Raw genomic sequence first — 55,474 nt, forward strand, 5'->3', positions numbered from 1 at the left:
CGCAGCGCGCCGAAGCCGGGGAGGCCCGCTGGGGCCGAGCGGTGCGAGGGGCGCGTCGGGAATGGTGTTCGACCAGGCCCTCGACCCGGTCGTCACCGCCCTGACGGGCATTACGGCCGACCGCTGAGGACGCGGCTCTGCCGCCCGTCCCGACGGCCGGAGGCCGGCGCAGCGCGCCGAAGCCGGGGAGGCCCGCTGGGGCCGAGCGGTGCGAGGGGCGCGTCGGGAATGGTGTTCGACCAGGCCCTCGACCCGGTCGTCACCGCGCTCACCGGCGGGTCGGCCCCGCGCTGAAGGACGGGCGCGCCCGCGCCACTCCGACAGCCGTACGCGGGGCCCGGGTACAGGGGGCCCAACGGGTGTACGACGTCGCCGCACAGCGGGCAGCAGGGCCTTCCCGGGCCTACATTTGGAGTTGTCGCCAGCGCACCCCTCCCCAGGCCCGGAGCCGTCAGATGCCGGTCACCACTCCTGCCGCACCCCCCTCCGACACCGGGACCACCCTGCCGCAGGACTTCGGCGCCCTGCTGCGGGAGGACCCGGAGATCGGGGCCGTACTGCTGGGCGAACTGCACCGGCAGTCGACCACCCTCCAGCTGATCGCCGCCGAGAACTTCACCTCGCCCGCGGTCCTCGCCGCCCTCGGCTCACCGCTCGCCAACAAGTACGCCGAGGGCTACCCCGGTGCCCGGTACCACGGCGGCTGCGAGCAGGCCGACGCCGCCGAACGCATCGCCTGCCGACGGGCCACCTCGCTGTTCGGCGCCGAACACGCCAACGTCCAGGCGCACTCCGGCTCCTCCGCCGTCCTCGCCGCGTACGCGGCCCTGCTGCGCCCCGGCGACACCGTCCTGGCGATGGGACTCCCGTACGGCGGACACCTCACCCACGGCTCACCAGCCAACTTCTCCGGCCGCTGGTTCGAGTTCATCGGATACGGGGTCGACTCCGAGAGCGGCCTGATCGACTACGAGCAGGTGCGCACCCTGGCCCGTGCGCACCGCCCCAAGGCGATCGTCAGTGGCTCGATCTCGTACCCCCGCCACCCCGACTACGAGCTCTTCCGGGAGATCGCCGACGAGGTGGGCGCGTATCTCATCGCCGACGCCGCCCACCCGATGGGGCTGATCGCCGGGGGAGCGGCACCGAGCCCGGTGCCGTACGCCGATGTGGTCTGCGCGACCACGCACAAGGTGCTGCGCGGCCCGCGCGGCGGGATGATCCTGTGCGGTGCGGAGCTGGCCGAACGGATCGACCGGGCGGTCTTCCCCTTCACCCAGGGCGGCGCGCAGATGCACACCGTCGCCGCGAAGGCCGTCGCGTTCGGGGAGGCGTCGACACCCGCGTTCACGGAGTACGCCCACCGGGTGGTGGCCCACGCGCGGGTGCTGGCCGCCGGTCTGGAGGCCGAGGGCTTCGAGGTCACCACGGGCGGCACGGACACCCACCTGATCGTCGCGGACCCGGCTCCGCTCGGCACCGACGGACCCACCGCCCGCGCCCGGCTGGCGGCGGCGGGCCTGGTGCTGGACACCTGTGCGCTTCCGTACGGGGACGCCCGGGGCATCAGGCTCGGCACCGCGGCCGTCACCACCCAGGGCCTGGACGACACCGACATGGCGCGGCTGGCGGTGCTCTTCGGCGCGGCGGTACGTGAGGAGGGCGACATCCGGGCGGCGGTCCGGGAGCTGGCCCGGAAATATCCGCCGTATCCGGGGTAGACGTGATCGGTGCAACCGTCCGCCCGGTCTCCGTGTCCTCAACCATGAGCCCGACGTAGTTAAGGTGTGGGCTGAGATGGCCGGCGAAATCTGTGGGGCAGCCCGTGCGTGATTACCTGCTGACGCTCTGTGTCACGGCTGCGGTGACCTATCTGCTGACCGGCCCGGTGCGAAAGTTCGCCATCGCGGTCGGGGCGATGCCCGCGATCCGTGCGCGTGACGTCCACCGAGAACCGACACCGCGGCTCGGTGGCATCGCCATGTTCGGCGGACTGTGCGCGGGACTGATCGTCGCGGCCCATCTGTACAACCTCGACGGCGTCTTCCAGCTCTCCAACGAGCCGCGGGCGCTGCTCTCCGGGGCCGCGCTGATCTGGCTGATCGGTGTCCTGGACGACAAGTTCGAGATCGACGCACTGATCAAGCTCGGCGGGCAGATGATCGCCGCCGCGGTCATGGTCATTCAGGGCCTGACGATCCTGTGGCTGCCGATCCCCGGCGTCGGCACCGTCGCGCTCACCCAGTGGCAGGGCACGCTGCTCACGGTGGCCCTGGTGGTCATCACCATCAACGCGGTCAACTTCGTCGACGGTCTGGACGGTCTCGCGGCGGGCATGGTGTGCATCGCCTCCGCCGCGTTCTTCCTGTACACCTACCGGCTCTGGTACGGGCACATGATCGAGGCGGCGGCCCCCGCGACGCTGTTCACGGCGATCCTGATGGGCATGTGCCTGGGCTTTCTGCCCCACAACATGCACCCGGCCAGGATCTTCATGGGCGACTCGGGGTCGATGCTGATCGGTCTCGTGCTGGCGGCCGGCGCGATCTCCGTCACCGGGCAGGTCGACCCGGACACGATGAAGCTCTTCGCGGGCAGCGAGCGCGAGGCCACCCAGGCGATGCTGCCGGTCTTCATTCCGCTGCTGCTGCCGCTGACCATCATCGCGATCCCGGCCGCCGACCTGGTGCTGGCGATCGTGCGGCGTACCTGGAACGGCCAGTCGCCGTTCGCGGCGGACCGCGGGCACCTGCACCACCGGCTCCTGGAGATCGGTCATTCGCACAGCAGGTCCGTGCTGATCATGTACTTCTGGTCGGCCCTGATCGCCTTCGGCGCGGTCGGCTACTCGGTCCACTCGGCGTCCCTGTGGATCGTGCTGGTCGTCATGGGGCTGAGCGCGCTGGGCCTCGTAGTGCTGCTGATGCCCCGGTTCACCCCGCAGACGCCGTACTGGGCGGAACGGTTCGTACCGCCTCGCTACCGCAGGCACCGGGTCAGGGGCGAGGTGCCCGAAGCGGAACCGTCATCTCCGGCGGCAGCGTCATCTCCGGACGAGGCCCAACAGCGGTCCGCGGAAACGCAGATGGGGCAGGAGGGGCAGGAGCTCCAGGAGAGGGCCCCGATCGCCGTGGGAGTCTCCGGCGTCAACGGGGCGACTGCGATCGGCCCCCGTTCGCGTTTTTCGGACAGAGATAAGGCCGATTCTTCGCGTTGACGATTCGGTCATCGAGGGGCAATACCAGACAAGACATTGAGTTGTCTTGCTCACACGGGCAGATTCACCCTCACGTGTGACAGTAGGCACACTTTCTTGGTAAAGACCTCATCAAATAGTTTGTGATACCGTTCACGAAGCCCGGTGACGGAGTTGAAGGACCTGAGTACCACGGTCCATCGGCCCGAGGCATCGACTCGGACCGGGCCTACGCTCGTCCATGACGACACACTGCCCACCCCCTCCAAGCGGAGCTGCCGCCATGCCGTCCAACGACGTCCGGACTCTCCTCCAAGCCGCCGTACCCACCGCTGTCGCCGGTGCTGTCGCCGCCGCGATCAGTGGTGGCGTGGCCGGCGGCAAGGGAGCCCTGGGCGCGGTCGTTGCGACGATCGTGGTGATTCTCTTCATGGGGATCGGACTCATGGTCCTGCAGCGGACCGCGCGGTCCCTGCCCCACCTGTTCCAGGCGATGGGGCTGATGCTCTATACGACTCAGCTTCTCCTGCTGTTCATCTTCGTCGCCGTATTCAAGAACACCACCATGTTCAACCCGAGGGCCTTCGCGATCACGCTGGTCGCGACGACTCTCGTGTGGATCGGCGCACAGACGCGTGCGCACATGAAGGCCAAGATCCTTTACGTCGAACCCGAGTCCGACAAGGGCGAGAAGCCCAAGAACACTGGGTCGAAGACGTGAAGGGTAGGGGCGGAATAAGTGCAAGTCCGGGACCCTGCTATCGTCCGGTTCCAACTGCGGCACTGCGGGCGCGGGCATGTGAGCTGACGCCTGCTCGATCGCGAGGCTCAATGCCTGACTGCCGCTCACACATCCGTAACACCAGTCCAGTGCCGAACCGCGGCTTCGCGCCGCGCCGACACAACGAGGTTGCCGTACCTATGCGCCACGCTGAAGGAGCCCGCGGTGAGTGCTGACCCGACACAGGTGCTCGCCTTCGAGACCGATTGCCACATCTTCTCCGGTTGTGGTTTCCCGGGTCCTGGCTTGCACTCTTTCCTGTTCGAGCCGATCTTCGGTGACGCGGACAGCAACATCTACTTCAACAAGACGATGCTGCTGGCGCTCCTCGGTACGGTCATCATCGTCGGCTTCTTCTGGGCCGCCTTCCGTAAGCCGAAGGTCGTTCCGGGCAAGCTGCAGATGGTCGCCGAGGCCGGATACGACTTCGTACGCCGCGGCATCGTCTACGAGACGCTGGGCAAGCGCGAGGGCGAGAAGTACGTCCCGCTGATGGTCTCGATCTTCTTCTTCGTGTGGATGATGAACCTCTGGTCGATCATCCCGCTCGCCCAGTTCCCGGTGACGTCGATCATCGCGTACCCGGCCGCTCTGGCCTTGATCGTCTACGTCCTCTGGATGAGCGTCACCTTCAAGAGGCACGGTTTCGTCGGCGGCCTCAAGAATCTGACGGGTTACGACAAGTCGCTCGGCGGGGTTCTGCCGCTGATCATGGTCATCGAGTTCTTCTCGAACGTCCTGGTCCGCCCCTTCACGCACGCGGTCCGACTCTTCGCGAACATGTTCGCGGGTCACACGCTGCTGCTGCTCTTCACCATCGCCAGCTGGTACCTGCTGAATGGCATCGGTATCGCCTACGCGGGTGTGTCGTTCGTGATGGTCATCGTGATGACGGCCTTCGAGCTCTTCATCCAGGCCGTTCAGGCATACGTCTTCGTGCTCCTGGCGTGCACCTTCATCCAGGGCGCTGTCGCCGAGCACCACTGATCGCGCCTCCCATACCCCCAGTCGTCCGGTGGCCAACCCCCGCCGGTCCGTGAAAGAGAAGGAAGAACTGGCATGTCCCAGACCCTTGCCGCCGTCACCGGTTCCCTCAGCTCCGTTGGTTACGGCCTGTCCGCCATCGGCCCCGGCGTCGGCGTCGGCATCATCTTCGGTAACGGCACGCAGGCTCTCGCCCGTCAGCCCGAGGCTGCCGGCCTGATCCGCGCCAACCAGATCCTCGGCTTCGCCTTCTGTGAGGCGCTCGCCCTGATCGGTCTGGTCATGCCGTTCGTCTACCCGACCTCCTGACTGGTCGGGAACAGACCATTCGACGGAAGGCACTGACGTGAACCCTCTGGTTCAGCTCGCGGCGGAGAAGCCGGAAAACCCGCTTGTCCCGCCGATCCCTGAGCTCGTCATTGGCTTCATCGCCTTTGTCATCGTCTTCGGCTTCCTCGCCAAGAAGCTCCTCCCGAACATCAACAAGGTTCTGGAAGAGCGTCGCGAGGCCATCGAAGGCGGTATCGAAAAGGCCGATGCGGCCCAGACCGAGGCCCAGAGCGTGCTTGAGCAGTACAAGGCTCAGCTCGCCGAGGCCCGCCACGAAGCCGCGCGCCTGCGCCAGGAGGCTCAGGAGCAGGGCGCCGTGATCCTGCAGGAGATGCGGGCGGAAGGCCAGCGGCAGCGTGAGGAGATCATCGCTGCCGGCCACGCCCAGATCGAGGCCGACCGCAAGGCCGCTGCTTCGGCGCTGCGCCAGGACGTGGGCAAGCTCGCCACCGACCTGGCCGGCAAGCTCGTCGGCGAGTCCCTGGAGGACCACGCCCGGCAGAGCGGCACCGTCGACCGTTTCCTCGACGAGCTCGAGGCGAAGGCCGAGGCTGTCCGATGAACGGCGCGAGCCGCGAGGCACTGGCTGCCGCACGTGAGCGTCTCGACGCGCTGACCGACAGCACGTCGGTCGACGCGGCGAAGCTCGCCGAGGAGCTGGCCGCCGTCACGGCGCTGCTCCAGCGCGAGGTCTCACTGCGACGGGTCCTGACCGACCCGTCGCAGGCCGGCGAGGCCAGGGCCGAGCTGGCCGGACGACTGCTGCGCGGTCAGGTGGGCGGCGAGACCGTCGACCTGATCTCGGGCATGGTCCGCTCCCGCTGGTCCCAGTCGCGCGACCTGGTCGACTCGGTCGAGGAACTGGCGAACATCGCAGACCTCACCGCCGCCCAGCGCAGCGGAGACCTGGACGACGTGGAGGACGAGCTGTTCCGGTTCGGCCGGATCGTCGCCTCCGACAAGGAGCTGCGCGCAGCGCTCACCGGCAAGTCCGGGTCCGCCGCCGCCAAGGGCGAGCTGCTCGGCAGCCTGCTCGGCGGCAAGGCACGGCCCGCCACCGAGCGCATCGTCGTGCGGCTTGTGACCCAGCCGCGTGGACGTAGCCTTGAAGCGGGACTCGAGTCCCTCTCCAAGCTCGCCGCGGAGCGCCGGGACCGCATGGTCGCCGTGGTCACCTCGGCAGTGCCGCTGAGCGATCAGCAGAAGCAGCGCCTCGGCGCCGCACTGACGAAGATCTACGGCCGGCCGATGCACCTGAACCTCGATGTGGACCCCACGGTCCTCGGCGGGATCGCGGTGCGGGTCGGTGACGAGGTCATCAACGGAACCATCGCGGAGCGCCTCGAAGAGGCGAGCCGTCGCATGGCCGGCTGACGAGCACAGCGCAGCAACAGAACAGAGCAAGACCAGCGGCCCGGTTGGGCCGTGCAGAAATTGCAGAAGATTCCTGGGGGTCGGCCCCCAGACCCCCTTAAGAAACTTCGGGCCCAACAAGGAGAGCAGGGAACCCAGATGGCGGAGCTCACGATCCGGCCGGAGGAGATCCGGGACGCGCTGGAGAACTTTGTCCAGTCGTACAAGCCGGACGCGGCCTCGCGCGAGGAGGTCGGTACGGTCAGCGTTGCCGGCGACGGCATCGCGAAGGTCGAGGGTCTTCCCTCGGCCATGGCGAACGAGCTGCTGAAGTTCGAGGACGGCACCCTCGGTCTCGCCCTCAACCTTGAGGAGCGCGAGATCGGTGCGATCGTTCTCGGCGAGTTCAGCGGCATCGAAGAGGGCCAGCCGGTGCAGCGCACCGGTGAGGTGCTCTCCGTCGGTGTGGGCGAGGGCTACCTCGGCCGCGTCGTCGACCCGCTCGGCAACCCGATCGACGGTCTCGGCGAGATCGCGACCGACAGCCGCCGCGCCCTCGAGCTGCAGGCCCCTGGCGTCATGGTCCGCAAGTCGGTGCACGAGCCGATGCAGACCGGCTACAAGGCCGTCGACGCCATGGTGCCGATCGGCCGCGGCCAGCGTCAGCTGATCATCGGCGACCGTCAGACGGGTAAGACCGCTCTGGCCGTCGACACGATCATCAACCAGCGCGACAACTGGCGCTCGGGCGACGTGAACAAGCAGGTGCGCTGCATCTACGTCGCCATCGGTCAGAAGGGTTCCACCATCGCCTCCGTGCGTGGTGCCCTGGAAGAGGCCGGCGCGCTCGAGTACACGACCATCGTCGCCGCTCCGGCGTCCGACCCGGCCGGCTTCAAGTACCTTGCGCCGTACACCGGTTCGGCCATCGGCCAGCACTGGATGTACCAGGGCAAGCACGTCCTGATCATCTTCGACGACCTCTCGAAGCAGGCCGACGCCTACCGCGCCGTGTCGCTTCTGCTGCGCCGTCCGCCGGGCCGCGAGGCCTACCCGGGCGACGTCTTCTACCTCCACTCGCGTCTGCTGGAGCGCTGCGCCAAGCTCTCCGACGAGATGGGCGCCGGTTCGATGACGGGCCTCCCGATCGTCGAGACCAAGGCGAACGACGTGTCGGCGTTCATCCCGACCAACGTCATCTCCATCACCGACGGCCAGTGCTTCCTGGAGTCCGACCTGTTCAACGCCGGCCAGCGGCCGGCCCTGAACGTCGGTATCTCGGTCTCCCGTGTCGGTGGCTCCGCTCAGCACAAGGCGATGCGCCAGGTCTCCGGCCGGCTCCGTGTCGACCTTGCCCAGTACCGCGAGCTGGAGGCGTTCGCCGCCTTCGGTTCCGACCTGGACGCGGCCTCGAAGGCGTCGCTGGAGCGCGGTAAGCGCATGGTCGAGCTGCTGAAGCAGCCGCAGTACCAGCCGTACCCGGTCGAGGAGCAGGTCGTCTCCATCTGGGCCGGCACCACCGGCAAGATGGACGACGTCCCGGTCGCGGACATCCGTCGCTTCGAGAGCGAGCTGCTGGAGTACCTGCGCCGTGAGCGCAAGGACCTCCTGACCAGCATCGCCGAGGGCGCCAAGATGTCCGACGACACGCTGCAGTCGGTCGCCGACGCGGTCGCCGCCTTCAAGCAGCAGTTCGAGACCTCGGACGGCAAGCTCCTGGGCGAGGGCTGATCGATGGGCGCTCAGCTTCGCGTTTACAAGCGCCGCATTCGCTCCGTCACCGCCACGAAGAAGATCACCAAGGCGATGGAGATGATCGCCGCTTCGCGCATCGTCAAGGCGCAGCGCCAGGTGGCGGCGTCGACGCCGTACGCGACCGAGCTCACCCGCGCGGTGACCGCGGTGGCGACCGGCTCCACCACCAAGCACCCGCTGACCACCGAGGCCGACGCTCCGGCGCGGGCCGCGGTCCTGCTCATCACGAGCGACCGCGGTCTGGCCGGCGGTTACTCCTCCAACGCCATCAAGGCCGCGGAGCGACTGACCGAGCGTCTGCGCGGTGAGGGCAAGGAGGTCGTCACGTATGTGATCGGCCGCAAGGGTGTCGCCTACTACGGATTCCGCGAGCGCAAGGTCGAGGATTCGTGGACGGGCTTCACCGACAGCCCGACGTACGCGGATGCGAAGCGGGCTGCGGCCCCGCTGATCGAAGTGGTCACCAAGGAGACCGCCGAGGGCGGCGTGGACGAGCTGCACATCGTCTTCACGGAATTCGTGTCGATGATGACGCAGAACCCGGTGGACGACCGGATGCTGCCGCTCAGCCTCGGCGCTGCGAAGGAGGAGGAGGGCAAGGGCGAGATCCTGCCGCTCTTCGACTTCGAGCCGTCGGCGGAGGACGTCCTCGACGCCCTGCTTCCGCGGTACGTCGAGAGCCGGATCTACAACGCGCTGCTGCAGGCCGCTGCTTCCGAGCACGCTGCCCGCCGCCGCGCGATGAAGTCGGCCACCGACAACGCCGGTGAGCTCATCAAGAGCCTCTCCCGGCTTGCCAACGCGGCCCGCCAGGCCGAAATCACCCAGGAAATCAGCGAGATCGTCGGTGGTGCCAGTGCGCTGGCCGACGCGACCGCGGGGAGTGACAAGTAATGACGACCACAGTTGAGACGGCCGTTGCCACGGGCCGCGTCGCCCGGGTCATCGGCCCGGTCGTCGACGTGGAGTTCCCCGTCGACGCGATGCCGGAGATCTACAACGCGCTGACCGTCCAGGTGGCCGACCCGGCCGAGGACGGCAAGCTCAAGAAGCTGACCCTCGAGGTCGCGCAGCACCTCGGTGACGGCCTGGTCCGCGCCATCTCGATGCAGCCCACCGACGGTCTGGTCCGCCAGGCCCCGGTGACCGACACGGGCACCGGCATCACGGTCCCGGTCGGCGACATCACCAAGGGCAAGGTGTTCAACACCCTTGGCGAGATCCTGAACAAGCCCGAGGCCGAGGCCGAGGTCACCGAGCGCTGGCCGATCCACCGCAAGGCGCCCAACTTCGACCAGCTCGAGTCCAAGACCGAGATGTTCGAGACCGGCGTCAAGGTCATCGACCTGCTCACCCCGTACGTCAAGGGTGGAAAGATCGGTCTGTTCGGTGGTGCCGGTGTCGGCAAGACCGTGCTGATCCAGGAAATGATCTACCGCGTGGCCAACAACCACGACGGTGTGTCGGTGTTCGCCGGTGTCGGTGAGCGCACCCGTGAGGGCAACGACCTCATCGAGGAAATGGCCGACTCGGGCGTCATCGACAAGACGGCGCTCGTCTTCGGTCAGATGGACGAGCCGCCGGGCACGCGTCTTCGTGTGGCGCTGGCCGGTCTGACCATGGCGGAGTACTTCCGCGATGTGCAGAAGCAGGACGTGCTCTTCTTCATCGACAACATCTTCCGGTACACCCAGGCCGGCTCCGAGGTGTCCACCCTGCTCGGCCGTATGCCGTCCGCGGTGGGTTACCAGCCGAACCTGGCCGACGAGATGGGTCTGCTGCAGGAGCGCATCACGTCGACCCGCGGTCACTCGATCACCTCGATGCAGGCGATCTACGTCCCCGCGGACGACCTGACCGACCCGGCCCCGGCCACCACGTTCGCCCACCTCGACGCGACGACGGTTCTCTCCCGTCCGATCTCCGAGAAGGGCATCTACCCGGCCGTGGACCCGCTGGACTCCACGTCCCGGATCCTGGACCCGCGTTACATCACGCAGGACCACTACGACACCGCCATGCGGGTCAAGGGAATCCTGCAGAAGTACAAGGACCTCCAGGACATCATCGCCATTCTCGGTATGGACGAGCTCGGCGAGGAGGACAAGCTCACGGTCTTCCGCGCCCGTCGCATCGAGCGCTTCCTGTCGCAGAACACCCACGTCGCCAAGCAGTTCACCGGCGTGGAGGGTTCGGACGTTCCGCTCGACGAGTCGATCGCCGCGTTCAACGCGATCGCCGACGGTGAGTACGACCACTTCCCGGAGCAGGCGTTCTTCATGTGCGGTGGCATTGAGGACCTCAAGGCCAACGCCAAGGAGCTCGGCGTCTCCTGAGCCCATGGCTCACCGAGGGGGACGGGGTGCGTCCCGTCCCCCTCACCACGCCCCGTAGAATTGACCCAACACCCGGCTTGAACGGCCGGGTGGTGACCCGAGGAGCCACCCTTGGCTGCTGAGCTGCACGTCGAGCTGGTCGCCGCGGACCGCAGTGTCTGGTCCGGCGAGGCCACCCTGGTCGTCGCGCGCACCACGTCCGGCGACATCGGCGTCATGCCCGGTCACCAGCCGCTTCTGGGTGTGCTGGAATCGGGCCCGGTGACGATCCGTACGAGCGATGGCGCGACCGTGGTCGCCGCGGTGCACGGCGGTTTCATCTCGTTCGCGGACGACAAGCTCTCGCTGCTCGCGGAGATCGCGGAGCTGGCGGACGAGATCGATGTCCAGCGCGCCGAGCGTGCGCTGGAGCGCGCGAAGTCGGACACGGACGCCGTTTCCGAGCGGCGCGCCGAAGTGCGACTGCGTGCGGTGGCGGTGCGCTAGCGCACCGCCACGACGTAGCTTTACCCTCAGCCGCGGCCCGAGCTGGAGACCACTCCAGACCGTGCCGCGGCTGAGGCGATGCAGGTGCAGTTGTGTTTCTGGTGGTATCCGTTACTCGACGACGCGAGGAGGTCGGTGGAGATGTTCCTCGCGCTGTGGGTGGGCGGGCTGGTCGTCGCACTGGTCGCGGTTGGACTCTTCGTCTTCGGTCTGCGCCGGCGGCTGATTCAGCGCTCCGGCGGGACCTTCGACTGCAGCCTGCGATGGAACGTGCCGGAGGAGCCCGATCTCTCGGGCAAGGGCTGGGTGTACGGGGTCGCCCGGTACAGCGGCGACCGGATCGACTGGTTCCGGGTCTTCTCGTACGCTCTCCGCCCGCGGCGGATCCTGGAGCGTTCCGCGATCGAGGTGGTCGCCCGCCGACTGCCCGAGGGCGAGGAGGAGCTGGCGCTCCTGTCCGACGCCGTGGTGCTCGGCTGTCTTCATCGGGGGACCCGCCTGGAGCTGGCCATGAGCGAGGACGCGCTGACCGGGTTCCTCGCCTGGCTGGAGGCGGCTCCGCCCGGCCAGCGGGTCAACGTGGCTTGAGCGGGGGCCTGGCTGGAAGCGGTGCCTCCCGGGGCCAGGTCCGGGGAGGGCCGACGCGGCCCGAGGGCCCGTACGGCACCGCGCGAAAAACCGGGGAGACAGGGGGCGGACCCGTCTCCCCGGCTGCTTTCCGGGGTGGTGCGCGGTACTGAGTGGGGATTACTTCAGACCGTTGCTGATCGCGCCGACGAGTTCGCCGTTGGTGGTGTCACCGCTGAACTCCCAGAAGAACGCGCCTCCCAGGCCCTGGCCCTTCGCCCAGGTCATCTTGGACGCGATGGTGGCCGGGGTGTCGTAGCTCCACCAGTTGGTGCCGCAGTGCGCGTACGCCGTGCCGGCGATCGTGCCGGTGGTCGGGCAACTGGTCTTGAGGACCTTGTAGTCCTCGATGCCCGCCTCGTATGTGCCGGGGGCAGCGCCGGTGGCGGTGCCGCCGGGAGCGTCCTGCGTGACGCCGGTCCAGCCGCGGCCGTAGAAGCCGATGCCGAGCAGCAGCTTCGAGGCGGGAACACCCTGCGCCTTCAGCCTGGCGATGGCGTCGGCGGAGTTGAATCCGGCCTGCGGGATGCCGTTGTAGGAGGTCAGCGGGGAGTGCGGGGCGGTCGGGCCCTTCGCGTCCCAGGCGCCGAAGAAGTCGTACGTCATCACGTTGTACCAGTCCAGGGACTGGGCGGCGCCCGCGTAGTCGGTGGCGTCGATCTTGCCACCGGTGGAGGCGTCGGCGGTGATGGCGGCCGTCACCAGGTTGTTGCTGCCGAACTTCGTGCGCAGCGCCGAGGTGATGCCCTTCAGTGCGGCCGGGCCGCTGGTGTCACAGGTCAGGCCGCAGGCGTTGGGGTACTCCCAGTCGATGTCGATGCCGTCGAAGACATCGGCCCAGCGGGGGTCCTCCACCAGGTCGTAGCAGGACTGGGCGAACGCCGCCGGGTTCTTCGCGGCCTCGCCGAAGCCGCCGGACCAGGTCCACCCGCCGAAGGACCACAGGACCTTGATGTTCGGGTACTTCGCCTTGAGCTTGCGCAGCTGGTTGAAGCTGCCGCGCAGCGGCTGGTCCCAGGTGTCGGCGACGCCGTCGACGGACTTGTCGGCGGTGTACGCCATGTCGTAGTCGGCGTAGGAGTCACCGATCGCGCACTTGCCGCCGGTGACGTTGCCGAAGGCGTAGTTGATGTGCGTGATCTTCGCGGCCGAACCCGAGGTGTCCAGGTTCTTGACGTGGTAGTTCCGGCCGTAGACACCCCAGTCGGTGAAGTAGCCGAGGTTGACCTTGCCGCCGGTGCCGGGGTCGGGGTTGCCGCCGCCACCGGTGGTGTGGACCTTGACCGCGCCGCTGACCGGACCGGTCTGGTCGGCGGTGTCACGGGCCTGCACGGTGTAGGAGTAGTCGGTGCCCGCGGTGAGTCCGGTGTTGGTGTACGTCGTACCGGTGACGGTGGCGACGACGGCGCCGTCGCGCAGCACGTCGTAGTTCTTGATGCCGTTGTCGTCGGTCGCCGCGGTCCAGCTCAGCTTGACCGAGGTGTCGGTGATGGAGCCGGCGGTGGGGGTGCCCGGTGCGGAGGGGGCGTTGTCGCCGGGGACGCTGCCGCCGTCGCAGGAGGCGCCGTTCAGCTTGCAGCCGGTGGGGGCGCCGGAGCCGGTGCCGTTGAAGCCGAAGGAGATGCTGGCGCCCGGTGCGACCGAGCCGTTCCAGCCGAGGTTCTTGGCGGTCCAGTGGGTTCCGGAGCCGGTGACGGTGGCGTCCCAGGCGGAGCCGACCGCGGTGCCCGAGGGGAAGTCCCACTCGATGGTCCAGGAGGAGAGGGCGGTGGTGCCGGTGTTCTTCACCGTCCACTGGCCCTCGAAGCCGCTGCCCCAGTCGGACTTCTTGAGATAGGTGGCGGTTGCCGAGGTGGCGGCTTCGGCGGGGGAGGCCAGGCCGACCATGGCGGCGAGCGGAAGAAGCAGTGCGGTGAGGCCCGCGACCGCTCTGGATCTGGTGGCTCTGCCGGTCCCGAGTCTGAATCGGGTCCGGCGTAGGGGGGTTTCAGTGCTCAACGGTGCTCCTCGGGTGAGGTCCGGACAAACGGGGGTGGTCCGTGGACTGCAAACCCTGCGCCGCCCTGAGCACGCCTTGTCATGGCGCACTCACCGCAGTGTGCTCGGTGAGATTAGGAAGGTCTGGACCAATCGTCAAGAGGTCCAGACCAAAGTTTGCCGGTGCACTTCAGATGCCCAACTCCTGCGCCAGCACGGCCGCCTGAACCCGGCTGCGCAGCTCCAGCTTGCCCAGCAACCTGCTGACGTGCGTCTTCACGGTCGCCTCGGCCATCGAGAGCCGGACCGCGATCTCGGCATTCGACAGCCCCGCGCCGAGACAGCCGAGCACCTCCCGCTCCCGTCGGGTGAGGGCGTCGAGCACCGCCGGATCGGTCGTGCTCGCCCGCCGGACGGGGGCGGCTCCGGCGAACTCCGCGATCAGACGGCGCGTCACGGCCGGGGCGATCAGCCCCTCGCCGCGCGCCACCGTGCGTACCGCTTCGAGCAGATCGCGCGCATCGGTGTTCTTCAGCAGGAAGCCCGCCGCACCGGCCCGCAACGCCCCGAAGACGTACTCGTCCAGATCGAACGTCGTCAGCACCAGTACATCCGCGAGATCCTCGGCCACCACCTGCGCGGTCGCCGACACCCCGTCGAGCCGCGGCATCGACACGTCCATCAGCACCAGATCCGGCCGCAGTTCGCGGGCCAGCCGCACCGCCTGCTCGCCGTCCCCGGCCTCGCCCACGACCTCGATGTCCGGCGCGCTGCGCAGAATGAGCACCAGCCCCGCCCGGACGGCCGACTGGTCCTCGGCGACCACCACCCGGATCGTCATGCCCTCACACTCCCTTCGTCCACGGGCAGTTCGGCCCGTACCCGCCAGATCGGCGTTCCGTCGCCGGAGCCCACCGGACCCGCCTCGATCGCTCCGCCCAGCAGCGCCACCCGCTCCCGCATCCCCACCAGACCGGCCCCCGACCCGGGTGCGCGCGGCCCGGGGCGGTCCCCGAAGGCGCTGCTGACCTCCACGGTGAGCAGTCTTCCGGCCCGCCCGAGCCGCACCAGGACCGGGCCGGGCGCGGCATGCTTGAGCGCGTTCGTCAGCGACTCCTGGACGATCCGGTACGCGGCCAGCTCGACCGGTGCGGGCAGCGGGCCCCGCTCGTCGCGGGTGTCCTCGAAGGCGCAGGTCAGCCCGCTGGACGCGGCGTTCGTCCGGGCCTGCCCGACCAGTGCGTCCAGCGAGGCGAGCGTCGGCGAGGCGCTCGGTTCCCGGTCCGCGCCGCCGGTGCGCAGCAGCCCGATCAGCCGGCGCATCTCGGCGAGACCGTCGACGCTGTTCTCCCGGATCACCCCCAGCGCCTCGCGCGAGGTCTCCGGCTCGTCGATGGAGAGCGCGGCGGTGGAGTGGATGGCGATGGCGGACAGGTGGTTGGCCACCATGTCGTGCAGCTCGCGGGCCATCCGGGCGCGCTCGGCGGCCACCGCCTGGGCGCGGTCCATCTCGGCCAGCAGCGCGGTCTGATCGGCGCGCAGCCGGGCGGCCTCGGCGGCGTCCCGGTGGTTGCGGACACTGGCCCCGGTGATGGCGGGCCCGAACGAGACGATCCCGGTGACGACGCCGATGAGCAGCGCCTGCGGATTGCGGAACCACGCCAGGAACCCGATCGTGACCGCGACCGTGATCAGGAACGTGGTCACCGGGATGCGGCGGGCGGCGGACGGCGTCCCGTACAGCACGGCCGCGTACATCAGGTCGGTGAACAGCAGCACCGTCGCCAGATTCCCGACCGTGAACTGATCCGCGAGCAGCGCGAGCGTGCCGAGGACCAGTGCCGTCTGCGGGGCGGTCCTGCGCACCAGCGCGAGGACCGAGACGACGGCGAGCGGCAGCAGGGAGACCCAGGGCGCGACGAAGGCCCGGTCGCCCTGCATGCGCAGCCCGAGCACCCACAGGGACAGGCCGCCGACCAGGCCGGTGGCGGCGATGAGCACGTCGTGGCGGTGCGGGCGGGCGAAGGAGAGCACCCTCCCATCCAACACGGCGGCCCCGCCCCGGTCCTCCCTACCGGGGGTGAGGCACCGGTACATCGAAGGATGCAGTCGCGGTTCGTCACCGGCGACGACGATTCCGGGCGCCCCGGCCGGAAGGCTGGAGGGGACGGGAAGGAGAAGTGCTGTGATCGTCGTGCTGATCGTGCTCTGCGAAGTCGCCTTCTGGGTGCTGCTGGCCGCGGGGCTGGTGCTGAGGTACCCGGCGAAGAAACCGCGGCTGGGCGCGGCCGTGCTGCTGTGCGAGCCGCTGCTGGAGGTCGTGCTTCTGGTGGTGACGGCCGTCGACCTGAAGAACGGGGCGGAGCCCGACTGGAAGCACGGACTCGCCGCGGTCTACATCGGCTTCACGGTGGGGCTCGGCCACTCCACGATCCGCTGGATCGACGCCCGGTTCGCCCACCGCTTCGCGGGCGGACCGCCGCCGGTGCGGCCGCCGAAGTACGGGATGGAGCGCGCGGCGCACGAGTGGCGGACCGCGGCGCGGTGGACGGTCGCGGCAGTGGTGGCGCTGGCGCTGCTGCAGGCGGCGATCTGGTACGTGGGCGGGGACGGGGACGTGACGTCGCTGCAGGCGTGGCAGCAGAAGATGCTGTTCGTGATCGGGCTCAACGTGGTCATCGCGGGGAGCTACACGCTGTTTCCGAAACGGGAGCCGGCGGGGCGCTGAGGGGCCGGACGGGCTCGGCTGCCGAGCCCGTCCGGCGCCTTCGTCACGCGGTGGCTACCGCTCGCCGCCCGGTACCCACAGCACGTCGCCGACCTCCTTGTTCGCCGTCCTCGCGAGGATGAACAGCAGGTCGGAGAGCCGGTTGAGATACGTCGCCGTCAGCGCGTTCATCACGTCGGCGTGCACCTCCAGCGCCGCCCAGGTGGACCGCTCGGCGCGCCGGACCACCGTGCACGCCTGGTGCAGCAGCGCCGCCCCCGGCGTACCGCCCGGCAGGATGAAGCTGCGCAGCTTCTCCAACTGCTCCAGGTAGTGGTCGCAGTCCGCCTCCAGCTTGTCGACGTAGCTCTGCTCGACCCGCAGCGGCGGGTACTTCGGGTTCTCGGCGACCGGCGTCGACAGATCCGCGCCCACGTCGAACAGGTCGTTCTGGACGCGGACGAGGACCTTCACGACGTCCTCGGGGAGCTGCCCGAGTGCGATCGCCGTACCGATGACGGCGTTGGCCTCATTGGTGTCCGCGTACGCGGAGATCCGCAGATCGGTCTTGGCGGTCCGGCTCATGTCGCCGAGGGCGGTGGTGCCCTGATCGCCGGTGCGGGTGTAGATACGTGTCAGATTGACCATGCCGCCAGCGTAGTTAGGCACCGGCCCGGCGGAAGGCACGTGTGCCCGCCGCCACGGCCGACAACGCGAAGGCGAGCGCCATCAGCACTCCGTACAGCATGTGCGTGGTGGTGTACGAACCCACGTACGCGTCCCGTACCGCGTCCACCAGGTAGCGGAACGGCATGCAGTGCGAGATGACGTCCAGCCATGCCGGGCCGAGCGTCATCGGCAGCATCAGGCCGGAGAGCAGCATCGAGGGCATGGTGAGCGCGTTGATGACCGGGCCGAACTCCTGCGGTGTACGGACCTTCATGGCCAGCGCGTACGACAGCGAGGCCAACGCGACCGTCAGCACACCGACGAACGCGAAGCCGATCAGCACTCCGGGCAGCGGGGCGCGCAACCCCATGACCAGCGCGGCGAGCACGAGCACGACCGCCTGGAACACGAAGAGTAAGGCGTCCCGCAGGACCCGGCCCAGCAGCAGTGCGAGCCGGCTGACCGGTGTCACCCGCATCCGCTCCACCACACCGGCCGATTTCTCCAGGATGATCGAGAATCCGGCGAACGAGGCTCCGAAGAGGGCGAGTTGGAGCAGGAGTCCGGGTACCAGAACCTGCCAGGAGTCGCCGGCCGAACCGAGCGGCAGGTCCCTGAGGAGCGGGCCGAAGAAGAGCAGGTACAGCAGCGGCATCAGCACGCCGAAGAGGATCTGGAACCGGGAGCGCAGGGTCTGGCGGGCGTACCGGCCGAAGATCAGCGCGGTGTCGTGGAGAAGCATCAGCGGTCCTGAAGGGCGAGAGGGGCGGTGTCGGCGGGCGCGGGGGTGCGGCCGGTGATCGCGAGGAAGGCGTCCTGGAGGGAGGCGGCGGGGGAGCCCGCGTGTTCGGTCTTCAGCGCGGTCGGGGTGCCCTCCGCCACCACGGCGCCCCGGTCGATCACGACGAGCCGGTCCGCGAGCGCGTCCGCCTCGTCGAGGTAGTGGGTGGTGAGGACGACGGTCGTGGCGAAGTCGTCGCGCAGGCGGCGCACCAGGTCCCAGAGGTCGGCACGGCTGCCCGGGTCGAGTCCGGTGGTGGGCTCGTCGAGGAAGAGGACGGCCGGGCGGTGGGTGAGGCCCATCGCGATGTCCAGGCGCCGGCGCTGACCGCCGGAGAGCGTGCCGCACCTGCGCCCCAGCAGCTCGGTCAGGCCGAGGTCGGCGGCGAGTGCGGCGGCACGGGCGACGGCGTCCGCGCGCGGCAGCCGGTAGAGCCGGGCCTGGGTGACCAGTTCCTCCCGCACGGTGATGTGCGGGTCGACACCGCCGGACTGTGCGACGTACCCGCACTTCTCGCGGACCCCGGCCGGGTCGGCGGTCAGATCGCATCCGGCGACGGTGGCCGTTCCGCCGGTGGGGGCGAGCAGCGTGGTGAGCATGCGCAGGGTGGTGGTCTTGCCCGCCCCGTTGGGGCCGAGGAGGCCGACGATCTCGCCTGTCCGGACCGTCAGGTCGACTGACCGTACGGCGTGCACCGGGCCGTTCTTGCTGTCGAAGGTCCGGGCGAGCCCGGCCGTGCTGATGATTGGCATAGTGACTACAAAAACAGAGTCGCCTAAAAATTGCAATGGCACCAATTTTCCATCGACTCACCCGGCGGGCCCTACGATGAGGCCATGGCTGAGGGACTCAGGGAACGCAAGAAACGGCAGGCCAGGCAGCACATTTCGGACCTCGCGACCGGGCTGTTCCTGGAGCGCGGCTTCAACGCCGTGACCGTCGCCGAGGTCGCCGAGCTGGCGGATGTCTCCGTGAACACGGTGTACAACTACTTCCCCGCCAAGGAGGACCTCTTCCTCGACCGGATGAAGGGCGTCACCCAGCGCGTGGCCCGGTTCATCCGCGCCCGCGACAAGGGCGAGTCGGCGGCCGAGGCGGTCCTGCGGGAGCTGCGGGCCGCGGTCGTCGCCGTGTCGCCGGAGCTCGGCCTGATGGACGGCTTCGCCGACTTCATGCGGGTCGTCGAGGAGGCGCCCACCCTCCAGGCGCGGCTCAGCCACCTCCAGCGGGAGGTGCTGGACGCGGTCGTCACCACTCTCCGCGAGGAGGTCGACGCCGCGGAGGACGACCCGCTGCCCGGCCTCGTCGGCGGTCAGATCGCCTGGATCGAGGGGGCGGTCGTCGGCTACGTCGGCCAGGAGATGACGGCCGGCCGCAAGGCGGTCGACGTCTCGCGCGACGCGCTCGCCCTGCTCGACGAGATCGAGGAGCTCCTCGGCGAGAAGGTCCTCAACTACGCCCGGCGCGCCGCCGTATGACGTGTGCCGGTGTGATGTCCGTCATGTGAGACGTGACGCGCATCTCTTCACGGACACAGGGCCCCTCACGGGTACTAATCTCCGCCGGAGAGCATGTGAACAAGTGTGAGGACCGGCCGTGCAGGGACCAACTGCAGAGGCGAACAGGAATTGAGGGGTGCACACGTGGCCAGGAAGCTCGCCGTCATCGGAGCCGGACTCATGGGATCCGGCATCGCGCAGGTCTCCGCCCAGGCGGGCTGGGACGTCGTGCTGCGCGATGTCACCGACGAGGCACTGACCCGTGGGCGGGACGGCATCAGGGCCTCGTACGACAAGTTCGTCTCCAAAGGCAAGTTGGAGGCGGCCGACGCCGATGCCGCGCTCGCCCGCATCACGACCACCACCGACCTCGACGCGGTCGCCGACGCGGATGTCGTCGTCGAGGCCGTCTTCGAGAAGCTGGAGGTCAAGCACGAGATCTTCCGGGCCCTCGACAAGATCGTCCGGGACGACGCCGTCCTCGCCTCCAACACCTCCGCCATCCCGATCACGAAGATCGCGGCGGTGACGGAGCGCCCCGAGCGCGTCGTCGGTGTGCACTTCTTCTCGCCGGTCCCGATGATGCAGCTCTGCGAACTCGTGCGCGGCTACAAGACCAGTGACGAAACCCTCGCCACCGCACGGGAGTTCGCCGAGTCCGTCGGCAAGACCTGCATCGTCGTCAACCGCGACGTGGCCGGCTTCGTCACCACCCGGCTCATCTCGGCGCTGGTCGTCGAGGCCGCCAAGCTGTACGAGTCGGGTGTCGCCTCGGCCGAGGACATCGACATCGCCTGCAAGCTGGGCTTCGGCCACGCGATGGGGCCCCTCGCCACCGCGGACCTGACCGGCGTCGACATCCTGCTGCACGCCACGAGCAACATCTACACCGAGTCGCAGGACGAGAAGTTCGCCGCGCCGGAGCTGATGCGCCGGATGGTGGACGCAGGTGACATCGGCCGCAAGAGCGGGCAGGGCTTCTACACGTACTGATCTTTTTCGGTCCTCCGGTTGCCTGATCTGCCGTCGGTCAGGCCCGGAGGCCCGGGGGGCGTCTCCCGGAGCCGGTGGGCCCGCAGGGGTCCCTGCCGGGCCGCGGTCACTCCACGGAGTGAATTCGGTATCGGTTCGCTCACAGACGGCAACTTCCCTGTCTCCGCCGCAGTCAGTTGTGGGAGAGACAGAACAGACAGACGAACCTTGCTACGGAGTAATCCCGGGGAGCGCATATGCACATCAGGGGCGACCACGCCGAGCTGGTCGTCGGGGGCCGCCTCGACGTCCGAAGCGCGGCGGACGCCCGTACGGTCCTGCACTCGGCCCTCGACGACGGAGTCGGCGACCTGGTGCTCGACCTGACCGAGCTGGATTCCTGGGACGCCACCGGCCTCGGCGTCATCATGGGCGCACACCGCCGGGCCGGACGGGCCGGGCGACGGCTGGTGCTCCGCGGCGTGCCGCCGCAGATGCAGCGCCTGCTGGTGGCGACCCGGCTGCACCGCATCCTGGCCATCGAGGGCGGGATCGCCGCCGACTCCCTGCCGCGCGTGTAGGGGCTGCCCGGCCTCGGCAGCGCGACGCGGCCGAGGGTGCACAATCCGCACGAGCATGTGCGCTTCGGGCGGCGTGGACCCCCGACTGTGCGGGGGCACCGTGCGACGGTCTAGGGTTCGGCCGTCCGCCGATTGACGGGACCCACCGGGCGGACACCGGACCAGAAGCGACAGCAGGGCGTGCGGCCGGGAGGGGCAATCGTGCGCGACGCGTCTGGGGGCTTTGGCGATGGACCCGACACACCGGGGGCCGGAAGAGTACGGCCGGGACAACGACGGCATCGGCGAGGCGGCCGGCCGACGGCGGCCGTCACGCGATCCACTGGCTCCGGATTTCGGTCAGCAAACGCCGCAGCAGGCGCGCGTGGTCCGGCTCATATCGGGCGACTACCTCCTCACCGTCAACCCCGTCGACGGCAGCGAGGTCGAGCTGTGCCCGCCGGGGGAGCGGCCCGACCCGCCGGCCCGGCGCACCGCCGCCGAGCGCGCCGACCGGGAACGCGCCACCGCGCCACCCGTGCCACCGGGGCCGCCCGCCCCGCAACTGCCTCTCCTGGAGCGCGCGGAAGAACGCGAACGGCTGGCGCGCCTGCTGGCCCGCGGCCGCTCGGTGCGGCTCACCGGGCCCGCCGGATCCGGCCGTACGGCCCTGCTGAACGCCGTCGCCGCCGACTGCGCGGACCTCGCACCGGACGGAGTCGTCCGGCTCTGCGGCCACAAGCGGACCGCCACCGACCTGCTGCACGGGCTCTACGAGGCCGTCCACGACGCACCGCTGCACCGGCCCGACCGCACCGGACTCCTCGAAGCGGTACGGGGCATCGGCGCCGTCGTCGTACTCGACGACCTGGAGTTCGGCGGTGCCGCCCTGGAGGAGCTGCTCGACGCCACGCCCGAGTGCGCGTTCCTGTTCGCGACGACTCCGGACGTCGCCGCACCCACCGCGGACTCGTACCTCGAAGAGGTCTTCCTCGCGGGCCTCGGCCGCGGCTCGTCGATCGAACTGCTGGAACAGGTCGTCGAGCGTCCGCTCACCGACGAGGAGGCCAACTGGGCGGGCGACCTCTGGTTCGAGTCCGAGGGGCTGCCGCTGCGCTTCGTCCAGGCGGGCGCCCTGCTGCGCCAGCGCGACATGGCGCGCAGCGACCCCGAGGCGTACGGCGGCCCCGACGCCCGGCCCGTCGAGGCGCCCTTCGGGCACGACGAGGACACCGACGGCGTGCACATACCGCTGCCCAGCCTCGGTGAGGGCGCGGCGCCCGCCCCGCTCCTCGCCTCGCGGCTGAGCGGACCCGCCCGCGACACCCTGCGCTTCGCGGTCGCACTCGGCGGCGAGGTGCCGCACCAGGCGCATCTCCCGGCTCTCGTGGGGGACACCCACGCCGACGCCGCGCTCGGCGAACTGGCCGGCTGCGGACTGCTCTCCCCGGCCGGTCCCCGCTACCGGCTGGCCGCCGGAGTCACCGCCCAGCTGGCGGCCGCCGGATACGGCGACGACAGCACCGACCGGGCCCGGACGGCGGCCCAGCACTACGCCTGGTGGGCCGGGCATCCCTCGGTCACGCCCGCACGGGTGACCGCCGAGGCCGACGCCGTCGTCGCGGCCATGGCACAGCTCGTCCCCGGCGACGGGGCGGGGCAGACCAGCGCCGCCGTGCTGCTGGCCCGCAGCGCCTCTCCCGCCTTCGCCGCCGGACTGCACTGGGGCGCCTGGGAGCGGGCCCTGCGGCTCGGCCAGGAGGCGGCCAGGATCGCCGGAGAGGTCGCCGAAGAGGCGTACTTCCACCATGAGTTGGGCGTCCTCGCCCTCTGCGCCGGCAATCCGGACCGGGCCAGGGCGGAGCTGGAGACATCGATCAGCATGCGCGGGGCGCTCGCCGACAAGTCGGGCGCGGTGGCCGGACGACGCGCGCTCGCCCTGGTCGCGGACCGCTCCGGTGGCCCGCTGCCGGGCGTCCTCGCGCCGGTGGGCGACGAGGTACCGGTCCCGTGGCCCGAAGAGCCGGTGCGGCCGTCCGTTGGGCCGACACCGCCCGTGGCACAGACGTTGTCGCGGTCGTACGCGGACGCCACCGTGGTGATGGCGAAGCAGAGCGGCCCCGGTGCCGCCGGAGGTGCGCGGGGAGGCCGGCTCGCGGTACTGGGCAAGGCCCGTCGCAATCTCGTCGCGGCGTGCGCGGGCGTGCTCCTGGCCGGTGTGCTCGGCACGGTGGTGGTCCTGGGGCTGACCTCCGGCGACGGCGGTGCCCAGGGGGATCCGGGTGTCACGACCGAGGAGCCGGCGGACCGGGGCGACAGCGGGGACGAGGCCCCGGCCGACGGGCCGACGGACGGTTCGGCCCCCGCCGATCCGGCGTCCAGCGGCGGCGAGGCGACGCCGGGCCCGTCGGGCAGCGAGGCCGCGCCGAGCGGGAGCGGTACGCCGTCCACCGGCTCGACGGAGCCGGGCGGCACCCCCTCGTCGCCCCCGCCGGCCGACGACAAGCCGTCGCCGACGAAGCCGCCCACGTCGCCCGGGCCGACGGGGTCCACGCCGACGAAGCCGAGCAGCCCGACTCCGAGCCCGACGGACACCGGCTCCCCGACCCCGACGGAGACGGAGACGGAGCCCGAGCCGACCTCTCCGGACACCTCCGACTCGGCGAGCGGGCCCTCCTTGTCGTCCTCACCGTCGGCGGCCGCGAGCGCGGACAGCGGTCCGGCGGTGGCCTGACCGCCCCGAAGAAGCCGAAAGCCGAACGCCGGACGTGGTGTGCACGTCCGGCGTTCGGCGTCCGAGGAAGTCCGGAGGGGTTCAGCGGTCCGGAGGGGTTCAGAAGAGTAGTCGCAGAGGTCAGAACAGCCGCAGCTTGTCGTCCTGGATGCCGCGCAGCGCGTCGTAGTCGAGCACCACGCAGCCGATCCCGCGGTCCGTCGCCAGGACCCGCGCCTGCGGCTTGATCTCCTGCGCCGCGAAGATCCCCTTCACGGGAGCGAGGTGCGGATCGCGGTTGAGCAGCTCCAGATAGCGGGTCAGCTGCTCCACGCCGTCGATGTCGCCGCGCCGCTTCAGCTCCACGGCCACGGTCTGCCCGTCGGCGTCGCGGCACAGGATGTCGACCGGTCCGATCGCGGTGAAGTACTCCCGGCGGATCAGGGTGTAACCCTCGCCGAGTGTCTCGATCCGGTCAGCGAGCAGCTCCTGCAGATGTGCTTCGACGCCGTCCTTGATGAGGCCCGGATCGACGCCCAGCTCGTGGGAGGAGTCGTGGAGGATCTCCTCCATCGTGATGATCAGTTTCTCGCCCGCTTTGTTCACCACCGTCCAGACGCCCGCGGTGTCGTCGGCGCCCTCCTTGAGGGTGCAGGGCGGTGACATCCAGTTGAGGGGTTTGTACGCCCTGTCGTCGGCGTGGATCGACACGCTCCCGTCCGCCTTCACCAGGATCAGACGGGGAGCGGAGGGCAGGTGGGCCGTGAGCCGGCCGGCGTAGTCCACGGAGCAGCGGGCGATGACGAGACGCATGGTCGGCAACGCTACTCGACGACGGGTGCTCCACGCGATTCTCCCCTTCCTTCCGCGACCGCCCGGACCGGGCCCCATCGGGCTTGCCCCTCTTTGCTCCCCTTCGTTATTGGCCGGTTGTGTTCCCAATCTCCTGGTGCGGCCGTGACTGCGCCCTTACCGTGTAAGCAGGAGGTCGCCGTCTGTGCACGCTGCGTCGCCGTCCTCCTTCCCTGCCCGTAAGGCCCCGGCCCGTCGTCGGGGTCGCGAGAGGAGAACCCATGTCGCTCGACGTCTCACCGGCGCTGTTGGAACAGGCCGAGCGAGGCGAGGTCGACGAAGCCGACTTCGTCGACTGCGTCCGGACCTCCCTGCCCTACGCATGGGAGATGATCAGCTCTCTGGTGGCCCAGCTGAAGGTCGACGGCGGAGAGTTCGCCGACAATCAGACGCCCCCGCCGGACGAGCAGGCACGTGGTCAGCTGCTGCGCGCGCTGGCGAGTGATGCCATACGCGGTGCTCTGCAGCGGCACTTCGGGGTGCGCCTGGCCTTTCAGAACTGCCACCGTGTCGCGGTGTTCCCGCTGGACGCCTCGGTCGACGAGCGTCTGGCCCGGTTCACCTCGGTGCGGGGCCAGTTGCTCAATCAGTCGCCCGAACTACGGGACTGCTAAACGCTTCTGCTGCCGCTCCGGGCCGGGGGAGGTGCAACTGGCTCCGGGGCGGCAGCCCCCGTACCTCCCACCACGTGTCATGTGAGCAGCGGCAGTACTTCGGTGCCCAGCCGCGCCACGTTCTCCTCCGTGGCCGTCAGATCTCCCGAACCCTCCGCCAGGAGCGCGAAGCGGGTGATCCCTGTCCGCTCGGCGGTGGCCGCGAGCCGGTCGGCCGCCAGCCGGGGCGGGCCCACCGGATGGAGGCCGCACAGCAGCTCCGTGTAGGCGACCGGGTCGCGCATCACCCGGTGCCGGCCGTCGACCGTCACATGGGCGTCCAGGCCCTGCCGCAGCCAGCCGGGCATCGCCTTCACGAGCGTCTCCACGGCGTCCTCGGCACGGTCGGCGATCTGGACCACCCCCGCGGACACATGTCCGGCCTCCCGGACGCTTTCGGGCGAACGCCCCGCGGCGAGCGCGGTGGAGCGCCACAGGGCGATCATCTCGGCCTTCTCCTCGTCCCCGCAGTGCATCCCGAGGAGCATCGGCAGACCGTTCTGCGCGGCGAGCCGCACCGTCTTCGGCGAGGTGCACGCGACGATCACCTCGGGGCCGCCGGGGCTCTCGGCGCCGTCCCGGCCGAGCAGCTCGTCGGCCCGGGGGACCACCGCCACCTCGCGGAAGCCGTACCGCTCGCTGTTCCCCGCGACCCGGGGCTCGGTCAGCCAGTCGAGCAGCAGCTCCAAGGACTCCGGGAAGCCCTTCTCGTACGCCTCCAGGCCCCCGCCGAACACCTCCAGGTCCACCCAGGGACCGCCCCGGCCGACGCCGAGCGTGAATCTGCCCCCGCTGGTGAGATGGAGCAGCGCGGCCTGTTCGCCGAGCGCGACGGGATGCTGGGTCGGCAGCACGCTCACCGCCGTGCCCACCCGGATTCTCCGGGTGCGGCCGAGCAGCAGCGCGGCCAGGGTGACGGCGGACGGGCAGACCCCGTACGGCACGAAATGATGTTCCGCCAGCCAGACCGAGTCGAGGCCGGATTCCTCCGCGACCTCGGTGGACCGGATCGCGCGGTCCAGCGCTTCCCCCGGTCCCTGTCCCGGAAACTGGGCTGCCAGTACGAACGTTCCCACACGCATCGCCAATTGCCTCCTTGCGGCTGACGCGGCTCTCCCCTACCCGCAACAACGTCTGACACGTGCCAAAGGCACGGTCCGGTCGCAGGTTGTTGCGATTTTCCGGTAACTCACCCCGCCCGGGAGCGGCCCCGTGCGGTGCCGGACGCGGGGCTCCGCCGAATGGCCCTACGCTGGACGGAACTGTCCAGCCTGCCCCGTGAGGTGTCACGTGTCCCCGCGCCGCAACCGCCCCCGAGGCGGCGAGAGTCCCCACGACAGCCCGGCGGAGCCGGGGGCCCGGTACGGCGGCGGGGGGCGTACCGAGGAGTGGCGGGGCGAGGAGTGGTCGGTACGCCCGGTGAGCGGCGCGAGCGCGGCCGGCAAGCGCTACCGCTGCCCCGGCTGCGACCAGGAGATCCCGTCCGGCGTCCCGCACCTGGTGGCCTGGTCCGAGTACGGCGGGATCGACGACCGCAGGCACTGGCACAAGGCCTGCTGGAACGCGAAGGACCGCCGCACCACACAGGTGCAGCGGTCCAGGAACGCTCCGCGCCACTGAGCCCGGGGACGGGCCGGGGCGGTGCCACCCGTCCCGGGCGCCGCCGGCGCCCGGTCAGACGTCGCGGTTCTCCAGCGTGACGTACGCGCCGAGCATGACCGCGGCCGTCACCCCGAGCATGATCCACAGCGGGTCCCAGCCGGACGGTCCCGACCCGGTGACCGACGTGCTGTAGAAGGCGCTGAGCTGGCTGGGGATCGAGTACTCGAAGAGCGCCTCCCGCAGGCCGGACAGCGAGTCCGCGAACATGAACATGGCCAGCACCAGCGGCAGCAGCACCACCCCGATCATGATCGTGATCGCACCCGCGGAATGCCGGATGAGCGTACCGACGGCCAGCGAGAGCAGCCCCAGCGTGGCGAGGTAGAGGCCGACGCCGACCGTGGCCCGCAGCCATTCGTCCCCGGTGGGCGCCTTGCCGTCCAGCATCGCCGAGTGCAGCGCGGCCACCACCGAGGTCACCAGGGTCGTGAGGGTGAAGGTGAGCAGGAAGAAGACGATCGCCTTGGCGGTCAGCACCCGGGCACGGCTGGGGCAGGCCGTCAGCGTCGTACGGATCAGGCCCGTGCCGTACTCGGAGGCGATCGTCATCACGCCGAGCGTGATCACGCAGATCGAGCCCAGCAGCACGCCGAAGAAGCCGAAGCTCAGCTTCGGGACGCTGTCCGTGGGGGCCTCGGTCACGGTGAGCAGGACCGCCGTCATCACTCCGAAGCCGAGTACCAGCACGATCATGACGCCGAGCGTCCACATCGTGGAGCGCACCGAACGGATCTTGGTCCACTCGGAGGCGAGCGCATCGCCGAGGGTGGCGCGGCGCAGCGGGATCGGTGAGGCGTAGAGCCCGGCCGGCGCGTCCTGCCAGTTCTGCTGCGGGGCCGTGGCCGGCTGGTACGGCGCCTGCGGGGGCGGCGGTGTCGTCATCGGGCGTCCTCGCTGGTCTCGCTCTTGGTCAGGTCTGCGGGGGCCGCGACCGGCGCCGCCGGGGCTTCCGCGTAGGGGTTCTGTCCGGGCGGCGGCGGGGCGTACCAGCCCTGCTGGGGCATCTCCGGGACCGGCGGCTGTCCGTACCCGGGCGGCTGTCCGTACCCGGGCGGCACCGGCTGCTGGAGCCCGGCCTTCTGGTCCGTCGTCGAGCGGTAGTCCACGGCGCCCTGCGTCATCCGCATGTACGCCTCCTCCAGCGAGGCCTGGTGCGGCGAGAGCTCCCACAGCCGGACGTCCGACTCATGGGCCAGATCGCTGATCCGCGGCAGCTGCAGACCGGTGACCCGCAGGGCCCCGTCCGGCTCCGGCATGACCTGGCCGCCCGCCTCGGTGAGCGAGGCGGTCAGCTTCTCCCGCTGCTCCCGCGCACCGTCCGCGACCCGCACCCGGGCGAAGTCGGCCGAGTTGGCGGAGATGAAGTCCGTGACGCTCATGTCGGCGAGCAGCTGCCCGCGGCCGATCACGATCAGATGGTCGGCGGTCAGCGCCATCTCGCTCATCAGATGGCTGGAGACGAAGACCGTGCGGCCCTCCGACGCCAGCGTCTTCATCAGATTGCGGACCCAGAGGATGCCCTCGGGGTCGAGACCGTTGACCGGCTCGTCGAAGAGCAGCACCTGCGGGTCGCCGAGCATCGCCGCCGCGATACCGAGCCGCTGGCCCATACCGAGCGAGAAGCCCTTGGACCGCTTGCGCGCGACATCGTGCAGACCGACGACACCGAGCACCTCGTCGACCCGGGCGGCCGGGATGCCGGCGAGCTGGGCGAGCGAGAGGAGGTGATTACGGGCGCTGCGCCCGCCGTGCACCGCCTTCGCGTCCAGCAGCGCACCCACCTGCCGCGGGGCGTTCGGCAGGCTGCGGAACGGGTGGCCGCCGATCGTGACGTGACCGGAAGTCGGTCGGTCCAGGCCCAGCATCATGCGCATGGTGGTGGACTTGCCCGACCCGTTGGGACCCAGGAACCCGGTGACGGTGCCCGGCCGCACCTGGAAGGAAAGGTTGTACACGGCCGTCTTCGCACCGTAGCGCTTGGTAAGGCCGACTGCCTCGATCATGCTCCAGCCCCATCGACTTCTGTCTGTCGTCGGGGCACGGGCCGTCCGGCCGCACACCCCCGTAAGAGTTAGGAGGATATCCAGGCGTTGACGGTTCCGGCCAAGTCGTCACGGGAGCGCATCGCCTCCGCGTCGGAGCGGACGGAGTGCTTCCGGGGCCGGGCGTGCGCCCCGGAAGCACTCCGGTCACGCGTCGCGCTTCTTCAGCACGAGATAGCCGCCGATCAGCGCGGCCACCACCCAGGCGAGCAGAATGCCGAGCCCGCCCCATGGCCCGTACGGCGCGGGATTGCTGCGCATGGCGTCCGGAACCACCTGCATGATCTTGGACCCGGCCTGGTCGGGGAAGTAGCGGGCGACCTTCTTCGCGCCCGGGACCACCGACAGGATCTCGGAGACCAGGAAGAAGAACGGCATCAGGATGCCGAGCGACAGCATGGAGCTGCGCAGCATCGTCGCCACGCCCATGGAGAAGATCCCGATCAGGCCCATGTAGAGGCCGCCGCCGACGACCGCGCGCAGGACGTTCTCCGCGCCGATGCCCGTGCCGTGATCGCCGAGGAGCGCCTGGCCCAGGGAGAACGAGACGAAGCTGGTGACGATGCCGACCACCAGGGCCAGCACACCGGCCACCGCGACCTTGCTGAAGAGGAACGAACCGCGCTGCGGTACGGCCGCCAGCGAGGTGCGGATCATGCCCGAGCTGTACTCCGTACCGACCACCAGCACACCGAAGACGACCATGGCCAGCTGGCCGAGGACCATGCCGGAGAAGCTGATGAACGTCGGGTCGAAGGTGGCCCGCTGCTCCACGGGAAGGTCGTCGAACTGGGCGTTCATCAGGGCACAGAGCGCCGCGCTCATGGCGACGGTGACGGCGAACGCGGCGATCAGGGTCCAGACGGTCGACGAGACCGTACGGATCTTGGTCCACTCGGAGGTCAGGACCGCGGGTACCGATGCCATGGTTGTCACACCCCCTGTCCGGAGCCGGAGGGGGTCTGCCGCTCGTACACGTCGCCCCAGTGCGGACCCACGGGCGGCGGCGCCTCGGTGAGCTCCGAGTGCGCGTGGTACTCCACGGAATCCGCTGTCATCTGCATGAACGCTTCCTCCAGGGAGGCCCGCTGCGAACTCAGTTCGTGCAGCACGATCTGGTGCCGGGCGGCGAGCTCGCCCAGCGCCTCGGTGGTCGCGCCGTCGATCTCCAGCGTGCCGTTCCCCGTCTCGACCACGACCAGCCCCTCCTCGTGCAGCACATCGCGAAGCCGCTCCTGCTGCGGGGAGCGCAGCCGTACGTAACTGCGGGAGTTCTGATGGATGAAATCGGCCATCGAGGTGTCGGCGAGCAGCCTGCCCTGACCGATCACGATCAGGTGGTCCGCGGTGAGAGCCATCTCGCTCATCAGGTGCGACGAGACGAAGATCGTCCGGCCTTCCGCGGCGAGTGCCTTCATCAGATTGCGGATCCAGTGGATGCCCTCGGGGTCGAGACCGTTGACGGGCTCGTCGAAGAGCAGTACCTGCGGGTCGCCGAGCAGCGCGGCCGCGATGCCCAGCCGCTGGCCCATGCCGAGCGAGAAGCCCTTCGACTTCTTCTTCGCCACCGCGGTCAGGCCGACGGTGTCCAGCACCTCCGCGACCCGGCTCTCCGGGATGCGGTTGCTCTGGGCGAGACAGAGCAGATTGTTGTACGCGCTGCGCCCGCCGTGCATCGACTTGGCGTCCAGCAGCGCCCCGATGTACTTGAGGGGTTCCTCCAGGTCGCGGTAGTGCTTGCCGTCGATGCGCACCGAACCGCTGGTGGGGTTGTCGAGATCGAGCATCATCCGCATCGTCGTGGACTTGCCCGCCCCGTTGGGCCCCAGAAAGCCCGTCACCATTCCGGGTCTGACCCGGCACGAGAGCCGGTCGACGGCAACCTTGTTGCCAAAGCGCTTGGTGAGGCCATCAAGCTCGATCATGCGTTCACGCTAGAACGGCCGCGCGCCCGGCGCCACCACAGGGGCGGAACCGGGCGCGCAAGAGGTACGCGTCACGTACGGCTGCGGTACTCCGGGGTCAGCGGGTCTGCTGAGCCGGAACGCCGCGGGTGGCCGGCTCGTCGTCGGCGGGGGAGCCGGCGGCGGCCACGGCGGCACCGGTCAGCGTCGCCAGCATTTCGCGGACGTTGGTCAGCTGGGCGTTGATCGAGTCGCGACGGTTGGTGAGCGCCGCCAGCTCGCGCTCCGACTCGCTGCGGATCCGGTCGGCCTTCGCGTTCGCGTCGGCCACGATGTCCTCGGACTGGCGCTGCGCGGTCTCCACCGTCTGACGGGCCCGGCGCTCGGCGTCCGTACGGAGCTTCTCGGCCTCCAGGCGGAGCTGCTCGGCGCGGTGCTCGATCTCGGCGAGGCGCTTCTCGGCCTTGGCCTGACGGGACGCGAGGTCGCGCTCCGACTGGTCGCGGCGCTTGGCCAGGTTGGTCTCGAAGTCCGCGGCGGCCTGGGCGGCCTTGGCGCGGGTCTCCTCGAAGAGGGCGTCCGCCTCCTCGCGCTTCTGCGCGGCGTCCTTCTGGGCGTCCGCACGCAGCGTGCCGGCCTCACCCTTGGCCTTCTCGACGATGCGAACGCCCTCGTCCTCGGCCTTCGCCTTGCGGTCGGCGGCGAACGACTCGGCGTCGTTGCGTACCTGCTGGGCGGCCGACTCGGCGAGCTCGCGGTGCTGCTCGGCGGCGCGACGGGCCTCCTCGCGCAGGTCCTTCGCCTCCTCCTCGGCCAGGCGGAGAATCTTCTCCACTCGGGCGCCGAGACCGGCGTACGACGGCTCCGCGTCGCTCACCTGGGCCTGGGCGTTCTGCGTTTCGAGGTGGAGCTCCTCGATGCGCTTTTCCAGAGACGTGATGCGGGCGAGAGCACTATCACGGTCGGCGACGAGCTTGGTAATGCGGTCATCCACCTGACCGCGGTCGTATCCACGTCGCACGAGCTCGAAGCCGAAGGGGGAGGAAGGGTCGCTCATGGGGTTCCTGTCGAATGAGACCGGTGAGGTGTTAGAGGGAATCCTAGGGGCCCGGACGGCGTGTCATCGAGCGGATGCCCGTTTGATCTGGAGAATGACACCCCTTTTGAGTGGCTGACCCCCGTAACTCTTGCTACTCGGAGGGTTGAACGTTCCTGACGAAGCACGGGAGATGACAGGGTGACTACCCGTCGGACGACTTGCCACTCGAACGAGTGCCTGCCGAGGCCCCGGCCTTGACGCCGCCCGCGGAACCGCCACCGCCCTTGCCGCCACCGGCCGGTGTCTCGAACGACTCCAATGCCTCCAGCACGTCCTGGACGCGGGAGATCTCGGTGTTGATGTCCGCGCGCCGGCGCACCAGCAGATCGAGTTCGCGCTTGCCCTCGTCCACCATGCGCTTCGCCTCGGCCTCGGCGTCGGCCCGCAGCTTCTCGGCCTCGCGGACCAGCGTGGCCTTCTTCTGCTCGGCCTCCTTCAGCAGCGACTCGGCCCGCTTCACGGCGGCGATCCGGACCTTGCTCGCCTCCGAATTCGCTTCCGCCAGCAGCTCCTTGGCCTTGGCCGCCGACTCGTCGCGCTGCTCGGTCGCCGCCTTCATCAGGTTGTCGACGCGCTCGCCCGCCGTCTTCATCTGCTCGGACGTCTCGCGCCGGGCCCGGTCGTGCAGCTCCTCGATCTCGCTCTCGATCCGGGTCCTGAGCTCCTCGGCCCGCTCCCGGATGGCCGTGGCGTCCCGGCGCGCGCCGACCAGCAGCTCGTCCGCGTCCGTACGGGCGCGCTCCACCAGGGAGTTGCCCTCGACAGTCGCCTCCGAGGTGATCCGCACAGCTTCCTTGCGGGCCGCGCCGACCATCGTGTCGGCCTGCTCCTCGGCCTCGGTGGCGGCGCGCAGCGCCTCCTCCTGGGCCTTGTTGACGAGCTGGTCCGCCTGCTCGGCGGCATCGGCACGGCGCTTCGCCGCGGCCTCCCGCGCCTCGTCGAGCAACCGGTCGGCCTCCTCGCGGGCCTGAGTCCGCATCAGCTCGGCCGCCGCCTCCGCCTCGGCGCGCACCCGCTCCGACTCCTCGCGGGTACGGGCCGCGTGCTCCTGCGCCGAGCCGACGGTGGCCGCCGCCTCCGCGCGCAGCCGCTCGGCCTCGTCGGCGGCCTCGTCCGTCGCCCGGAGCGCCTGCTGCTTCGCCTCGTCGACCAGCCCGTTCGCCTGCTGCGTCGCCTCCTCGACGAGCCGGGTGGCCTGCTGCGCCGACTCCGTGCGGATCCGCTCGGCCTCGCTCGTCGCCTCACCCACCAGCCGGTCGGCCTGGGTCGCGGCATCCGAACGCATCCGGTTGGCGTCCTCGCGGGCCTCGGCCCGGCTCCGCGCCGCGTCCTGCTCGGCGGAGGCCAGCGCGTCGGAGGCCTCGGTACGCATCCGCTGGCTGTACTCCGCGGTGTCCGCGCGCAGCCGCTCCGACTCGGCGATCGCGTCGGCGACGGTCCGCTCGGCCATCGACCTCGCGGCCTCGGACTCCTCCTGCGCCTCCCGCCGGATCCGGGCCGCGTCCTCGCCCGCCCGCTCCCGCTCGGCGTGCGCGTCGGTGCGGACCCGGTCCGCCTCCTCCTGCGCCTCGGACTTCGTCCGCTCCGCGACGTGCTCGGCGGTCGAACGCAGCCCGGCGATCTCCGCCTCGGCCTGCTCCTGAAGCCCGCTGACCGAATCCCGTACCTGCTGGGCGGTCTGCTCGGCCGACGAGACCAGCTCGGTCGCCCGGCTGTCCGCCTCCTCGACCAGGCGCTGGGCCTCGGCCTGCGCCTCCTCGACCCGCTTGCGGGCGGAGGCGAGCAGTTCCTCGCTCTGCTCGCGGGCCCGCTCGCGCTCCTGGTTCGCCTCGGTGCGCGCCGCGTCGAGGGTCTCCTCGGCCGCCCGGCGGCGCCGGTTGGCCTCCTCCTGCGCGGCGGCCAGCGCCTCGGCCGCCTCCGCGCCCACCCGCTCCGCGGCGGCAGCGGCCTCGGCACGCACCCGGTCGGCGCTCTCCTGCGCCTCGGACTTGAGCCGTTCCGCCTCGGCGCTCGCCTCACCGCGCAGCCGTACGGCGGTGGACTCGCCCTCCGCACGCGACTGCGACGCGTCCGCCGCGGCCTCGTCGCGCAGCCGCTCCGCCTCGGTCTCCGCCTGCTCCCGCAGCGTCCGCAACCGCTCGGCGGCCTCCGCGCGCAGCCGCTCGGACTCCTCGTTCGTCTCGCGCCGGATGCGCTCCGCCTCGGCGCGCGCGTCCGTGAGCTCCTGCTCGGCGGTGGTGACCCTGGTCTCGGCCTCGGTGTGCAGCCGGGTCAGCTCCTCGGCCGCCTCCGCCTGCCGGGCCCCGACCGCCCGCTCGGTCTCCTCGCGCAGCTCCGCCGCCGCCCGCTCGGCCGCCGTGGTGGTGGACCGGGCCTGCTCCTCGGACTCGGTACGCAGCTCCTCGGCCTCGGCGCGGGCGCGCTCCAGAGCCTCCTCGGCCTGCTTGCGCAGCGTGCCGGCCCGTTCGGTCGCCTCGGTACGGACCCGCTCGCTCTCCGTGCCCGCGGTGGAGCGCAGCTCCTCGGCGTCCGCCTTCGCCTTGGCCAGCAGTTCCTCGGCGGTCTTCGCGCCCTCCTCGATCTGCTGGACGGCCTCGCGGCGGGCCTCGCCGCGGATCCGCTCGCCCTCGGCGACCGCCTCCGAGCGCAGCTGCTCGGCCTCGCCGCGCAGCCTGCGCGCCTCCTCCTGCAGCTCGACCGTCTTGGCCCGGTACTCCTTGGTGTCGTCCTTGGCCGCGCCCTTGAGCTGATCGGCCTGCTCGGCGGCCTCGCCGCGCAGCCGGTCCGCCTCGGCCTCCGCCTCACGACGGATCCGGTCGGCCTCCTCGCTCGCCGCCCTGGTGGTGGACTTCGCGTCCTCGGACGCCTTGGTCAGCACCTCCTCGGCGGACCTGGCGGCCTTGGCGAGCTGGGCCGCGGCGTCCTCGGCCGCCGCCGTGCGGGCCTGCTCGGACGCCTCGGACCGCAGCCGGTCCGCCTCGGCACGGGCGTCGGCGAGCGCCTGCTCGGCCTCCGCCTTGAGGGCCTCGGTGTCCTTGGTGGCCTCGCCGACCAGGCGGGCGATCTCCGACTTGGCCGTACGGGTGCGCTGCTCGTTCTGCGACTCGGCGGCGGCCAGCCGCTTGACGGCGGCCTCCTTCGCCTCGCCGGTGACCTTCTCGGCCTCCAGCCGGGCCTCGCGCAGCTGGGTCTCGGCCTCCTGCATGCGCTGCTCGGCGGCCCGGTTCAGCTCGGCGGTCCGCTGCCGGGTCTGCTCGGTCTCCGCCGTCGTCGACGTACGCAGCTGCTCGGCGTGGCTGGTGGCTTCCTGCGCCTGGCTGGAGGCGGCGTTCAGCAGCCGCTCGGCGTCCTTGCGGGCGCGCAGCAGGAGCGACTCCGCCTCGGCACGGGCCGACTCGGCCTCGGAGCCGAGCCGCTGCCGGGTCTCCTCCGCCAGCCGGCCCGCCTCGGCGCGCGCCGCGGCCAGCGACTGCTCGGCCTCGGCACGGGACTCCTCCAGCAGCCGGCGGGCCTGGGACTCCGTCCTGGCCCTGAGCTGCTCGGCCCACGCGACGTTCTCGTTGACATGGGACTCGACGGTCTGGCGGCGCTCGGCCAGCTCCTGGTCGAGCTGCTGGCGCCGCTGCACGGCCTCGTTGTGCAGCTCGGCCTGGAGCCGCGCCTGGTGCTCGGCGTGCTCCTGAAGGATCCGCTGCGTCTGCGCACGGGCGTCGCGGAGCTCCCGCTCGGCGTCCGTCCGCAGCTGCTCGGCCTGGATCTGGGCATTACGGAGCAACTGCTCGGCCTGGTAGCCGATGTCCGCGCTGTCGTAGGCGGGACGGTTCGCGAGATTGCGCCGAGCCTCGTGCAGCTTGGCGCGCAAGACCTCGACCTGGTAACCGAGGTCCTCGGCGTGCTGGACGGCCTTCTCCCGGTCGGTCTTCAGCCGGTCCATCTCGGCTTCGAACCGCGAGAGGTGGTCGTCGTCAGCTCGGTGGCTCTCCTGGCGTTCGTAGCCCCGCACTGCGCGGTCCCATCCGTCCCCTGGTCGCAACTCTCCAACGAGTACCGTTCGCCGGCGAACGGTCCCCCGGGGAATGGTGACAGATCAACGGCTGAGGACGCGGCGCGGCCCCGACCCGGCCCCGGCCCGGAACCGCCCACTCTACCGGGCCAGGTATCCGGAGGTCAGTGCTCCGCTGCGGACGTGACCAGTTCGGTGAGGACGCCGTGGCAGTCCTTGGGGTGCAGGAAGGTGATCCGGGACCCCATGGACCCGGTCCTGGGCTCGTCGTACAGCACCCTGACCCCCTTCTCCCGGATGTCCGCCGCGTCGGCGTCGACGTCCGCGGTGCCGAAGGCGATGTGGTGGACGCCCTCACCGTTCTTCGCCAGCCACTTGCCCACGGCCGAGTCCTCCCGGGTCGGCTCCAGGAGCTGGAGGTAGGAAGCGCCGCCGTCGGACGTATCGTTGATCTTGAGCATGGCCTCCCGCACACCCTGCTCCTCGTTGATCTCGGAGTGGAACACCTCGAACCCGTAGGTCGAGCGGTAGAACTCGACGGTCCTGTCCAGGTCGAAACAGGCGATCCCGATGTGGTCGATTCGCGTCAGCATGGAACCAGTGCAGCGCCACACGGATGGTTACGCAACGTGCGCGCCATCACACCCGCTGCCGGATGACGGGTGAGGTACCGCTCAGTACATTCATGTAAACCCTCGTTCACTCCTCATCCCAAGGGGCTGCGCCACATGTCAGGAACGACCGGTACCACCTCAGTGATCGTCGCGGGCGCGCGTACGCCCATGGGCCGCCTCCTCGGCTCGCTGAAGAGCTTCTCCGGGGCCGACCTCGGCGGCTTCGCCATCAAGGCCGCGCTGGACCGGGCCGGCATCGGCGGCGACCAGGTCGAGTACGTGATCATGGGCCAGGTGCTGCAGGCCGGTGCGGGCCAGATCCCGGCGCGCCAGGCCGCGGTCAAGGCGGGCATCCCGATGAACGTCCCCGCGCTCACGGTGAACAAGGTGTGCCTGTCCGGGCTCGACGCGATCGCCCTCGCCGACCAGCTGATCCGCGCCGGCGAGTTCGACATCGTCGTCGCCGGCGGCCAGGAGTCCATGACGAACGCGCCGCACCTGCTCCCGAAGTCCCGCGAGGGCTACAAGTACGGCGCGATCGAGATGCTCGACTCGATGGCGTACGACGGTCTGACCGACGCCTACGAGAACATCCCGATGGGCGAGTCCACCGAGAAGCACAACTCCCGCCTCGGGCTGAACCGCGCCGACCAGGACGAGATCGGCGCCCTCTCGCACCAGCGCGCCGCCGCGGCCCAGAAGAACGGCATCTTCGAGGCCGAGATCACCCCGGTCGAGATCCCGCAGCGCAAGGGCGACCCGGTCCTCTTCTCCAAGGACGAGGGCATCCGCCCGGACACGACCGCGGAGGCCCTCGGAAAGCTGCGCCCGGCCTTCACCAAGGACGGCACGATCACCGCGGGCACCTCCTCGCAGATCTCCGACGGCGCCGCCGCGGTCGTCGTCATGAGCAAGGCCAAGGCCGAGGAGCTGGGCCTGGACTGGATCGCCGAGATCGGCGCCCACGGCAACGTGGCGGGCCCGGACAACTCGCTCCAGTCGCAGCCGTCCAACGCCATCAAGCACGCCCTGAAGAAGGACGGCCTGGAGGTCGCGGACCTCGACCTCATCGAGATCAACGAGGCGTTCGCGGCGGTCACCGTCCAGTCCATGAAGGACCTCGGTGTCACCCCGGACAAGGTGAACGTCAACGGCGGCGCCATCGCGCTGGGGCACCCGATCGGCATGTCCGGCGCCCGCGTGGTGCTGCACCTGGCGCTGGAGCTGAAGCGGCGCGGCGGCGGCACCGGGGCGGCGGCGCTGTGCGGCGGCGGCGGCCAGGGCGACGCGCTGATCATCCGCGTCCCCAGGTAGGAACCGGCGGGGCCCGGTCAGGAACGGCTCGGGCGAGCCGTACGTAGTACGTGGTACACGCAGAGCACGCAGCGAGCGAACGGAGCGGTGATGGTGGACGTCCCCACCCTGGTGGAGCAGGCCCGTGCGGGCCGGCCGAGGGCCGTGGCCCGGCTCATCTCCCTGGTGGAGGGGGCGTCGCCGCAGCTGCGCGAGGTGATGGCGGCCCTGGCGCCGCTGACGGGCAACGCGTACGTCGTCGGCCTGACCGGTTCGCCCGGTGTCGGCAAGTCGACCTCCACGTCCGCGCTCGTCTCGGCGTACCGGCGGGCGGGCAAGCGGGTCGGCGTCCTGGCCGTCGACCCGTCCTCGCCGTTCTCCGGCGGCGCGCTCCTCGGCGACCGGGTCCGGATGTCGGAGCACGCCTCCGACCCGGGCGTCTACATCCGCTCCATGGCCACCCGCGGGCATCTGGGCGGCCTCGCCTGGTCGGCACCCCAGGCGATCCGGGTGCTGGACGCGGCGGGCTGCGAAGTGATCCTGGTGGAGACGGTCGGCGTCGGCCAGTCGGAGGTGGAGATCGCCTCCCAGGCCGACACCTCCGTCGTCCTGCTGGCGCCCGGCATGGGCGACGGCATCCAGGCGGCGAAGGCCGGAATCCTGGAGATCGGCGATGTGTACGTCGTCAACAAGGCCGACCGTGACGGCGCGGACGCCACCGCGCGCGAGCTCAACCACATGCTGGGCCTCGGCGAGTCCCGGGGGCCGGGCGACTGGCGGCCCCCGATCGTGAAGACGGTCGCCGCCCGGGGCGAGGGCATCGACGAGGTCGTCGAGGCGCTGGAGAAGCACCGCGCGTGGATGGAGGAGCACGGCGTGCTCGCCGAGCGGCGCACCGCCCGTGCGGCCCGCGAGGTCGAGACGATCGCCGTCACGCGGCTGCGCGAGCGCATCGGCGATCTGCACGGCGACCGCCACATCGGCGCGCTCGCCGAACGCATCGTGGCGGGCAGCCTCGATCCGTACGCGGCGGCGGACGAGCTGGTGGCGGGTCTCACCGGGGCGTAGCGCCCCCTCCCGGGCCGGCCGGGGAGGACGGATCCGGGGGCGGCGTGCGGGCCGCTTTCCGGGACCGCCCGGGTGCCGTGGGGCGCGGCCCGGGGCCGGCTCGGGCCTTCGGGACGCTCCGGGCTGACCGAAGCGCCGGGGCGCCGGGCCTTGTCGGAGGCTTCCGTTCGCGTGCGGTCCTCGCCGCCCTGTCCCGGGTTTCTTCCCGGCCCGTCAGGGCTCCCGGTTCCCGGGCCCGTCAGGGCTCCCGGTTCCCGGGCCCGTCCGGGCCATCGGGTCGCCGGGACTCCTCGGACTCCTCAAGTCCTCCAGTCCTCGGCCCTGTTCGGGCCTCCGGCCGCGCACGGCCCTTCCGGGCCCGTCCCGGCTTCCCCGGCTTCCCTGCCCCCCACCGGCGGGCCGGTGCTCAGTCGTCGTCCCGGTCGTGGTCGTCGTGTTCCCCGTCGTCCGAGTGGTCCACCGTGACCTCGGCCGTCGTCGCGTCGACGTCCAGCTCGTGGCGCTTGCCGTCCTTGCCCCGGACGTCGACGTCCCAGTGCGGTGCACCGCCGCCCCGGCCGTCGTGGTCGTCGTCCAGGTCGACCGATGTCACCGTCCCGGGCGTCGCCCGGAGCGCGGCGTCGACGGCCGTGTTCAGCGGGACGGCGGCCGGCCGGGGGGTGTGCCGGTCGCGGCCGTCGTGGTCGTCGTCGGAGGTGTGCTTGCCGAGCACCTTGCCGTTTCCCGCGTCCACCGTCACGTCGTGCCGGACCTTGTCGGAACCGTACACATCGAGCTCCCAGACCAGCCCGCCGTCCTCGTCGTCCAGCTCGGCCTCGGTGACCGTCCCCGGGACGGCCCCGACGGCGGCCGCGACCGCGTCGCCGACGGTGACGCGCGCGGTGCTGCCGCTCGCCGCGCTGCTCCTGGTGTCGCGGTCGTGGCCGTCGTCGTCCGCGAGGGCGACCGCCGTGGCGGCTCCGCCGCCGGCGAGCACGGCCGCGGTGACGGCGGCGATGACGATCCTGCGCTTCATGAGGGTTCCTCCCCGATCGGGTGGCCGGTTTCGACCTGGACCACCTTGCCGGGGGGATGCTGAACGCAGCCTGAAGCCACCTGAAGCCGTCTTCAGGTTCGGTTTGCGACCCTGTGCGTATGCGCCTGTTGATCGTGGAGGACGAGAAGCGGCTGGCGATGTCCCTGGCCGGGGGACTCACCGCCGAGGGCTTTGCCGTGGACGTCGTGCACGACGGTCTCGAAGGGCTGCACCGGGCCGCCGAAGGGGTGTACGACCTCGTCGTCCTCGACATCATGCTGCCCGGGATGAACGGCTACCGGGTCTGCGCCGCCCTGCGCGCCGCCGGCCATGAGGTGCCGATCCTGATGCTGACGGCGAAGGACGGGGAGTACGACGAGGCGGAGGGTCTGGACACCGGGGCCGACGACTACCTGACCAAGCCCTTCTCGTACGTCGTCCTGGTGGCCAGGATCCGCGCGCTGCTGCGGCGCCGGGACGGCCGCTCCGCCTCGCCGGTGGTCACCGTCGGCGCTCTGCGCATGGACACCGCCGCCCGCCGGGTGCATCTCGGGCCGGTCGAAATCGCCCTCACCGCCAAGGAGTTCGCGGTGCTGGAGCAGCTGGTGCTGCGGGCCGGGCAGGTGGTGAGCAAGGCGGACATCCTGGAACACGTCTGGGACTTCGCCTACGACGGAGACCCGAACATCGTCGAGGTGTACGTGAGCGCGCTGCGGCGCAAACTCGGCGCCGCGGCCATCCGCACGGTGCGCGGTGCCGGATACCGGCTGGAGGCGCTGTGAGGTCGGTACGGGCCAGGGCCGCGCTCGGAGCCACGGTGGTGGTGGCCGTGGCACTGATCGGCGCCGGGCTGGCCGTACTCCTCGTCCTGCGCGCCAACCTCACCGACCAGGCGGGGCTGCAGGCCGAGGTGGTGGCTCGCGAGGTGGCCGGGCAGCTGGCCCTCGATGTGCCGTACGGCCGGCTGGAGACGCACGACGAGGAGGACCATCCGGTCCAGGTGACCGACGAGGACGGGCGCGTGGTGGCCGTCTCCAAGGACCTGGAGGCGATCTCCGGGACCGGCACGGATCAGGTCGCGCCGGTTCCGTCCCCGGCCGCGGGAGGCCCCACCGGTTCCGGTGGCGACGACGACGGCGACGACGGTGACGACAGCGCCCCCGGTCGCGGCGGTGACGACAGCGCCCCCGGCCGCGGCGAAGTCGACTCCGGCGACCCGGACTTCGGCAACGGCACCGCCACCGTCGACGGTGACACGGCCGACTACCGCTTCGCGTCCGTGCGGGCGACCACCTCCGCCGGGGTGACCCTGACCGTCCACGCGGGCGCCCCACTGGCCGCCGAGCAGGAGGCGGTGGGCAGTGTGCGCGGTGCGATGCTGATCGGGCTTCCGGTGCTGCTGCTCGTCGTCGCCGGGGTGACCTGGCTGGTGACCCGTCGGGCGCTGCGCCCGGTCGAGGGCATCCGGCGCGAGATGGCCGCGATCACCGCGTCGGAGGATCTGAGCCGCCGGGTGCCCGAGCCCGGTTCACGCGACGAGATCGCCCGACTGGCCCGTACCACCAACGAGACCCTGACGGCCCTGGAGGCATCGGTGGACCGGCAGCGGCGCTTCGTCGCCGATGCCTCGCACGAACTGCGCAGCCCGATCGCCTCGTTGCGCACCCAGCTGGAGGTGGGTGCCGCGCATCCGGAGCTGCTGGACGTGCCGGGAGCGGTCGCCGACACCGTGCGGCTGCAGGCACTGGCGACCGATCTGCTGCTGCTGGCCCGGCTGGACGCGGGGGAGCGGCCGGGCCGTACGACGCTGGACCTGGGCGCGCTGGTCCGCGAGGAGGTCGCGCAGCGCACCGGCGACCCGGTGGTGCCGACGGTGTCCGTGCCGGACTCCGGTGTGTTCGAAGTGGTCGGCTCCCGTGGGCAGTTGGCGCGGGTGATCGGCAATCTGCTGGACAACGCCGAGCGCCATGCGCACAGCGCGGTGACGGTCTCGGTGCGTGGCGGGCGGGGCGGCGTGGTCGTCGCGGTCACCGACGACGGGGCGGGGGTGCCGCCGCAGGAGCGCGAGCGGATCTTCGAACGTTTCGTACGCCTCGACGACGCCCGTTCGCGGGACGAGGGCGGCGCCGGACTCGGCCTCGCCATCGCCCGTGACGTCGCGGTCCGGCACGGCGGCCGGCTGTCGGTGGACGGTGCGCGGGAGGGCGGCGCGCGGTTCGAGCTGTGGTTGCCGCCCGCCGGCTGAACGCCGCCCCGCCGCGGGTCACCCGCCGAGCCGTGCGGGGCCTTCGCCCGCCGCAGGTCACCCGCCGAGCTGTGCGAAGCCGCCGCCCCGCCGCGGGTCACACCTTGCCGCGTCGTCCCCGCAGGTGATCGGCGACCGGGGCCAGCGCCGTGTGCAGGTTCGCCAGCGCCTCCGGCGTCAACAGGTCCATGAAGTGCTTGCGCACCGACGCCACGTGGTGCGGAGCCACCTTCCGCATCGTCTCCGCGCCGTCCTCGGTGAGGACCGCGTACAGACCGCGCCGGTCGGACTCGCAGTTCTCCCTGCGGACCAGGCCCGCGCTCTCCATGCGGGTGATCTGGTGCGAGAGCCTGCTCTTGGACTGCAGCGTCGCGGCGGCGAGGTCGCTCATCCGCATGCGCTGGTCCTCCGACTCCGAGAGGTTGACCAGGATCTCGTAGTCGTTGTTGGTCAGGCCGAACGGCTGGAGGTCCTTCTCCAGTTGGTGCATCAGCAGCCTGCTGACGTCCAGGTGGGTGCGCCAGGCGCACTGCTCCGCGTCGCTCAGCCAGCGGGTGGCCGTCTCGGTCTCCATATATGGATTCTACCTAAGAAGTTGAAAGCCGGACGAAGTAGGGGGGTGTGACGCCCGGCACCCGCTCGGAGTCGGACCCGGAGTCGGACTCGGGGGCGGGGTGCAGGCGTTCGACGTCACACTCCGCAGACTACCGTTCACAACCCGAAGCGACGCTGGAGGTCCCCGAGCTGACCGGGCAGACGGGGTGAGGAGCCAGGTTGACCCGCACCACCGGGCACCCCGGCCTGCGCCGGCGTCGCCCCCGTCGGCTGCTCGGGCATCAGCATCTCGGTCGACTGGAGCAGCACCGTACCCGCACCGACGAACTCGAACTGATGCTCCTCGCCGGAGGTCCCGCCGATCCCGGTCAGCGACCGCAACCCGCCCAGCACGCCCGTCATGTAGCCGTGGTCGTAGTGGTGGCACGGCGAGGGGCAGTCCGCCCAGCCCACCAGGGCCTGCGGATCGACCCGCAGCGGCGGCTCCATGAAGACCACCGGCCCGTTGGACGCGGCCACGAACTTCCCCGTGCCGATCAGCGTCAGGAAGCCCGGCACGATGGACTGTTTGAGGGCCAGTGTCGGCTGGTACGCGAGGAGGTTGCCGGACCGGATCGTCAGATTCCCGTCCTCCAGGTCGTAGGAGTTGACGTCGAAGGCCCGGTCCGCGAGCAGCATCTTGCCGCTGCCCTCGGCCACCACCCAGTCGCTCGCGTGCAGCGGTGAGTGGAAGCTCGTACGGATGAGCCGTTCGAAGCGGCCGTGGCCGATGCCGTTGAACTCGATGCGCCCGTAATAGGCGATCATCTTGCCCTTCTGGAGGAACCACTGGCTCCCCTTGAGCTCCACGCAGAAGGTGTAGGAGTTGACGTTGTCGTCCGACGGCAGCGTCATCGGGTCGAAGACCACGGGCGTGCTCACAGCTTCTCCTCCGAGGCCTGGACGTACACCGCGCCGTTGCCGCTCAGCTCCAGCTGGAACGCCTCGCCGGAACCGCGCCCCACCATGTCGCGCCAGCCGAGGGCGGTGGAGAGCTTGTTGCGTACGTCGCCGTGGTGCGCGACGTACGCCTGCGGGTCCACATGCACCTCGCGGCCCGGCGTGATCGGCAGCTCGACCACCCCGCCGTGTGCCATCACGGCGACCGCGCCGTGACCCTGGAGGGTGGTGGTGAACAGTCCCTGCCCGGTCACCTGGCCGCGCACCATGCCCATCACCCCGCCCTGCGAACCCATGAACATCGTGCCCTGCTGGAGCGTCCCGTCGAAGGCGAGCAGTCGGTCGGCCTCCACGTACAGGGTGTCGCCGGCCAGGTTGATCACCTGGATGTGGTGCCCGCCGTGGCCGAACATCACCGTGCCGTTGCCCTCGACGGTCATCAGCGGGGTCGCCTCATTGGCCACCCGGCGGCCGATCATCGACATCACACCGCCCTGGCCGCCCTGGATGTTCGGGGTGAACGACACCTCGCCCCGGTACGCGAGCATCGCTCCGCGCTGGCTGTACATCCGCTGGCCGGGCAGCACCGTCGCCTCGACCATCTTCGAGTTGATCTCACGGAACGGCATCAGACATCGCCCCCGATGGTGTTCCGCTCGCTCGGCTGGACGTAGACGAGTCCCTCGCCCTCGAACCGGATCTGGAAGGACTCGCCCGAGCCCTCGCCCATCAGCGTCCGGAAGTTCACCCCGGACTGGAAGTGCTGCTGGAGGTTTCCCTGATGGGCGATGTAGGCGCCGGGATCGACGAACAGCGGGTACTGGGCCGAGACCCGCAGTGCCACCGCCGAACCGTCCGACATGATCGCCGCCTGCCCGGTGCCCTCGACGGTGGTGGTGAACAGGCCGTTGCCCGTCGCACCGCCGCGCAGGCCCGTGAAGGTGGTGCCGGTACGCAGCCCGGCGTCGGTGCAGAGCAGATTGCTCGCCTCGACGTAGAGCTTGTCGCCGTGCAGCGAGACGAGGCTGATCTCGCTCGCGCGGTCGGCGAAGTAGCAGGTGCCCTGCCCCTTCACCTCCATCACGGACATCTGCTCGCCGGTCAGCCGGCGGGTCACCATGCCGCGCAGACCGTCACCGCCACCGGTCATCTTCTTGAACGTGATCCGGCCGTCGTACGCGACCATCGAACCGTTCTTCGCCTTGACGGCGTCACCGGCCAGGTCGACGGCGAGCGTTCTGCTGCCTTGGAGTCGGAACATTGCCACGGGGCGACGGTATCCGCACGGCCCCGGCCGGGACAGGGTCTCGGCCGGCAACCGGCCTCCCGAACCGCTCCTGATACGCATCCGGTACGGGACCCGTACGCAATCGGGACGTACCCGGTACGGGCGCACGGCCCGCGCGGCGGCACGTGACCGGCGGCACACGGGCCCCGGCACCGAGCGCCGCCCGTGCCGATGCCACAATGGGTCGCGCTTGTGCCCGTATTCACAAGCCGTGACGACCCTCCCACCGAAGGTGCCCTCGTGGACATCAAGACCGCTACCGCCCTGCACCGGCTGCGCCTCATCTCGATCCCCGAGGCGCTCTCCTTCCCGGCGCTCATCATCTTTGGCTCGATCCTCAGCCGGGTCTCCGACATCGACTTCCTGATGATGCCGCTCGGCATCCTGCACGGCGTGCTCTTCGTGCTCTACGCCGTCCTGCTGCTCGACGTCTGGTCCAAGACCAAGTGGCCGCTGAAGCGGGTCGCGCTCTTCTTCCTGCTCGCGCTGCTGCCGTTCGGCGGGCTGTACGGCGACAAGCTGCTCAAGCGCTACGAGGCCGACGGCGTCATCGCCGCCCGCGCCCGCCGGGAAGGCGTGGTCAGCGCATGATCGTCGCGTTCTCGGTCAGTCCGCTGGGTGTCGGCGAGGACGTCGGGGAGTACGTCGCCGACGCCGTCCGGGTCGTCCGCGAGTCCGGACTGCCCAACCGTACGGACGCCATGTTCACCTCCGTCGAGGGCGAGTGGGACGAGGTCATGGACGTCGTCAAGCGGGCCGTCGCCGCCGTCGAGGCACGCGCCGGACGCGTCTCCCTCGTACTCAAGGCCGACATCCGCCCCGGAGTCACCGACGGACTGACGTCCAAGGTCGAGACGGTCGAGCGATACCTCGCCGGGACGGACTGACCCCCGTCCGTCCGCTTCGGCGACGGACTGCCCCCGTCCGTACGTTTCGCGAACCGACGAGCCCCCGGCCCCTGGAGCCGGGGGCTCGCCCCGTTCCGGTCCCGCCCTGCCGTACCCGCCCGGTCATTCCCGCGCCCGGTGCTCCGGCACGGCCAGGGCGATCCCGAGCGGGGTCCGCTCGTACAGCACCTGATGTCCGTAGCGGCGCGAAGTGAGCAGCCCCGCCGCACGCAGCACCGACAGATGCTCCGACACGGAGGAGACCGCGAGGCCCAGCCGGTGCGCGAGGGTGCTCGTCCCGGCCGGTTCGTCGAGCGCGCACAGGACATCGGCCCGCCCCCGGCCGAGCAGCCGCGCGAGCGCCTGCGGGGTGCGGTCGGCGGGATCCGTCCACAGTCCGCCGATCCCGCGCGCCGGATAGATGATCGCGGGCTGCCACGGGGGTTCGAAGCCGCTGACCGCGTCCGGCCAGCAGAAGACGCTGGGGATCAGGACGAGGCCCTGTCCGCCGAGCACCCGGGTGTGCCGGCCGTGCGTCCCGACGATGGTGAGCGTCGACTCCGACCAGCCCAGCTGAGGGCTCAGCTCACCCAGCAGCCGCTCGAAGCCGACCGCGGCGAGCCGCCGCGAGTGGTAGGCGATGTCCGCCTCCAGCAGGGCGCGCAGCCGCGGCCAGTGCGGTTCGATCAGCACCCGCCAGGCCCGCTCCAGCAGATCGGCCAGTTCCCCGACGGTCCGGGCGGGGTCGGCGAGCATCGCCCGACCGGCGGGGGAGTGCAGCACCTGCGGCCGGCTCGCCAGCGCCAGCGCGAGGTCCTGGCGGGCGAGACCGGGATCGATCGAGCGCACCGCCGCGATCTCCTCCTCGAAGGTGGTGACCGGGCCGGGCGGCGGCGGGCTGAAGAAGTCGGGGTTGTGGCCGTGCCGCGCCATCAGCAGCCACAGCGGCCCGAGATCGAGCCCGGCGGCCGCGTCCCGGATCAGCCGGAGCCACGGCAGGTGGTACCCGTGCCGCTCGGGCCGGCCCAGCACCCGTACGGCGGCCTGGGTCTCGCCGAGCGGCGACAGCGCGAACCGGCAGCGGAGCAGATCGCTCTCGTCGAGGTGCAGCTGGAAGGACATGGACGGCAGGCCCCCGCTCGCGAAGTTTCGGCGTGGGCCGAAAGTCTACGGACGACCGCCGCGGCCCAGCAGGCTGCGTCCATGCCGACAGACACCGAGAAATCCGCCGACCGCTCCCGCGAGGACGACCGCTCCCGCGAGGACGACCGCTCCCGCGAGGACGACCGCTCCCGCGAGGGCGACCGCTCCCGCGAGGACGACCGCTCCCGCGAGAAGACGGACGTGACGGCCCCGCCCGCCACCGCCCCCCGCGGCTACCGTGCCGTCTTCGCCGTGCGGGAGTTCCGGGCGGTCTTCGCCGCGCATCTGCTCTCCCTCCTCGGCGTCGTCGTCAGCGAACTCGCCCTCACCGTCCTCGTGTACGGCCTCACCGGCTCGCCCCTGCTCAGCGCCCTCACCTTCGCGCTCGGCTTCCTCCCGTACCTCGTCGGCGGCACGCTCTTCGCCGGGGTCGCCGACCGGTACCCCGCCCGCCGGGTCCTCGTCACCTGCGACCTGATCTGCGCCGGGTGCGTCGCAGTGATGGTGCTGCCGGGCACCCCGGTCGGCGCACTGCTCGCGCTGCGCTGTCTGATCGCCGCGGTCTCACCCGTCTTCACCGGGACGCGGATGGCCGCGCTCACCGAGATCCTGGGCGAGGGCGAACGCTTCGTCCTCGGCCGCTCGTTGCTGCGGATCGTCTCGCAGAGCGCGGTGCTCGCCGGGTTCGGCGTGGGCGGTGTGCTGCTCGCCGTGCTCTCCCCGCGCGGTGCGATCACGATCACCGCCGTGACGTTCCTCTGCTCGGCGGCCCTGCTCCGCTTCGGCACCCGTGCCCGGCCGGCCCGGTCCGGCCGGGACGGCGGTGGCACCCTGCTCAAGGAGTCGCTCGCCGGAGCCCGCAGCCTCCTCGGAAACCGCCGGATCCGTGCGCTGATGCTGCTCTTCTGGGTGCCCCCGCTGTTCGTCGTCGCGCCGGAGGCGCTCGCCGCTCCGTACGCGGACGAGATCGGGGTCGGATCGGCCGCGCTCGGGCTGCTGATGTGCGCGATGCCGGTCGGCCAGATCACCGCCGAGCTGTACATGGGCACCGCGCTGGCCCCCCGGCTGCGCTCCCTGATCGTGCTGCCGGCCGCCGCCGTGGGACTGCTGCCCCTGGTCGTGTACGGGATGCGTCCCGGCCTGGTCGCGGCGGTGCCGGCACTGGTGGCGGCCGGGGCGGCCGCGGCGTACGTCATCGGCCTCGACCAGTGGTTCGTCGAAGCCGTCCCGGAGCCGCTGCGCGGCCGGGCCATGACGCTGCTCACCGCCGGACTGATGACGCTCCAGGGCGTCGGCATGGCCCTCGCCGGACTCGCCGCGGAATTCTTCCCCGTACACCAGGTGATCGCCGGATCCGGTGCGGTCGGTACCCTCTGCGTGCTGCTCCTCGTCCTGGAAGTCAGGAGAACCGCGCCGGATGCCGGGGAAACCGCGCCGGGTGCCGGGAGAGCCGCCCCGGGCGCCGGAGGAACGGCCCCGGGCGCCGGAGGAACGGCGCCGGACGCCGGGCGAGCCGCCCCGGACGCCGGGAGAACCGCGCCGTGACGCCGGGAGAACCGCGCCGTGACGCGGCGGAACCGCGCCCGCCGCCCGTGCGGACCGAACCCGCCCTCCGCATTCGGACCGAAGTTCGAGACGGGGCTGACCAGCATATGACCAGTGGGTAAGGTCGTTGGCGTGCCGAAGCCGCTCAGTCTCCCCTTCGATCCCATCGCCCGCGCCGACGAACTCTGGCGGCAGCGCTGGGGCCCGGTGCCCTCGATGGGCGCGATCACCTCGATCATGCGCGCGCAGCAGATCCTGCTCGCGGAGGTCGACGCGGTCGTCAAACCGTACGGACTGACCTTCGCCCGCTACGAGGCACTCGTGCTGCTCGCCTTCTCCAAGGCCGGTGAACTGCCGATGTCCAAGATCGGTGAGCGGCTCATGGTCCACCCCACCTCCGTCACGAACACCGTGGACCGCTTGGTGCGCTCCGGCCTGGTGGCCAAGCGCCCCAACCCCAACGACGGCCGCGGAACCCTCGCCTCCATCACCGGCAAGGGGCGTGAGGTCGTCGAGGCGGCGACCAAGGACCTGGTCGACATGGAGTTCGGGCTCGGAGCGTACGACGCCGAGGAGTGCGCGGAGATCTTCGCCATGCTGCGGCCGCTGCGGGTCGCGGCCCATGATTTCGAGGAGTCGTAGAACACCATTTCGGGGCCCGGCCCGCTGCAAGATCGCCCCGGGCGTCCGGTTACGCTCGATGCCATGAAACGCAGTGTGCTGACCCGGTACCGGGTGATGGCCTACGTCACCGCAGTCATGTTGCTGGTGCTCTGCACCTGCATGGTCTTCAAGTACGGCTTCGAGATGGGCAAGGATCTGACGCTCGTCGTCTCCCAGATCCACGGTGTGCTCTACATCATCTACCTGATCTTCGCCTTCGACCTGGGCTCCAAGGCGAAGTGGCCGGTGGGCAAGCTGCTCTGGGTACTGATCTCCGGCACCATCCCGACGGCCGCGTTCTTCGTCGAGCGCAAGGTCGTCCGGGAGGTCGAGCCGCTGGTCGCCGACGGTTCCCCCGTGACCGCCAGGGCCTGAACCACCCGGCCGGGAGTCCGGCCGCACCACACCCACCCGAACCGCCCCGTGCGAAGCACCGGGCGGTTTGCCATCGACATTTACTAGGACGTCCTAGTAAATTCGATGGTATGGACGCTGACGCGATCGAGGAAGGCCGCCACCGCTGGCAGGCCCGTTACGACAAGGCCCGCAAGCGTGACGCGGACTTCACCACACTCTCCGGCGATCCCGTGGAGCCCGTGTACGGCCCCCGCCCGGGGGACACGTACGAGGGATTCGAGCGGATCGGCTGGCCCGGTGAGTACCCCTTCACCCGGGGCCTCCACCCGACCGGCTACCGCGGCCGGACCTGGACCATCCGCCAGTTCGCCGGCTTCGGCAACGCCGAGCAGACCAACGAGCGCTACAAGATGATCCTCGCCGCGGGCGGCGGCGGGCTCAGTGTCGCCTTCGACATGCCGACGCTGATGGGCCGCGACTCCGACGACCCGCGCTCGCTCGGCGAGGTCGGGCACTGCGGTGTGGCCATCGACTCCGCGGCCGACATGGAGGTCCTCTTCAAGGACATCCCGCTCGGCGATGTCACGACGTCCATGACCATCAGCGGCCCCGCCGTCCCGGTCTTCTGCATGTATCTGGTCGCGGCCGAGCGCCAGGGCGTCGACCCGGGCGTGCTCAACGGCACGCTCCAGACCGACATCTTCAAGGAGTACATCGCGCAGAAGGAGTGGCTCTTCCAGCCCGAGCCCCATCTGCGCCTCATCGGCGACCTGATGGAGCACTGCGCCCGCGACATCCCCGCCTACAAGCCGCTCTCCGTCTCCGGCTACCACATCCGCGAAGCCGGGGCGACGGCCGCGCAGGAGCTCGCGTACACCCTCGCCGACGGCTTCGGCTACGTGGAGCTCGGCCTCTCCCGCGGGCTGGACGTCGACACCTTCGCGCCCGGCCTCTCCTTCTTCTTCGACGCGCACCTCGACTTCTTCGAGGAGATCGCCAAGTTCCGCGCGGCCCGCCGGATCTGGGCCCGCTGGATGAAGGAGACGTACGGCGCGAAGACCGACAAGGCGCAGTGGCTCCGCTTCCACACCCAGACCGCCGGCGTCTCGCTCACCGCCCAGCAGCCGTACAACAACGTCGTGCGCACCGCGGTCGAGGCGCTCTCCGCGGTCCTCGGCGGCACCAACTCGCTGCACACCAACGCCCTCGACGAGACCCTCGCGCTCCCCTCCGAGCAGGCCGCCGAGATCGCGCTGCGCACCCAGCAGGTGCTGATGGAGGAGACCGGCGTCGCCAACGTGGCCGACCCGCTGGGCGGTTCCTGGTACGTCGAGCAGCTCACCGACCGGATCGAGGCCGACGCCGAGAAGATCTTCGACCAGATCAAGGAGCGCGGCACCCGGGCCCATCCGGACGGGCAGCACCCCGTCGGGCCCATCACCTCCGGCATCCTGCGCGGCATCGAGGACGGCTGGTTCACCGGCGAGATCGCCGAGTCCGCCTTCCGGTACCAGCAGTCGCTGGAGAAGGGGGACAAGCGCGTCGTCGGCGTCAACGTCCACCACGGCTCGGTCACCGGCGACCTGGAGATCCTGCGGGTCAGCCACGAGGTCGAGCGTGAGCAGGTCCGGGTGCTCGGCAGCCGCAAGGACGCCCGCGACGACGCGCGGGTCACCGCGGCCCTGGACGCGATGCTCGCCGCCGCCCGCGACGGCTCCAACATGATCCGCCCGATGCTCGACGCGGTACGGGCCGAGGCGACGCTCGGTGAGATCTGCGGGGTCCTGCGCGACGAGTGGGGCACCTACACGGAGCCGCCCGGCTTCTGACGGGCGCGGGGGAGGGCCCCGCCGCCCGGCGGGTCCCCGCCCTCGAACGTCAGCGTGAACAGCGCTCCGCCGCCCGGCGCCGCCCGTGCCGTCAGGTCCGCGTCATGAGCCCGGGCGATCTGCCGGGCCATGGCCAGCCCCAGCCCCGAGCCCGGCAGCGCACGGGCCGCGTCAGCGCGGTAGAAGCGGTCGAAGACGTACGGGAGGTCCGCTGCCGCGATCCCGGGACCGTGGTCGCGGACCGTCACCTCCAGCCTTTCCCCGGACGCGGTCAGACCGACCTCCACCGGGGCGCCCGGCGGGCTGAACTTGGCCGCGTTGTCCAGCAGATTGGTCAGCAGCCGACTCAGGCGGGCGGGCACGCCGGGCCGGGTCATCTCCGCCGCCGGGGGCGCGATCTCCAGCAGGAAGCGGGTCTGCGGCCAGTGCGCCCGGGCCGTGGTCACCGCATGCCCGGTCAGGTCCGCGATGCGTACCTCCTCCAGCAGCGGCAGCGGCTCCTCGTCCCTGGCCAGCTCGATCAGGTCGTTCACCAGGCCGGCCACCTCGCGGATCTGCCGGCCCAGCGCCTTGGCCGCCCGGTCGCGCTGCGCCGGCGTCAGCCGGTCGGCCCGGGCCAGCAGCTCCGCGTTGGTGCGCAGCGCGGTCAGCGGGGTCCGCAGCTCGTGCGAGGCGTCCGCGACCAGTCGGCGCTGGGCGGTCACCGACTGCTCCAGCTCCCCGAGCATCGTGTTGAAGCTGGCCGCCAGCCGGGTCACTTCGTCCTGGCGTCCCGGCGGCCCCGGCGGCAGCTCGATGCGGTGGCGCGGGTCCCGGGTGGCCGCGATCCGCTCGGCGGTCGAGGTCAGCCGGGCCACGGGTGCCAGACCGGTGCGGGAGACCCCGTAACCGAGCGCCGCTGCCAGGAGGACGCCCGCCCCGCCGACCGCCGCCAGCAGTACGGCAGCCTGCCGGACGCCCTTCTCCACCGGGTCCGAGCGCAGCGCCACCTGGAGCGCCCGCCCTTCACCGAAGCGAGTCGTGAGCATCCGCAGTGGCTGCCCGAAGCGGGTGACGTTGCTGAAGTACGGGGCCCGGTCGCCCGCCGCCACCTCTCGTACCGGGGCGGAGACCGGCAGCGGATACGCCTCGCCCAGGTCCGCCGCCGGGGCGGCCGGGACCACCTGCGCGCAAGCGGGCGCGGAGAGGTACCGGCACTCGCCGGCCAGAACCTGCGGGCCGCCGCCCCGGTTCTCCTGGGTCAGCCGCGTCGCGGACTGCGTCAGATTCAGGTCCAGCTGGTGCAGCAGCTCGTAGCGGATCACGAAGAAGGCGGCCGTGCACACCCCGACCGCGACCAGTGCCACCGCCGCCGAGGCCGCCAGCGCCAGCCGTGTACGCACCGGGCGCCGGCGCCGCCACCGGGCGCCCAGCCGACGCACCCCGCTCATGCCACGTCCAGCCGGTAACCGAGACCGTGCACTGTGTGGACGAGCCGCGGTTCGCCGCCCACCTCCAGTTTGCGGCGCAGGTAACCCACGTACACCGCGAGCGAGTTGGAGTCCGGCCCGAAGTCCTGCCCCCAGACACGCTCCAGGATCGTCGCGCGGGGGAGCACCTGGCCCGGGTGGCGCACGAGCAGTTCCAGCAGGGCGGCCTCGGTGCGGCTGAACTCCAGCGGGCGGCCCGCTCGTCGCCCCGTGCGGGCCACCGGATCCAGTGTCAGGTCCGCGAAGGACAGTTCCGCCCCGTCCGCAGCGGGCGGGGCGGCCCGCCGCAGCAGGGCCCTGACCCGGGCCACCAGTTCGTCCAGCGCGAACGGCTTCACCAGATAGTCGTCGGCGCCCGCGTCCAGGCCGTCGACGCGCTCGCTGACGGAGGCCAGGGCGGTGAGGACCAGGACCGGGGTCCTGTCCTGCATCGCGCGCAGCCGGCGGCACACCGCGAGCCCGTCCAGGACCGGCATCATCACGTCCAGGACCAGCGCGTCGGGCTGCCAGGACGCCACCGCCGAGAGCGCGGCCAGGCCGTCGCCGACCCCTCGCACCTCGTACCCCTCCACGCTCAGCCCGTCCTCGACGGCGGCCCGCACTTCCGGCTCGTCGTCGGCCACCAGAATCCTGTTCATACCCCGAAGGATGCCAAAGCGGACTCTTAGAACCTTCTTAAGCCGCTTCCCGAGAGTGGTGGCCATGCGCACACCACTCTCCGTCGTGATCGGTGCGGGCGGCACCGGAGGCCACATCTACCCCGGGCTCGCCCTCGCCGAGGCCCTGCGCCGCGCCGACCCGGACGCGGTCATCTCCTTCGTCGGGACCGAGCGGGGCCTGGAGACGACCCTGATCCCGGCGGCCGGATACCGGCTGCACACCGTCGACATGATCCCCTTCGACCCCGCGCTGGGAGCCAAGCGCTTCCTGCTCCCGGCCGCCCTCCTGCGCTCCGGCGCCCAGTGCCGGTCCATCCTGCGCACCCAGCGGGCCCAGGTCGTCGTCGGCATGGGCGGCTACCCGAGCGCCCCCGCCGTCCTCGGGGCCCGGATGGCCGGGCTGCCCAGCGTCATCCACGAGTCCAACGCCGTCCCCGGCCGCGCCAACCAGTTCGCTGCCCGGCTCACCGAACACCTCACGGTCGCCTTCGACGGAAGCCGCCCGCACCTGGCGGGCGGAGAGCGGGCCCGGACCGTCGGCATGCCGATCGCCGCCTCGCTGGCCGCCCTGGACCGCCCCGCGCTCCGCGACGAGGCCCGGGGCACCTTCGGAATACCCGCCGGAGCCCGCGTCGTCCTTTTCAACGGCGGCAGCCTCGGCGCGGCCCGGCTCACCGCGGCCGCGGTCGGCCTCGCCGCCCGCTGGCGCGACCGCCGGGACGTCCACCTCCTGATCAAGACGGGTCCGGCGGCGCTCGCGGAGACCCGACAGCGGCTCGCCGACGCGGGCGCGGGCCCGGTCGCGCAGGCCGTCCCCTACCTGGACCGGATGGACCTCGCCTACGCCGTGGCCGATCTGGTGGTCTGCCGGGCCGGGTCCGCCACGATCGCCGAACTCGCGACCACCGGGGTGCCCGCCGTCCTCGTGCCGTACCCGCATGCCCCCGGCGACCACCAGACCCACAACGCCCGGGTGCTGTCCGAGGTAGGTGCCGCGTACCTCGTGCCGGACGCCGAAACCACCGCCGACCGGCTCGCCGTCGTCGTCGAGCCGCTGCTCACCGACCCCGGCAGGCTCGCCGCGATGGGCCGCGTCGCCGACCCCGGCAACCATGCGCGGGCTGCCGACCTGCTCGCTGCCACTGTCATCCGCCTCGCCACCGCCCCGTAACCCCACCCACCGCAAAGGAATTCACTGCATGAGCACCGACCGCAACGGCCGCAGCGCCGACTGGAAGGGCCGCACGGTCCTCGTCACCGGCGCCGAGGGCTTCATCGGCTCCACCCTCGTGGACCTGCTCGTCGAACGCGGCGCGCACGTCCGCGCGTTCGTCCACTACAAGCCGTACGCCGAGAAGGGGCACCTCGCCCGCTACCTCGACGACCCGCACAGCCCCGTCGAGATGATCGCCGGGGACATCGGTGACGCGGGCCGCGTGATGGACGCGGTCGCGGGCTGCGACACGGTCTTCCACCTTGCCGCGCTCATCGGCATCCCGTACAGCTACGACGCGCCGGCCGCGTACGTCCGCACGAACGTCGTCGGCACCGAGAACATCGCCGAGGCGTGCCGCCGCCACTCGGTGCGCCGCCTGCTGCACACCTCCACCAGCGAGGTGTACGGGAGCGCACTGACCGCCCCGATCAGTGAGAGTCACCCGCTCCAGCCCCAGTCTCCATACTCCGCCTCGAAGATCGGCGCCGACATGATGGCGCTCTCGCACTGGCACGCCTTCGAGCTTCCGGTGACCGTCGTCCGCCCGTTCAACACCTACGGCCCGCGCCAGTCCGCCCGAGCGGTGATCCCCACGATCCTGGCCCAACTGCACGCGGGCGCAAGGGAGATCCGCCTCGGCTCACTGACCCCCACCCGGGACTTCACGTACGTCACCGACACCGCGGCCGGATTCCTGGCGCTGGCCGACTGCGACCGTGCCCTGGGCGGGAGCGTCAACCTCGGCACC

General features: G+C 70.9%; 54 protein-coding genes (1 of these 54 running past the window's edge). 31 read left to right on the forward strand and 23 right to left on the reverse strand.

Going from position 1 to position 55,474, the window contains the following annotated elements:
* The first annotated feature begins 455 nt into the window (after window positions 1-455).
* The 12 genes from glyA (at window position 456) to ACIOMQ_RS32850 (ending at window position 11,809) form a co-directional block, all read left to right on the forward strand.
* Window positions 456-1,721, forward strand: coding sequence for a serine hydroxymethyltransferase (gene glyA / locus ACIOMQ_RS32795; protein ID WP_362204649.1), 1,266 nt, complete (start codon window positions 456-458; stop codon window positions 1,719-1,721).
* A 92-nt stretch (window positions 1,722-1,813) separates the two neighbouring features.
* Window positions 1,814-3,217 (forward strand): MraY family glycosyltransferase, encoded by a 1,404-nt coding sequence (locus ACIOMQ_RS32800; RefSeq protein ID WP_362204652.1) that lies wholly within the window; start codon window positions 1,814-1,816, stop codon window positions 3,215-3,217.
* 262 nt (window positions 3,218-3,479) lie between these two features.
* On the forward strand, window positions 3,480-3,917 hold the full coding sequence (locus ACIOMQ_RS32805; protein WP_362204655.1) for a hypothetical protein: 438 nt from the start codon (window positions 3,480-3,482) through the stop codon (window positions 3,915-3,917).
* A gap of 210 nt (window positions 3,918-4,127) precedes the next feature.
* A complete protein-coding gene (atpB, locus tag ACIOMQ_RS32810) occupies window positions 4,128-4,964 on the forward strand; it encodes a F0F1 ATP synthase subunit A (RefSeq protein ID WP_072484168.1) in 837 nt (278 codons plus the stop codon).
* A gap of 72 nt (window positions 4,965-5,036) precedes the next feature.
* The gene (locus tag ACIOMQ_RS32815) at window positions 5,037-5,270 is read left to right on the forward strand and encodes a F0F1 ATP synthase subunit C (RefSeq protein ID WP_072483720.1); all 234 of its coding nucleotides are present in this window, start codon (window positions 5,037-5,039) and stop codon (window positions 5,268-5,270) included.
* A 37-nt stretch (window positions 5,271-5,307) separates the two neighbouring features.
* Entirely contained in the window at window positions 5,308-5,853 is a 546-nt protein-coding gene (locus ACIOMQ_RS32820; protein ID WP_072483719.1) for a F0F1 ATP synthase subunit B, read from the forward strand.
* Complete coding sequence (locus tag ACIOMQ_RS32825) at window positions 5,850-6,665, forward strand: F0F1 ATP synthase subunit delta (RefSeq protein ID WP_362204659.1); 816 nt, start codon at window positions 5,850-5,852, stop codon at window positions 6,663-6,665. The genes ACIOMQ_RS32820 and ACIOMQ_RS32825 overlap by 4 nt, the downstream gene beginning before the upstream one ends.
* Window positions 6,666-6,803: 138 nt before the next feature.
* Entirely contained in the window at window positions 6,804-8,375 is a 1,572-nt protein-coding gene (atpA, locus tag ACIOMQ_RS32830; RefSeq protein WP_362204662.1) for a F0F1 ATP synthase subunit alpha, read from the forward strand.
* A gap of 3 nt (window positions 8,376-8,378) precedes the next feature.
* Complete coding sequence (locus ACIOMQ_RS32835) at window positions 8,379-9,293, forward strand: F0F1 ATP synthase subunit gamma (RefSeq protein WP_362204665.1); 915 nt, start codon at window positions 8,379-8,381, stop codon at window positions 9,291-9,293.
* Window positions 9,293-10,735, forward strand: coding sequence for a F0F1 ATP synthase subunit beta (atpD, locus tag ACIOMQ_RS32840; protein WP_401261006.1), 1,443 nt, complete (start codon window positions 9,293-9,295; stop codon window positions 10,733-10,735). The genes ACIOMQ_RS32835 and atpD overlap by 1 nt, the downstream gene beginning before the upstream one ends.
* Before the next feature lie 111 nt (window positions 10,736-10,846).
* On the forward strand, window positions 10,847-11,221 hold the full coding sequence (locus tag ACIOMQ_RS32845) for a F0F1 ATP synthase subunit epsilon (protein ID WP_362204671.1): 375 nt from the start codon (window positions 10,847-10,849) through the stop codon (window positions 11,219-11,221).
* 141 nt (window positions 11,222-11,362) lie between these two features.
* Window positions 11,363-11,809: a DUF2550 domain-containing protein gene (locus ACIOMQ_RS32850; RefSeq protein WP_362205003.1), complete on the forward strand. Its 447-nt coding sequence runs from the start codon at window positions 11,363-11,365 to the stop codon at window positions 11,807-11,809.
* Between the two features lie 159 nt (window positions 11,810-11,968).
* Here ACIOMQ_RS32850 and ACIOMQ_RS32855 read toward each other — a convergent pair whose 3' ends face one another.
* The 3 genes from ACIOMQ_RS32855 to ACIOMQ_RS32865 form a co-directional block, all read right to left on the reverse strand.
* Window positions 11,969-13,846: a glycoside hydrolase family 18 chitinase gene (locus ACIOMQ_RS32855; RefSeq protein ID WP_362204674.1), complete on the reverse strand. Its 1,878-nt coding sequence runs from the start codon at window positions 13,844-13,846 to the stop codon at window positions 11,969-11,971.
* A gap of 169 nt (window positions 13,847-14,015) precedes the next feature.
* Entirely contained in the window at window positions 14,016-14,666 is a 651-nt protein-coding gene (locus ACIOMQ_RS32860; protein ID WP_362204677.1) for a response regulator transcription factor, read from the reverse strand.
* Window positions 14,663-15,859 carry a sensor histidine kinase gene (locus ACIOMQ_RS32865; protein WP_401261648.1) on the reverse strand — a complete coding sequence of 399 codons (1,197 nt, stop codon included), beginning with the start codon at window positions 15,857-15,859 and terminating at the stop codon, window positions 14,663-14,665. The genes ACIOMQ_RS32860 and ACIOMQ_RS32865 overlap by 4 nt, the downstream gene beginning before the upstream one ends.
* A 151-nt stretch (window positions 15,860-16,010) precedes the next feature.
* On the opposite strand from ACIOMQ_RS32865, the gene ACIOMQ_RS32870 reads away from it, so the two are divergent.
* The gene (locus tag ACIOMQ_RS32870; protein WP_401753997.1) at window positions 16,011-16,553 is read left to right on the forward strand and encodes a hypothetical protein; all 543 of its coding nucleotides are present in this window, start codon (window positions 16,011-16,013) and stop codon (window positions 16,551-16,553) included.
* Between the two features lie 54 nt (window positions 16,554-16,607).
* On the opposite strand, the gene ACIOMQ_RS32875 is transcribed toward ACIOMQ_RS32870, so the two are convergent.
* Genes ACIOMQ_RS32875 through ACIOMQ_RS32885 form a run of 3 tightly spaced genes read right to left on the reverse strand, consistent with a single transcriptional unit; the run spans window position 16,608 to window position 18,734 of the window.
* Entirely contained in the window at window positions 16,608-17,180 is a 573-nt protein-coding gene (locus ACIOMQ_RS32875) for a cob(I)yrinic acid a,c-diamide adenosyltransferase (RefSeq protein ID WP_362204683.1), read from the reverse strand.
* A 13-nt stretch (window positions 17,181-17,193) separates the two neighbouring features.
* On the reverse strand, window positions 17,194-17,943 hold the full coding sequence (locus ACIOMQ_RS32880; RefSeq protein ID WP_402191516.1) for an ABC transporter permease: 750 nt from the start codon (window positions 17,941-17,943) through the stop codon (window positions 17,194-17,196).
* Window positions 17,943-18,734 carry an ABC transporter ATP-binding protein gene (locus ACIOMQ_RS32885; RefSeq protein ID WP_401985313.1) on the reverse strand — a complete coding sequence of 264 codons (792 nt, stop codon included), beginning with the start codon at window positions 18,732-18,734 and terminating at the stop codon, window positions 17,943-17,945. The genes ACIOMQ_RS32880 and ACIOMQ_RS32885 overlap by 1 nt, the downstream gene beginning before the upstream one ends.
* An 84-nt stretch (window positions 18,735-18,818) precedes the next feature.
* Here ACIOMQ_RS32885 and ACIOMQ_RS32890 point away from each other — a divergent pair, with 84 nt between their 5' ends.
* From ACIOMQ_RS32890 to ACIOMQ_RS32905, 4 genes are all read left to right on the forward strand, one after another.
* Window positions 18,819-19,460, forward strand: coding sequence for a TetR/AcrR family transcriptional regulator (locus ACIOMQ_RS32890; RefSeq protein ID WP_362204692.1), 642 nt, complete (start codon window positions 18,819-18,821; stop codon window positions 19,458-19,460).
* Window positions 19,461-19,625: 165 nt separating this feature from the next.
* Window positions 19,626-20,474 carry a 3-hydroxyacyl-CoA dehydrogenase family protein gene (locus tag ACIOMQ_RS32895; RefSeq protein WP_362204695.1) on the forward strand — a complete coding sequence of 283 codons (849 nt, stop codon included), beginning with the start codon at window positions 19,626-19,628 and terminating at the stop codon, window positions 20,472-20,474.
* 236 nt (window positions 20,475-20,710) lie between these two features.
* Entirely contained in the window at window positions 20,711-21,034 is a 324-nt protein-coding gene (locus ACIOMQ_RS32900) for an STAS domain-containing protein (protein ID WP_250967584.1), read from the forward strand.
* Between the two features lie 229 nt (window positions 21,035-21,263).
* The gene (locus ACIOMQ_RS32905) at window positions 21,264-23,747 is read left to right on the forward strand and encodes an ATP-binding protein (RefSeq protein ID WP_402191518.1); all 2,484 of its coding nucleotides are present in this window, start codon (window positions 21,264-21,266) and stop codon (window positions 23,745-23,747) included.
* Window positions 23,748-23,867: 120 nt separating this feature from the next.
* Here the strand turns inward: ACIOMQ_RS32905 and nucS are convergent, their stop codons facing one another.
* The gene (gene nucS, locus ACIOMQ_RS32910; protein WP_402191521.1) at window positions 23,868-24,539 is read right to left on the reverse strand and encodes an endonuclease NucS; all 672 of its coding nucleotides are present in this window, start codon (window positions 24,537-24,539) and stop codon (window positions 23,868-23,870) included.
* A gap of 260 nt (window positions 24,540-24,799) precedes the next feature.
* Between nucS and ACIOMQ_RS32915 the strand changes: the two genes are divergently transcribed.
* Window positions 24,800-25,192 (forward strand): SCO5389 family protein, encoded by a 393-nt coding sequence (locus ACIOMQ_RS32915; RefSeq protein WP_030971516.1) that lies wholly within the window; start codon window positions 24,800-24,802, stop codon window positions 25,190-25,192.
* A 77-nt stretch (window positions 25,193-25,269) separates the two neighbouring features.
* Here the strand turns inward: ACIOMQ_RS32915 and ACIOMQ_RS32920 are convergent, their stop codons facing one another.
* Complete coding sequence (locus tag ACIOMQ_RS32920) at window positions 25,270-26,313, reverse strand: LLM class flavin-dependent oxidoreductase (protein WP_362204704.1); 1,044 nt, start codon at window positions 26,311-26,313, stop codon at window positions 25,270-25,272.
* A gap of 208 nt (window positions 26,314-26,521) precedes the next feature.
* Between ACIOMQ_RS32920 and ACIOMQ_RS32925 the strand changes: the two genes are divergently transcribed.
* Window positions 26,522-26,851 (forward strand): ATP/GTP-binding protein, encoded by a 330-nt coding sequence (locus ACIOMQ_RS32925; protein ID WP_362204707.1) that lies wholly within the window; start codon window positions 26,522-26,524, stop codon window positions 26,849-26,851.
* A 54-nt stretch (window positions 26,852-26,905) separates the two neighbouring features.
* On the opposite strand, the gene ACIOMQ_RS32930 is transcribed toward ACIOMQ_RS32925, so the two are convergent.
* The 7 genes from ACIOMQ_RS32930 to mce all read right to left on the reverse strand — a co-directional run bounded on the left by ACIOMQ_RS32930 (window position 26,906) and on the right by mce (window position 36,534).
* Window positions 26,906-27,775, reverse strand: a complete 870-nt coding sequence (locus tag ACIOMQ_RS32930) for an ABC transporter permease subunit (RefSeq protein ID WP_362204710.1) — start codon at window positions 27,773-27,775, stop codon at window positions 26,906-26,908.
* A complete protein-coding gene (locus ACIOMQ_RS32935) occupies window positions 27,772-28,896 on the reverse strand; it encodes an ATP-binding cassette domain-containing protein (RefSeq protein WP_362204713.1) in 1,125 nt (374 codons plus the stop codon). Before ACIOMQ_RS32935 ends, ACIOMQ_RS32930 begins: the two co-directional genes overlap by 4 nt.
* 186 nt (window positions 28,897-29,082) lie before the next feature.
* Window positions 29,083-29,862 carry an ABC transporter permease subunit gene (locus ACIOMQ_RS32940; RefSeq protein ID WP_362204716.1) on the reverse strand — a complete coding sequence of 260 codons (780 nt, stop codon included), beginning with the start codon at window positions 29,860-29,862 and terminating at the stop codon, window positions 29,083-29,085.
* Window positions 29,863-29,867: 5 nt separating this feature from the next.
* Entirely contained in the window at window positions 29,868-30,860 is a 993-nt protein-coding gene (locus tag ACIOMQ_RS32945; protein WP_401985310.1) for an ABC transporter ATP-binding protein, read from the reverse strand.
* Between the two features lie 97 nt (window positions 30,861-30,957).
* Complete coding sequence (locus ACIOMQ_RS32950; RefSeq protein WP_362204722.1) at window positions 30,958-31,896, reverse strand: cellulose-binding protein; 939 nt, start codon at window positions 31,894-31,896, stop codon at window positions 30,958-30,960.
* A 184-nt stretch (window positions 31,897-32,080) separates the two neighbouring features.
* Window positions 32,081-35,941 carry a polarized growth protein Scy gene (gene scy, locus ACIOMQ_RS32955; RefSeq protein ID WP_362204725.1) on the reverse strand — a complete coding sequence of 1,287 codons (3,861 nt, stop codon included), beginning with the start codon at window positions 35,939-35,941 and terminating at the stop codon, window positions 32,081-32,083.
* 164 nt (window positions 35,942-36,105) lie between these two features.
* Window positions 36,106-36,534 (reverse strand): methylmalonyl-CoA epimerase, encoded by a 429-nt coding sequence (mce, locus tag ACIOMQ_RS32960; RefSeq protein WP_327369904.1) that lies wholly within the window; start codon window positions 36,532-36,534, stop codon window positions 36,106-36,108.
* A gap of 135 nt (window positions 36,535-36,669) precedes the next feature.
* Here mce and ACIOMQ_RS32965 point away from each other — a divergent pair, with 135 nt between their 5' ends.
* Window positions 36,670-37,869, forward strand: a complete 1,200-nt coding sequence (locus ACIOMQ_RS32965) for an acetyl-CoA C-acetyltransferase (RefSeq protein ID WP_362204730.1) — start codon at window positions 36,670-36,672, stop codon at window positions 37,867-37,869.
* 90 nt (window positions 37,870-37,959) lie between these two features.
* Window positions 37,960-38,916: a methylmalonyl Co-A mutase-associated GTPase MeaB gene (meaB, locus tag ACIOMQ_RS32970; RefSeq protein WP_362204733.1), complete on the forward strand. Its 957-nt coding sequence runs from the start codon at window positions 37,960-37,962 to the stop codon at window positions 38,914-38,916.
* A gap of 406 nt (window positions 38,917-39,322) precedes the next feature.
* On the opposite strand, the gene ACIOMQ_RS32975 is transcribed toward meaB, so the two are convergent.
* Window positions 39,323-39,931, reverse strand: a complete 609-nt coding sequence (locus ACIOMQ_RS32975) for a PepSY domain-containing protein (protein ID WP_402191524.1) — start codon at window positions 39,929-39,931, stop codon at window positions 39,323-39,325.
* 119 nt (window positions 39,932-40,050) lie between these two features.
* Here ACIOMQ_RS32975 and ACIOMQ_RS32980 point away from each other — a divergent pair, with 119 nt between their 5' ends.
* Window positions 40,051-40,713, forward strand: coding sequence for a response regulator transcription factor (locus tag ACIOMQ_RS32980; RefSeq protein ID WP_362204739.1), 663 nt, complete (start codon window positions 40,051-40,053; stop codon window positions 40,711-40,713).
* Window positions 40,710-42,176: an ATP-binding protein gene (locus tag ACIOMQ_RS32985; protein WP_402191526.1), complete on the forward strand. Its 1,467-nt coding sequence runs from the start codon at window positions 40,710-40,712 to the stop codon at window positions 42,174-42,176. Before ACIOMQ_RS32980 ends, ACIOMQ_RS32985 begins: the two co-directional genes overlap by 4 nt.
* 97 nt (window positions 42,177-42,273) lie before the next feature.
* On the opposite strand, the gene ACIOMQ_RS32990 is transcribed toward ACIOMQ_RS32985, so the two are convergent.
* The 4 genes from ACIOMQ_RS32990 to ACIOMQ_RS33005 form a co-directional block, all read right to left on the reverse strand.
* Window positions 42,274-42,750 carry a MarR family transcriptional regulator gene (locus tag ACIOMQ_RS32990; RefSeq protein ID WP_362204745.1) on the reverse strand — a complete coding sequence of 159 codons (477 nt, stop codon included), beginning with the start codon at window positions 42,748-42,750 and terminating at the stop codon, window positions 42,274-42,276.
* A 137-nt stretch (window positions 42,751-42,887) separates the two neighbouring features.
* Window positions 42,888-43,652: an AIM24 family protein gene (locus ACIOMQ_RS32995; protein WP_362204748.1), complete on the reverse strand. Its 765-nt coding sequence runs from the start codon at window positions 43,650-43,652 to the stop codon at window positions 42,888-42,890.
* Window positions 43,649-44,299: an AIM24 family protein gene (locus tag ACIOMQ_RS33000; RefSeq protein WP_362204751.1), complete on the reverse strand. Its 651-nt coding sequence runs from the start codon at window positions 44,297-44,299 to the stop codon at window positions 43,649-43,651. The genes ACIOMQ_RS32995 and ACIOMQ_RS33000 overlap by 4 nt, the downstream gene beginning before the upstream one ends.
* On the reverse strand, window positions 44,299-44,931 hold the full coding sequence (locus tag ACIOMQ_RS33005; RefSeq protein ID WP_362205009.1) for an AIM24 family protein: 633 nt from the start codon (window positions 44,929-44,931) through the stop codon (window positions 44,299-44,301). Before ACIOMQ_RS33005 ends, ACIOMQ_RS33000 begins: the two co-directional genes overlap by 1 nt.
* A 267-nt stretch (window positions 44,932-45,198) precedes the next feature.
* Here ACIOMQ_RS33005 and ACIOMQ_RS33010 point away from each other — a divergent pair, with 267 nt between their 5' ends.
* Together ACIOMQ_RS33010 and ACIOMQ_RS33015 are read left to right on the forward strand one after the other, a co-directional pair.
* Window positions 45,199-45,549: a DUF3817 domain-containing protein gene (locus ACIOMQ_RS33010; protein ID WP_362204754.1), complete on the forward strand. Its 351-nt coding sequence runs from the start codon at window positions 45,199-45,201 to the stop codon at window positions 45,547-45,549.
* On the forward strand, window positions 45,546-45,845 hold the full coding sequence (locus ACIOMQ_RS33015; RefSeq protein ID WP_362204757.1) for an MTH1187 family thiamine-binding protein: 300 nt from the start codon (window positions 45,546-45,548) through the stop codon (window positions 45,843-45,845). The genes ACIOMQ_RS33010 and ACIOMQ_RS33015 overlap by 4 nt, the downstream gene beginning before the upstream one ends.
* Window positions 45,846-45,968: 123 nt before the next feature.
* Here the strand turns inward: ACIOMQ_RS33015 and ACIOMQ_RS33020 are convergent, their stop codons facing one another.
* A complete protein-coding gene (locus ACIOMQ_RS33020; protein WP_401754012.1) occupies window positions 45,969-46,967 on the reverse strand; it encodes a DUF5937 family protein in 999 nt (332 codons plus the stop codon).
* Window positions 46,968-47,048: 81 nt separating this feature from the next.
* Here ACIOMQ_RS33020 and ACIOMQ_RS33025 point away from each other — a divergent pair, with 81 nt between their 5' ends.
* From ACIOMQ_RS33025 to ACIOMQ_RS33040, 4 genes are all read left to right on the forward strand, one after another.
* On the forward strand, window positions 47,049-48,533 hold the full coding sequence (locus ACIOMQ_RS33025) for an MFS transporter (RefSeq protein ID WP_402191528.1): 1,485 nt from the start codon (window positions 47,049-47,051) through the stop codon (window positions 48,531-48,533).
* Window positions 48,534-48,665: 132 nt separating this feature from the next.
* The gene (locus tag ACIOMQ_RS33030) at window positions 48,666-49,175 is read left to right on the forward strand and encodes a MarR family transcriptional regulator (RefSeq protein ID WP_362204766.1); all 510 of its coding nucleotides are present in this window, start codon (window positions 48,666-48,668) and stop codon (window positions 49,173-49,175) included.
* A gap of 63 nt (window positions 49,176-49,238) precedes the next feature.
* Complete coding sequence (locus tag ACIOMQ_RS33035; RefSeq protein WP_362204769.1) at window positions 49,239-49,571, forward strand: DUF3817 domain-containing protein; 333 nt, start codon at window positions 49,239-49,241, stop codon at window positions 49,569-49,571.
* 110 nt (window positions 49,572-49,681) lie between these two features.
* Window positions 49,682-51,382 (forward strand): methylmalonyl-CoA mutase family protein, encoded by a 1,701-nt coding sequence (locus ACIOMQ_RS33040; protein WP_362204772.1) that lies wholly within the window; start codon window positions 49,682-49,684, stop codon window positions 51,380-51,382.
* Here the strand turns inward: ACIOMQ_RS33040 and ACIOMQ_RS33045 are convergent.
* Both ACIOMQ_RS33045 and ACIOMQ_RS33050 read right to left on the reverse strand, forming a co-directional pair.
* The gene (locus tag ACIOMQ_RS33045) at window positions 51,358-52,812 is read right to left on the reverse strand and encodes a sensor histidine kinase (protein WP_401260969.1); all 1,455 of its coding nucleotides are present in this window, start codon (window positions 52,810-52,812) and stop codon (window positions 51,358-51,360) included. The genes ACIOMQ_RS33040 and ACIOMQ_RS33045 overlap by 25 nt on opposite strands.
* Window positions 52,809-53,489 (reverse strand): response regulator transcription factor, encoded by a 681-nt coding sequence (locus tag ACIOMQ_RS33050; protein ID WP_362204778.1) that lies wholly within the window; start codon window positions 53,487-53,489, stop codon window positions 52,809-52,811. The genes ACIOMQ_RS33045 and ACIOMQ_RS33050 overlap by 4 nt, the downstream gene beginning before the upstream one ends.
* A gap of 64 nt (window positions 53,490-53,553) precedes the next feature.
* Between ACIOMQ_RS33050 and ACIOMQ_RS33055 the strand changes: the two genes are divergently transcribed.
* A complete protein-coding gene (locus ACIOMQ_RS33055; RefSeq protein ID WP_402191530.1) occupies window positions 53,554-54,681 on the forward strand; it encodes a UDP-N-acetylglucosamine--N-acetylmuramyl-(pentapeptide) pyrophosphoryl-undecaprenol N-acetylglucosamine transferase in 1,128 nt (375 codons plus the stop codon).
* A 28-nt stretch (window positions 54,682-54,709) separates the two neighbouring features.
* Window positions 54,710-55,474 carry the 5' portion of a GDP-mannose 4,6-dehydratase gene (locus ACIOMQ_RS33060; RefSeq protein WP_402191533.1) on the forward strand. The gene runs 255 nt beyond the window's last position, so the window shows 765 of its 1,020 coding nt (coding positions 1-765); it begins with the start codon at window positions 54,710-54,712; its stop codon lies beyond the right edge, outside the window.

This window comes from Streptomyces sp. NPDC087845, from assembly GCF_044742755.1.
Taxonomy (GTDB): domain Bacteria; phylum Actinomycetota; class Actinomycetes; order Streptomycetales; family Streptomycetaceae; genus Streptomyces.

Coding starts and splice junctions, on each gene's coding strand:
- glyA (WP_362204649.1), top strand. CDS start 456: ATGCCGGTCACCACTCCTGCCGCACCCCCCTCCGACACCGGGACCACC.
- ACIOMQ_RS32805 (WP_362204655.1), top strand. CDS start 3,480: ATGCCGTCCAACGACGTCCGGACTCTCCTCCAAGCCGCCGTACCCACC.
- ACIOMQ_RS32815 (WP_072483720.1), top strand. CDS start 5,037: ATGTCCCAGACCCTTGCCGCCGTCACCGGTTCCCTCAGCTCCGTTGGT.
- ACIOMQ_RS32825 (WP_362204659.1), top strand. CDS start 5,850: ATGAACGGCGCGAGCCGCGAGGCACTGGCTGCCGCACGTGAGCGTCTC.
- atpA (WP_362204662.1), top strand. CDS start 6,804: ATGGCGGAGCTCACGATCCGGCCGGAGGAGATCCGGGACGCGCTGGAG.
- ACIOMQ_RS32835 (WP_362204665.1), top strand. CDS start 8,379: ATGGGCGCTCAGCTTCGCGTTTACAAGCGCCGCATTCGCTCCGTCACC.
- atpD (WP_401261006.1), top strand. CDS start 9,293: ATGACGACCACAGTTGAGACGGCCGTTGCCACGGGCCGCGTCGCCCGG.
- ACIOMQ_RS32850 (WP_362205003.1), top strand. CDS start 11,363: ATGTTCCTCGCGCTGTGGGTGGGCGGGCTGGTCGTCGCACTGGTCGCG.
- ACIOMQ_RS32860 (WP_362204677.1), bottom strand. CDS start 14,666: ATGACGATCCGGGTGGTGGTCGCCGAGGACCAGTCGGCCGTCCGGGCG.
- ACIOMQ_RS32875 (WP_362204683.1), bottom strand. CDS start 17,180: ATGGTCAATCTGACACGTATCTACACCCGCACCGGCGATCAGGGCACC.
- ACIOMQ_RS32880 (WP_402191516.1), bottom strand. CDS start 17,943: ATGCTTCTCCACGACACCGCGCTGATCTTCGGCCGGTACGCCCGCCAG.
- ACIOMQ_RS32885 (WP_401985313.1), bottom strand. CDS start 18,734: ATGCCAATCATCAGCACGGCCGGGCTCGCCCGGACCTTCGACAGCAAG.
- ACIOMQ_RS32890 (WP_362204692.1), top strand. CDS start 18,819: ATGGCTGAGGGACTCAGGGAACGCAAGAAACGGCAGGCCAGGCAGCAC.
- ACIOMQ_RS32900 (WP_250967584.1), top strand. CDS start 20,711: ATGCACATCAGGGGCGACCACGCCGAGCTGGTCGTCGGGGGCCGCCTC.
- ACIOMQ_RS32905 (WP_402191518.1), top strand. CDS start 21,264: ATGGACCCGACACACCGGGGGCCGGAAGAGTACGGCCGGGACAACGAC.
- nucS (WP_402191521.1), bottom strand. CDS start 24,539: ATGCGTCTCGTCATCGCCCGCTGCTCCGTGGACTACGCCGGCCGGCTC.
- ACIOMQ_RS32915 (WP_030971516.1), top strand. CDS start 24,800: ATGTCGCTCGACGTCTCACCGGCGCTGTTGGAACAGGCCGAGCGAGGC.
- ACIOMQ_RS32920 (WP_362204704.1), bottom strand. CDS start 26,313: ATGCGTGTGGGAACGTTCGTACTGGCAGCCCAGTTTCCGGGACAGGGA.
- ACIOMQ_RS32930 (WP_362204710.1), bottom strand. CDS start 27,775: ATGACGACACCGCCGCCCCCGCAGGCGCCGTACCAGCCGGCCACGGCC.
- ACIOMQ_RS32935 (WP_362204713.1), bottom strand. CDS start 28,896: ATGATCGAGGCAGTCGGCCTTACCAAGCGCTACGGTGCGAAGACGGCC.
- ACIOMQ_RS32940 (WP_362204716.1), bottom strand. CDS start 29,862: ATGGCATCGGTACCCGCGGTCCTGACCTCCGAGTGGACCAAGATCCGT.
- ACIOMQ_RS32945 (WP_401985310.1), bottom strand. CDS start 30,860: ATGATCGAGCTTGATGGCCTCACCAAGCGCTTTGGCAACAAGGTTGCC.
- ACIOMQ_RS32950 (WP_362204722.1), bottom strand. CDS start 31,896: ATGAGCGACCCTTCCTCCCCCTTCGGCTTCGAGCTCGTGCGACGTGGA.
- mce (WP_327369904.1), bottom strand. CDS start 36,534: ATGCTGACGCGAATCGACCACATCGGGATCGCCTGTTTCGACCTGGAC.
- ACIOMQ_RS32965 (WP_362204730.1), top strand. CDS start 36,670: ATGTCAGGAACGACCGGTACCACCTCAGTGATCGTCGCGGGCGCGCGT.
- meaB (WP_362204733.1), top strand. CDS start 37,960: ATGGTGGACGTCCCCACCCTGGTGGAGCAGGCCCGTGCGGGCCGGCCG.
- ACIOMQ_RS32975 (WP_402191524.1), bottom strand. CDS start 39,931: ATGAAGCGCAGGATCGTCATCGCCGCCGTCACCGCGGCCGTGCTCGCC.
- ACIOMQ_RS32980 (WP_362204739.1), top strand. CDS start 40,051: ATGCGCCTGTTGATCGTGGAGGACGAGAAGCGGCTGGCGATGTCCCTG.
- ACIOMQ_RS32990 (WP_362204745.1), bottom strand. CDS start 42,750: ATGGAGACCGAGACGGCCACCCGCTGGCTGAGCGACGCGGAGCAGTGC.
- ACIOMQ_RS33000 (WP_362204751.1), bottom strand. CDS start 44,299: ATGCCGTTCCGTGAGATCAACTCGAAGATGGTCGAGGCGACGGTGCTG.
- ACIOMQ_RS33005 (WP_362205009.1), bottom strand. CDS start 44,931: ATGTTCCGACTCCAAGGCAGCAGAACGCTCGCCGTCGACCTGGCCGGT.
- ACIOMQ_RS33015 (WP_362204757.1), top strand. CDS start 45,546: ATGATCGTCGCGTTCTCGGTCAGTCCGCTGGGTGTCGGCGAGGACGTC.
- ACIOMQ_RS33020 (WP_401754012.1), bottom strand. CDS start 46,967: ATGTCCTTCCAGCTGCACCTCGACGAGAGCGATCTGCTCCGCTGCCGG.
- ACIOMQ_RS33025 (WP_402191528.1), top strand. CDS start 47,049: ATGCCGACAGACACCGAGAAATCCGCCGACCGCTCCCGCGAGGACGAC.
- ACIOMQ_RS33035 (WP_362204769.1), top strand. CDS start 49,239: ATGAAACGCAGTGTGCTGACCCGGTACCGGGTGATGGCCTACGTCACC.
- ACIOMQ_RS33040 (WP_362204772.1), top strand. CDS start 49,682: ATGGACGCTGACGCGATCGAGGAAGGCCGCCACCGCTGGCAGGCCCGT.
- ACIOMQ_RS33045 (WP_401260969.1), bottom strand. CDS start 52,812: ATGAGCGGGGTGCGTCGGCTGGGCGCCCGGTGGCGGCGCCGGCGCCCG.
- ACIOMQ_RS33050 (WP_362204778.1), bottom strand. CDS start 53,489: ATGAACAGGATTCTGGTGGCCGACGACGAGCCGGAAGTGCGGGCCGCC.
- ACIOMQ_RS33055 (WP_402191530.1), top strand. CDS start 53,554: ATGCGCACACCACTCTCCGTCGTGATCGGTGCGGGCGGCACCGGAGGC.